This is a genomic window from Vreelandella zhaodongensis (assembly GCF_013415115.1).
GTDB classification, from domain to species: Bacteria; Pseudomonadota; Gammaproteobacteria; order Pseudomonadales; family Halomonadaceae; genus Vreelandella; species Vreelandella zhaodongensis.
This window is the reverse complement of record NZ_JACCDD010000005.1, coordinates 169558-225947: the sequence shown is the minus strand read 5'-3', so window position 1 is coordinate 225947 and position 56390 is coordinate 169558. Positions and strand designations below refer to the sequence as shown.

The following is a 56390-nucleotide window of genomic DNA, read 5'->3' as shown; positions in this document are numbered from 1 at the left end:
GAGATGGCGGGCCGTGGTATTGACGTTTTGATCGTCAGTGATCCTTCCAATATGGCTTGGTTGACCGGCTACGACGGCTGGTCTTTCTATGTGCATCAGTGTGTGCTCGTTGGCCTTGAGGGCGAACCAGTATGGTTTGGCCGTCGTATGGATGCCAACGGCGCGCTGCGTACCTGCTGGATAGACCCTGAAAATATCACGTACTATCCAGATTACTATGTTCAGAACCCAGACATGCACCCCATGGAGTATCTGGCCCAGTCGATCATGCCTGATCGTGGCTGGCATACCGGTGTGGTGGGCATGGAGATGGATAACTACTACTTCTCAGCCAAAGCGTATCAAAGTCTGCTGCGTGAGCTTCCCCATGCGCGCTTTATGGATGCCAACGCTCTGGTGAACTGGTGCCGAGCGATTAAGTCGCCTCAAGAAATAGCTTACATGCGTGTGGCGGCAAAAATCGTTGAGGGCATGCACACGCGTATTTTGGAGGTTATTGAGCCTGGGCTGCCGAAAAGTAAGCTGGTCTCAGAAATTTACCGCGTGGGTATTGAAGGGTTTATTGACGAAAACGGCAAAGTGTTTGGCGGTGATTACCCTGCCATTGTACCTATGCTGCCTACAGGAAAAGACGCTGCGGCACCGCACCTTACCTGGGACGACACGCCATTTCGCAAAGGGGAAGGCACGTTCTTCGAAATTGCCGGTGTGTTTAAGCGCTACCATGCGCCGATGTCGCGCACCGTGTTTCTCGGTACGCCGCCGACAGACTTTATTCGTGCTGAATCTGCCTTGTTGGAAGGTATTGAGAGTGGGCTGGCAGTGGCTAAACCCGGTAATCGTACGGCGGATATTGCCATGGCGCTGGGTGCGGCAATGGATAAGTACGGTTTTGACCGTGGCGGCGCTCGCTGTGGTTATCCCATTGGTATCTCGTACCCGCCAGATTGGGGTGAGCGTACCATGAGCCTACGTCCTTCAGACGAAACGATTCTTGAGCCAGGTATGACGTTCCACTTTATGCCCGGGCTTTGGGTAGATGACTGGGGCCTGGAAATTACCGAAAGCATTCTGATCACAGAAACTGGTTGTGAAACGCTGGCCAACTTTCCGCGCCAGTTATTTGTTAAGTAACTATCTTTAAGTAACTACCTTTAATTAACTGTTTTTTAATTAACTACGCTAAGTAATTATTTTTGGAATATAAGGACAACACAATGACGCTTCAAGCGAACCAACTGCGGCCCAGTCCTATTTCAGCCACCGTTGATTTTGACGCCGATGGCGTACAGCACGGTTTTTTAAAACTACCGATTTCCACCGATGAGTCCGCCTGGGGCGCGGTAATGATTCCGGTGACCGTGGTGAAAAATGGTGAAGGGCCTACCGCGTTGTTAACCGGTGGGAATCATGGCGATGAGTACGAAGGCATCACCTCGTTGCTGAAACTCTCTTCCACGTTGAAGGCGGAAGAGGTGAGTGGGCGCGTGATTATCGTGCCGTGCATGAACACGCCAGCGGTCATGGCGGGTAAACGCACTTCACCCATGGATAAGGGCAACTTGAATCGTAGTTTTCCGGGCGATCCGAACGGCACCGTAACGTCGCAAATCGCTGATTACTTTACCCGCGTACTGGTACCTATTAGCGATGTGGTGCTCGATCTGCACTCTGGTGGACGCACGCTGGACATTCTGCCGTTTGGTGCGTCTCACGTGCTGGATGACAAGCACCAGCAACAGGCCGCTCTGGAAGGTGCCAAAGCGTTCGGTGCTCCCTACGCCATGGTAATGTTCGAGCTGGACGCAGAAAAACTGTTCGACACTGCCTGCGAGCGTCAGGGCAAAGTGTTTGTGGCCACTGAACTTGGCGGCGGTGGTACGTCCACCCCGCAAAGCATTGCGATTGCTGAGCGTGGCGTGCGCAATTTTTTAATCCATTACGGTTTGGTGCAAGGCAAAGTGGAAATGCCTGAGGGTGGGCAGATGTACCTCGATATGCCAGATGCCAGCTGTTATGTGCAAAGCCAGCATTCAGGCGTGCTAGAGCTGTTAGTGGCACTGGGTGACGAAGTGAAAAAAGGCCAAACCATTGCTTATGTCTACGACATGACCCGCAGCGGAACGGCTCCTGTTGCTTACAAAGCGGAGCGCGACGGCATCTTAATGGCTCGCCGTGCGCCATCGTTAATCAATATGGGGGATACCCTGGCGGTGATTGCCGATGTTGTTGAACGCCTGGAGGCGTGACAACCAGCATGATGAAACTGGACCGTTATGATTTAAAAATTCTTGATATTCTCTCTCGGGATGGGCGGATCACTAAGTCGAAGCTGGCCGAAGCCATCAATCTTTCGGTGAGCCCCTGTTGGGAGCGAGTAAAGCGACTGGAAAAGGCTGGGGTTATTGAAGGGTATTCGGCGCGAATTAATGCCGATGTCCTGATGCCACGGAACCCCGTATGGGTGCAGATCGAACTCAAACAGCACAATGCTGAGAGCTTCGCCCGCTTTGAAGCCTTGGTTATGCAAACACCAGATGTTACCGAGTGCGTGGCGGTAGGTGGCGGTGTGGATTACCTGGTGAAGTTTGAGGTGTTTTCCATCGATAATTATCAACGTTTGATCGATAGTTGGCTGGTCTCAGACGTCGGAATAGAGCGTTATTTCACCTATATTGTGACTAAATCGGTCAAGCGAGCTGAGCCGGATATTGGCTCAATCGGTTTTTGTAATGCTTAGGGTTTGTAAGCTGGATTTAACAATTTATCCAGGTGTTTGATCAACGCCATTTCAGCGTTCCGTTGGCTTAACATGAAAATTAAGGCCATTCACCACAAGCTTAGTGAAAGATACCCAAACTAATCCGCTAAGCTAACACAGTCAGATCGCCTGACGCAGAGAGAAGCTAATGTCGTATTTCACCATTGCCGGTGTTCAAATGCATGCCCTGCACCATGGCGACAATACCGAGGCCATGCGCCATCGGATCGATGCGCTGATGAGCCGTTTTCCTCAGGTTCAAATGGTGCTGTTCAGCGAATTAATGCCCATGGGAGCTTCACCGCACCATGCGCAAACGCTGCCCAGTGATACGGAAGCATTCTTTTGCCAGCTAGCCGCGCAGCACCGCATCTGGCTAATTCCTGGCTCAATGTTCGAACAAGTTGGCGAGCATACTTACAATACCTTGGTCGTGATTAACCCGCTGGGGCACGTCGTCACCCGTTACCGCAAAATGTTTCCGTTTCGCCCTTATGAAGCCGGCGTAGAAAGTGGTAGTGAGTTTGTGGTTTTTGATGTACCCACGATAGGCCGCTTTGGCGTTTCTATCTGTTATGACATGTGGTTCCCCGAAACGACTCGTACCCTGGCTTCCATGGGGGCTGAGGTGATTCTTCACCCCACCATGACCGACACCATTGACCGAGATATCGAGTTGTCGATTGCCCGCACCAATGCGGCGATCAACCAGTGCTACTTTTTCGATATCAATGGTGCTGGCGCACTGGGTAATGGTCGCTCCATCGTAGTTGGCCCTTCAGGCGATGTAATTCATCAAGCGGGTATTGGTGAAGAAGTCATACCGATCGAAATTGACCTCAACCGCGTTCGCCGAGAGCGTGAAACTGGGTTGCGCGGTTTGGGGCAGCCGCTGAAAAGTTTCCGTGACCGAGAGGTCGATTTCTCGATATACCGTAGCGAAAATGGGTCCTCGGCTTTCCTTGACACCTTAGGACCACTTGCTAAGCCGGTACGTACTGACCAAGACATTTTTTAGGAGTCTATTTGGCTTGACCAAAAAACAAGAACAGAGAGGGTTTCACGCCAAATTGAAAGATCACTTTAGGCGTCTATCGGGATATGTAGCGAAACTCCTAGGCAGCACTAGTTCCACACAGCCTTCAGTACCTGTCATACAAGGAGCGACAACAATGAATAAAATAACGTCCATTGCAGATGTTCGTAGACATTTCCTAAATAATAAAGAGCCGGTTTACTTTATTTCTGCGACCAACTTCAATCTTCTGGGTATCGGTGATTGGGTGGGGAGCTTCCGCCATATTAATTATATCGACTGCTTTGAAGGTAAGCAGCGTAATGTCTTTGTGCCCAAGCAGAAGTTTCCCCGCGACTTTGAAAGCATTGAAGACATTAATAATTATTTGCTTGAGCACAAAGAAGTGATTGATTTTATTCAATCACGAGCCAATGGCGAAAGTGCTGGGGTGGCATCATTTTTAATGTTCGATGAGCACACCGAAGAAATTTGTGAGCAGTTAGGTCTGCGGGTTGCCTTCCCCCCAGCCGAGCTGCGTAAGCGGATGGATAACAAAATTGAAACGGTGCGCATCGGTAATAAAGCAGGCGTCCCCAGCGTGCCCAACGTGCTTGCCAAGGTAGGCAGTTACCAGGAGCTCATCGAGGTAAGCCAGGAACTCGGTAATGATTTGGTGGTACAGACCGCGTTTGGCGATTCAGGTCACACCACCTTCTTTATTGCCAGTGAAGAGGACTATTACAAGCACGCCGAAGAGATCGAAGCCGAACCCGAGGTCAAGATCATGAAGCGCATCAACTGTCGCGGCTCGGCGATAGAAGCGTGCGCCACGCGTTGCGGTACGGTCGTTGGCCCGTTGATGACAGAGCTTGTAGGTTTCAAAACATTGACTCCTTATAAGGGTGGTTGGTGTGGCAACGAAATGTTCGCTGGCGCCTTTAGTCAGGAAGTGCGTGATTTAGCGCGCGAATACACCTTTAAATTTGGTGAGGCACTGCGCGAAGAAGGCTATCGAGGATATTTTGAACTCGATTTCCTGATCGATATGGACACCAATGAAGTGTATCTAGGTGAGCTTAACCCACGTGTGACTGGGGCAAGCTCCCTGACAAATGTGGCGGCGTTTGCCCACTCCGATATTCCGTTGTTCCTGTTTCACTTGCTCGAGTTTTCAGACGTCGAATTTGACTTGGATATCAATGATATCAATGAGCGCTGGGCGCATCCTGAAAGTGTCGACAGCTGGAGCCAGCTGGTTATCAAACATACCGATGAAAGCGTTGACCTGTTAACGCAAGCACCCACGACAGGAGTCTGGCGCATGAATGATCAGGGCGAGATTGCTTACGATCATTACAGCTACCATCCCCATGCGGCAGAAAATGAGCATGAAGCCTTTTTCCTACGCATTAGTGGCGCTGGAGACTTCCGCTATGAAGGGGCCGATCTTGGCATTTTGATTACCCGAGGCCGGTTAATGGATGATGACTTCCAGTTAAACGCGCGGGCCAAAGCGTGGATAGACGGCATCCGCAATCAGTACACAGGACAGGCGTTGCAAGACCCAGTGGTGGAGGAAGTTGCCGTCAGCCATGCTATCGGCGGTGGCAACTTCAAAATTCTTTAATCATGGACAGCAACTTTGCTGCAGGCCGAGCGCCTGGTGTGGAGCTGGACAAGGCCTTGACGTTTCGCACCGTGCATGAAGAGGTGGCGGGGTCAAAGTGGCAGTCGTTGTTCCATTACCATTGGCCTGCCTATGAGCCCTGGTACCTGGCCGAAGGTGAGCGTGAGCGTCCCTCCTATCTGGAGTGTTATAACGCCTTACGCAAGCACATGCCCGAATTGCTGGATACTTACCGCACGTTGTGCGCAGTAGCCGGTGGTGGTGATCTTTCGTCACGGCTGCTGAGTTTGTACCGTCCGCCGCCGTATATTACCGGTTGCTCACAGGCGGTACTGACAAGGCCAACCTCCACCGTGTTGGCACGCAACTATGATTACCCGCCGGAGTTGTGCGAGGGCACTATTCTTTACACGCGCTGGAACCAGCGTCGTGTCATCGCGATGTCTGACTGCCTATGGGGTGTGCTAGACGGGATGAACGATTCAGGGCTTGCTGTTTCTCTGGCATTTGGTGGGCGCAAGGTAGTGGGAGATGGCTTCGGTGCGCCGATTATTCTTCGCTACATTCTCGAGTTCTGCGATACGGTGCCCGAAGCGGCGAAGGTACTTGAAAGAGTGCCTACCCATATGGCTTACAACATTACCGTCGCGGATGCAGCTGGGCGCTATGTCACGGCGATGATTGCGCCGGATCGTCGTGCCAGTATCCGGCGGGTGGCCGTGGCTACCAATCACCAAAAGAAAATTGAATGGTATGCCCATGCGCTGGCCTCAGAAACTTTGATTCGCGAGCGTCAGCTCTCGATTCTGGTGGACGACGACGCCACGACAGACGAGCGGCTAATTTCGGCATTTTCCGCTCCCCCTCTGTTCCGTCACGACTATCGACGTGGTTTGGGCACAGTGTATACCGCGGTATATCGCACCAAGGAAAGGCTTACCCAATTCCGCTGGCCCGGTAGAGTGCTGGATTTGAACTTTGATGTGTTTCCGGAGGAACAAATTACCGTGCGCTATGGCTCGCGTGGGCTGTACGGCTGATTGAGTGCTGTTGCTGAGGCAAGTGTCTTTCCAGATAAATACCTACAAAGGATGGGTGTCGTCATGCAAGAGAATAATCTAACCGAAACTTCCTACACCGCCCTGGGTTTTTATCACAAAATTTCCCAACTTCGTGCTGATACCTGGAATGAACTGAAGCGTGACTTGGGTATTTTGACGCGTCTTAAAGAAGAGGATCGTGCCAAGAACTTGATCAAAGCTATCGATATCAAGTTGACACGCTTAGAGATCATTGAGGACTACCACGCGTTTCCATCTAAAGAGGATTTTCGCCACCTTTGGACGCTATTTAATCGCGCCGAATATGCGCTGTTGGATAAAGTCGTTAAGCGTTTGGTAAGGGCGTTAATCAGTGAGTCCTACCGTCGGCGACACGTGGATCTTTCTGAGACCGATGCCGGTGCTGAAGACATGGAGGCACTGGACGCTCTTAACCAACTACGTCGTGGGCACCCTGCGTCTAACAGTTCGGCACAGCCCTACTTTGAACTGTTGATCGTGGATAACCTTTCTAACCAGGAAGAAGACGTGGTGCGTGAAGCGTTTCACAATATGCGTCGTCCTGAAGATCGCTTTGTTTACGATGTGGTAACGGTAAAAAGCTTTGAAGATGCGTTGATTGCCATATTGGTAAATCCAAATATACAGGCCTGTCTGATCCGCTACGAGTTTCCGTATAAATCCAAGTATAACCTCAGTGCTTTGCGTAATTATCTGGAGGGGCTCTCAGAAAACGAGCTGGAGCACCATAGCGAAGCCGAACGCAGTATTCTGCTGAGTTCGATGATTCATGAGCTGCGCCCTGAAATTGATCAATTTCTGGTGACTAGCGGAGATGTTGAAGCCACGGCCAGTCGAGATATTAAGCACTTCAACCGCATCTTCTATCGTGAAACGGATTATATTGAGCAGCATCATACGATTCTACGAGCCATTGATAATCGCTATCGCACACCATTTTTTGATGCTCTGCGTGAATACAGTAGAAAGCCCACGGGGGTGTTTCATGCCATGCCCATTTCCAGGGGCAAGTCGGTGACCCGTTCCCATTGGGCAGGGCATATGATCGATTTCTACGGCATTAATATTTTTCTGGCAGAGACATCAGCAACATCAGGAGGACTAGACTCACTGCTGCAACCCTTTGGGCCGATTAAAAAGGCGCAAGAGTACGCCGCCCGAGCGTTCGGCGCCCGCAGTAGCTTCTTTGTTACCAATGGCACCTCCACCGCCAATAAAATTGTCGTTCAGGCGCTAATTAAGCCACGCGATATTGTGTTAATCGACCGTGACTGTCACAAGTCGCATCATTACGGCATGGTGTTAGCTGGTGCCCATGTTAGTTACCTGGACTCCTATCCACTCGACGATTATTCCATGTACGGTGCGGTGCCGCTGCATGAAATCAAGAAAACGCTGCTGTCCTACAAGCGTTCCGGCCAACTGCACAAAGTTAAGATGCTACTGCTGACCAACTGCACTTTCGACGGCATTGTCTATAACGTGCGTCGAGTGATGGAAGAGTGCCTGGCAATCAAGCCGGATCTGGTGTTTCTGTGGGATGAAGCATGGTTCGCCTTCGCGGGTTTTAACCCGACGTATCGGCCACGTACCGCCATGAATGCAGCACGTACGCTGAGAGATCGTTATCGCAGCGAGAGTTACCGAGAAGAGTATGCGGCTTGGAAAGCTGAGTTTGATAAGCTTGATCCAGAAGATGACGCGACCTGGCTTGACCAGCGGCTGATGCCTGACCCGGACGAGGTGCGCATTCGTACCTATGCGACCCACTCGACCCACAAAACGCTTACCTCGTTGCGTCAAGGCTCGATGATTCACGTGTGGGATCAGGATTTTCGCCAGAAAGTGGAGGCTTCTTTCCATGAAGCCTACATGACCCACACCTCTACCTCACCCAATTATCAGATTGTGGCATCACTGGATGTGGGAAGAATGCAGGCGGAAATGGAAGGTTTCGAACTGGTGCATGCCCAGGTAGAAACGGCGCTTTCGCTACGCGAACAGCTCTATACCCACCCATTGCTGCAGAAGTATTTCCGCGTGTTGAAGAATAGCGACATGGTGCCCGAGGCCTACCGCGAGTCGGGTGTAGAGTCATACTTTGACCCAGTGACGGGTTGGAACAAAATGGAGGAGGCCTGGGCGCGTGACGAGTTTGTCGTTGACCCTTCCCGCGTGACCATTGCCATCGGCAATACAGGCGTTGATGGTGATACCTTCAAAAACGAATACCTGATGAATAAGTACGGTATTCAAATTAACAAGACCTCACGCAACACCGTGCTGTTCATGACCAATATTGGCACCACGCGAGGGTCAATTGCCTACTTGCTGGATGTACTAATCAAATTGGCTAAAGAGTTCGAATACCGCTTGGAAGATAGCAGCCGCCCCGAGCGCAAGATCATCGAAAGTCAGGTGCATTCGCTGAATCATGATCTGCCGCCGTTGCCTGACTTCAGTCGCTTTCACGATGCCTTCCGGCCGAATCCCGATACGCCCCAGGGCGATATTCGTTGCGCCTATTTTCTGAGTTACGACGAAGAAAATACCGAGTACCTACGCTTTGATAATGGCAAGTTGCAGGCACAAATGCGTGCTGGACGCGATGTTGTGTCCGCAAGTTTTGTTATTCCCTATCCACCAGGATTTCCGGTGTTAGTGCCAGGGCAAGTCATTAGCGAAGAAATTTTGTCGTTTCTACAGGCGCTAGATGTCACCGAAATTCATGGTTATCGGCCGGAGTTAGGGCTGGTGGTGTTTACTGAGGAGGCCTTAATCAATCCTGCGGCGGGGTAAAAAAACGGCGCTGCCAAAAAAACACACTTTAAAGTAGGCTTTCACAAAAAAAGTGCCGGAATTCTCCGGCGCTTTCAAAAACACTTCGTGCGGCATCTCCCTTACGCTAGACACACTAAAACAGCCCAACGAGACGTTGGGCTGTTTACCTATAGTTTATGCAACATCTTATATGCAACGGTGTGTCGCCCACGATTGGCTTCACCGTAACTGGCTGCAACCTGGGGAGGTGCCCATGACCACACTATCGACCACGCTCACTAAGCGCTTGGAAGATCCGCGTCTGTTTCGGCAGTACGCCTACGTAGACGGTAAATGGACCCACGGTGACGGCGGCCGCGAAGAAGCGGTGTATGACCCCGCGACAAATGAAGCCATTGGCCATATTCCGTTGTTGGAAGCCGAACAAATTACCGCTGCTGTTGATGCTGCTGAAGCAGCCTTTGTTCATTGGCGTGCTTTGCGCGCAGATGAGCGCTGCGAGCGTCTGTTGGCATGGTACGACCTGATTCAAGCCAACCGTGAAGATCTTGCCACCATCATGACGCTAGAACAGGGCAAGCCGATGCCCGATGCTCGCGGTGAAGTAGAGTATGGTGCAAGCTTCGTGCGTTGGTTCGCGGAAGAAGGTAAACGCACCTATGGTGAAACCATTCCTAGCCATATCCCCAATGCATCACTCGGCACCATTAAGGAGCCGGTAGGCATTGCGGCGATGATTACACCGTGGAATTTTCCGTTGGCCATGATTACCCGCAAAGCAGCGGCGGCACTCGCTGCAGGCTGCCCAGTGATCATCAAGCCTGCCAATGAAACGCCGTTCTCTGCGCTGGCGTTGGCGGAGCTTGCCGAGCGGGCTGGGATTCCAGAAGGTATTTTTAACGTCGTGCTGGGCGACCCTGCAGACGTCTCGAAAATTTTGTGCAGCGAGCCGCGTATCCGAGCGCTCTCTTTCACAGGCTCCACTCGCGTCGGCCGTTTGTTGATTGAGCAGAGCGCAAACACAGTCAAGCGGCTATCGCTGGAGCTAGGTGGCAATGCGCCGTTTATCGTTGGGCCGGATATGGATCCCAAAGAGGCAGCTTATGCCGCGGTGTCGGCCAAATTCCAAACGGCGGGGCAAGACTGTCTAGCAGCCAACCGCATTCTGGTTCACGAATCCATCCATGATGAATTTGTTGAGCAGTTTACCGAGCGTATGGCGGCACTTACCGTGGGTAACGGCTTGCATGGGGAGGTTGACCTTGGTCCGCTGATTCATCGTCAGGCTGTCGAAAAAGCAGCATCGATTGTCGATGATGCGATTTCCAAAGGTGCCACGATGGTCGCGGGTGACCAAAGCCAAGCACCCGGCGAAAACTTCTTTATGCCGGTGTTGCTGACCAATGTAACACCACAAATGAAAGTGTGGCGCGAAGAGAACTTTGCACCTGTGGCCGGTATTACCGCTTATAGTACTGATGATGAAGTCATTGAAATGGCCAATGACACTGAATACGGCTTGGCGGCTTATATCTATACCCATGATATTCGCCGCATTTGGAAGCTAATGCGTGCGCTGGAGTACGGCATGGTTAGCGTCAACTCAGTGAAAATGACCGGCCCGCCAGTGCCTTTTGGTGGTGTGAAACAGTCCGGTCTTGGCCGCGAAGGCGGCGCGACAGGTATCGATGAGTATTTAGAAACAAAGTACTACTGCCTGGGAGCCTTGGGCTCAGTGTCTGGTAGTTAACAGCACACCGTTACCCAATCAGTTTCATTAATTTAAAGCATCCTCCCCATGCAATGGGGAGGTTTATTGTATAGAGAGAACGTTATGAGCTTGCATCAGGATCTGATCGAACGCGACCGTAAAGTCACTTTTCACGCCTCTACACACCTTCGTGACTTCGCCCATGGCGATTTGCCTGGCCGTGTTATTACGGGTGGCAACGGCATTAACATCGTCGACAAAGATGGTCGTGAGTTTATCGACGGCTTCGCGGGCCTTTACTGCGTTAACATCGGCTATGGCCGCACCGAGGTCGCTGAAGCGATCTATAAGCAAGCGTTAGAACTTTCTTATTACCACACCTATGTGGGGCACTCGAATGAGCCGCAAATTGAGCTTTCTGAGCGCATTCTGAAAATTGCCGGCATGAACATGTCCAAGGTTTACTACGGCATGTCCGGCTCTGATGCGAACGAAACTCAGCTTAAAATTGTGCGCTACTACAATAACGTACTGGGGCGTCCGCAGAAGAAAAAAGTGATCTCGCGTATGCGTGGCTACCACGGTTCCGGCATCGCCTCTGGGTCGCTGACTGGCCTGAAAGCGTTCCACGACCATTTTGACCTGCCGATTGACACCATTCGCCACACCGAAGCGCCGCACTACTACCTGCGCGCCGCTGAACAGCACGGTATGACAGAGCTTGAGTTTTCTGCTTACTGTGCCGAGAAGCTGGAAGCGATGATTTTGGAAGAAGGTCCGGACACTGTCGCCGCCTTTATTGGTGAGCCGGTATTGGGTACGGGCGGTATCGTACCGCCGCCAGAAGGCTATTGGGATGCTATCCAAGCAGTATTGAAGAAATATGACGTGCTGTTGATTGCTGATGAAGTGGTGTGTGGTTTTGGCCGCACCGGTTCAGACTTCGGTAGCCACCACTACAACATGCAGCCTGATCTGATTACTATTGCAAAAGGTCTCACTAGCGCTTACCAGCCGCTGTCTGGCGTGATTGTTGGTGATAAAGTATGGCAAGTGCTGGAGCAAGGCACCGGCGAGTTTGGCCCCATCGGCCATGGCTGGACCTACTCGGGGCACGCGCTGGGCTGTGCCGCTGGCCTTGCTAACCTGGACATCATCGAACGCGAAAACCTAGTGGGTAACTCTGCTGAAACCGGCGGCTACTTCCAGCAGCAGCTCAAGGCCACCTTTGAAGGTCATCCGCTGCTAGGCGACGTGCGCGGGGTTGGTCTAATGGCCGCCTTAGAGTTCTCGCCAGACGCCAAGCAACGCCTGCACTTCGACCCAGCGTTAAAAGTTGGCCCGCGTGTCGCAGCAGCGGCAATGGAAGAGAATCTGATTGCCCGTGCGATGCCACAAGGCGATATTCTGGGCTTCGCACCACCACTTACCATTAACCGTGGGGAGGTTGACGAGATGATTGGCCGCGCCAAGCGCGCCATCGACCGCGTTACCGATGAGCTGGTGCGTTCCGGTGACCTCAAAACTGGTGAGCAAGAAGCCGCCTTGACGGTTTAATAGCGCTTAATGTTCTTCAAACGCCGCTGCCTATCGCAGCGGCGTTTTTGTTTTTGAAGAGGGCAGCTATGCTAAATGCATGAGATCACCCGTCGTCGATCATTATCCTATCCACCAAGCCAGGAGTTATCATGCAACCGGTACTAGCCTTTGATGTCTACGGCACGCTCATTGATACCCAAGGGGTAACGGTTGAGCTGGAACGCCGCCTTAGTGACGCCACCACTGCAGGGGAGTTTGCTAAGCGCTGGCGGGAAAAACAGCTGGAATACAGCTTTCGCCATGGCTTGATGGGAGCCTATGTGCCGTTTTCGGAGTGCACAAGGGAGGCATTAGTATTTACTGACCGGGCGATGCAAGCGGGTCTTTCTGATAACGACCAAGATCAATTAATGGCGGTTTATGCGCAATTACCCGCCTTCCCCGATGTGCTGCCCGCCCTTGATCAACTACGCGATGCAGGCATTCGCTGCGTGGCATTTTCTAACGGCACCCAAGAGGCGGTCACTCAACTATTGGTTCGTGCAGGCGTGGAAAGCCATGTGGATGCGGTGGTGAGTGTTGATGATGTGAAACGCTTCAAGCCAGACCCTGCGGTATATGCCTACTTACGCACACGTTTAGAAACGCGCCCTGAACACACTTGGCTGATTTCCAGCAATCCTTTTGATGTGATTGGAGCCACGCATGCAGGTTTACACAGTGCCTGGGTGCGTCGTCACCCTGATGCGCCGTTCGACCCTTGGGGTGGTGAACCGGATATGACGGTGTCTGATTTAGAAACGCTGGCGGAGAGGATGAGTCGTTAGGTTGTTAACCTGCATCGACAAGCCGCATAATGATGCACACTTAACCGCTTAGGATGTGACCATGTCGGAAAAAATTTACTGTATCGCCAGCTTCAAGCCCAAAGCCGGAAAAGAAGAGGCGGTATTTAAGGCACTGCAGAGCCTCGAACCCAACACGCATCGTGAAGATGCTTGCATTCACTACACCGTGACTCGGCAGATCGATAATCCGTTTGCCCAAGGTACCAGCTACCCAATCGTGTTTCATGAAATTTGGGCCAGCCGTGAAGAGTTTGAAGCCCACTGCCAGCGCAAAGAGATTCAAGATTTTTTCGCTAAGCACGTCGAGTCACCCGATGGCGATATTGAAGATGCCAACGTGTGTGTTTACACCGACGAGCCCTGGAATTACGACGCTCCCAAGGTATAACAGCGGTAACGGTGTAGAATAAGTAAGCGATATACCAAGATGACGGAGCCAAGATGACTGAAAAGAAAATGAACGTCGAAAGCTTTAACCTGGATCATACCAAGGTAAAAGCCCCTTACGTGCGTTTGGCCGATATTAAAGAAGGCCAAAATGGCGACCGTATCCATAAGTACGATCTGCGTATTTGCCAACCCAACAAAGAGCACATGGAGATGCCTGCGCTGCACTCCCTGGAGCATTTGATGGCTGAGATGTCGCGTAACCACACCGATAAAGTGGTTGATATCAGTCCGATGGGCTGCCAAACCGGCTTCTACATCGCAATGATCAATCACGACGATTATGACGGTGTGCTAAGCATCATCGAGCAAACGCTCAACGATGTGTTGACCGCCACAGAAGTACCTGCCTGTAATGAAATGCAGTGTGGCTGGGCTGCCAGCCACAGCCTGGAAGGTGCCCAAGCGCTAGCCAAAGGGTTGCTGGCTAAGCGCAGTGAGTGGACCGACGTATTTGCTTAAACGGTAAATGAAAGCGCTAACTGTTAATTAAACGCCTCCTTCTTGGGGGCGTTTTAGTGTTAGGCATTTGCTATATGGCTTGACCGCTGCATGGCAGCCAAAAAAACGCTGTTTACGCCTATTGGTTGGGCTTGCCGACTAGCCAGTGGGTAACGCCCAATGCCAGCACAATGGCTGCAATGCCCAGCATCTCCATGGCGGTGATTAGGCTAATATCAAGAATGATGACTTTGCGTGCGATGGCCATTAGTGCGGTGGCCACCACTAGCCGAATGGGCAAGATATTGGTGCCAAGATACAGCCGGATGTTGATAAAGATTTCGACGGCGATCAGTACCACCATAAATGCGCCGAAGATGACAAAGATATCCTGTACTTCAAACAGGAACATGGGCGGCGCGATAAACTTGCTGTACAGCACGTAAATAACGTCAAACACACCCCAGATAATCACCATAACCATCAGTACCGCTAGCACTTTAACCGCGTAGCGAATGATTAGGTGTAAGCGCCGGATCAAAGGGTCTTCATGCTCTGCGGGTAGTTCGTCGTGGAGCAACTGGGGGAGGTTTTGCCCCTCATTGGTGTGTTTGTCCATTCAAGCTTCCTCTTGAACCGGAAAGGGACGCTGGCCGGTGCGGCTTAGCTGAAAGTCAGTGACGTGGCTGATCACCGCTTATCGGTATCACCCATCAGCATTATAGTCATGCTGATGGGTGAGTTAGTTCCCACCATTGGCCATGCTGCGGGCTACTCAGGCGGGGTCTATTGTTAGTAGTAGCCGCTTTTGCCCTTCGGCCAAGGAGGGACTGCGATGTACTAAGCCGTGCTCTTCGCAGCCCACCCAGCCACTGCCTTTAATCAACGCAATGTCACCAGACTGCATGCGCTGAATAGCGGCGGGGTCGTTGATAATATCTGGCCGGTCAGGCGTTGGGGCACCCAGCCCTGCACGGTTGATGGCATGTTCGGGCAACCACTCACTGCCCGGTCCTATATACGTGGTTACCAAACGTACCGGCAAGTTGTCGCAGTGAAATCGTGGGCACATGGCGGCGGTTAATAAGCGCAGTCGAATGCCTACGGTGTCGGTATCGAATAGGTACGCGATGGCGTCTGCTATCGTCGCTACATCGTCAACTAGTGCATCACCCGCTGAAGGCTCCGGAAGCTGACGGCGTAAATCCGCTTTAAAGGCGTCTGAAGGGGGCCCCAGCCATGAGTACTGCCAGGCGCGTGATGTATGGCACTGTGCGTTGGCGCTCATGGCAATCTCCGCGGGCAGCGTACGTTGAAGAATAGCGATATTGATGCATTCTTCAAAAATACGTGGTAATACGCTGATATCGCTGTCACGGGCAGCGTGCTCGGGAAACGTCAGCGTTTTTTTAGGCTGTGATGTGCTAAGAGACATGAGTGGCTCCGGTTATGTTGGGGCTGCAATGTACGTATGCCTGCGTGTGGCTAGGAGCATGAAGAGTAGCAATGGAAGTTAACAGTTAGGTCGCAGGGAGAGTGTTTGTTATGTTATAACGTTTTTATCAAAAGGAGGCTATACATTGCAACCTGATACCACTCGACAAGTTAGCACTACGGAAGCGACAACGAACACATCAGCAGACTCGCAGAAGGCTGAAGAAGCGAAGTTGTTGGCATCGCCGGATGACGAGTACATGAATGCAACGCAACTCGATTTCTTCCGGCAACGGCTTTTAAGTGAGCGCGCTGAGCTAGAAGCACATTTGAAAGAGGTAAAGATGGCGATCGCTTCTCATGAGCGAGACAGCGATGAAGCTGACCAAGCATCGTTTGAAGAAGAACTGCGCCTGGCGCTTCGCCAAGCTGATCGCGAAAGCAGGCTGATGACTAATATTGATTCAGCTCTTAAGCGGATTGAAAGCGGGGAGTATGGTTTCTGCGAAGAGACTGGAGAACCGATTGGTATTCCACGGCTGCTTTTTCGACCAACGGCAAAACTCTGCATAGAAGCAAAAGAGCGTCAGGAGCGTAAGGAACACCATTATCGTAAGGCGCGGGGGGAGTAATGCAATTCACCACGCTAACGCCGGTTAATGTGCTGACGGGTTTTTTGGGGAGTGGCAAGACAACGCTGCTGAATCGTTGGGTACGTCAAGCGTCGATGCGCAACACGCTAGTGGTGATTAACGAGTTTGGTGACATTGGTCTGGATCATCTGCTCATTACCCAAAGTGATGAGCAGACGGTCGTGGAAATGAGCAGTGGGTGTTTATGCTGCACATTGCGGGGAGACCTAAGCCGTACACTGCAGCAGGCTATTGATGCGCTTCTGGCAGAGGGTAAGCCAGCGCCTTCGCGCGTGGTGATTGAAACCACGGGACTTGCCGATCCAGCACCGATTCTGCACTTATTGATGACCGATCATTGGCTTGCCCACCGCTTCCAGCTGGATAGCGTGGTGTGCTGTGTGGACGCTGTAAACGGGGAAGCGACGCTGCAGGCGCATCGCGAATCTCAACGCCAGGTGGCGGTGGCAGATCGGTTACTGATTACCAAAACCGATTTGGCAGATGAAGAGCGTCTGTCGTACCTGGCCAACCAGCTTGCGTCAATCAACCCTGCTGCCGAGCAGTGGCAAGTGCAGAATGGCAATCTTTCCCCCGACTTGTTAGTAGGCGCCGGGCTTTATCGAGGGGCGTCACAAGAGTACCAGGTTGAGGGGTGGTTAAAGTCAGCAAGCTATCAGTTGCATTACGCCATGGGTCATCAGCATGCTACCTCTCAGCAAAGTGCTATCACGCCTACGCCTGTGACGCCTAGCCGCCAGCCAACGCTAACCCGCCATGGGGAGAATATTAGCGCTTTCTGCTTTTGTATTGAGGAGCTCATTACGCCTGAAGCGTTAGAAAATTGGCTGGATCTGTTGATGTCGCTGATGGGTGAAAAAATGCTACGAATTAAAGCAGTAGTGCATCTTACTGACCGTGAAGAGCCATTAGCGCTGCATGGCGTCCAGCACATTTTTCACCCGCCTGCGCCGCTGCCTAACCACAGTGTTAGTGATCGTATTTCGCGATTCGTTTTTATTACTCAGAACGTCGCGCCTAGCACTGTGGCCGAACTTTATCGCTTTTTTACCTCATCTACCTCTCCAGCGATCACACCAACGAACGAGGCAACGTAATGACGGCTTTAACCTTACCTGATGTCGCCCAGCAAACCACACGGTTGTCAGGCACGCTGTCCTGGGTGGGCATGGAGGGCATTGCTTTGCCAGTTCAGCTGGCCGGAAGCCATGTCAATGCGCGTCTTTCGGCGGGAGTAAGCCTAGAGGCCACCGAGGCTCGAGGCATTCATATGTCGCGGTTGTACACGGCACTCGATGCATTAGAGCATCAACCGTTGACCATCACGTCGTTGCAGCGCCTGCTGGCGGTATTTTTGGAGAGCCATCAAGGGCTGTCTGAACATGCTTATCTAGACATCAGCGGCGACGTGCTGCTCAAGCGGGATGCGCTGATTAGCCCCTTGTCGGGATGGAAAGGCTACCCGTTTACGCTGCGTGGCCAGCTCACCCCGTCAGGGTTTCAATTGGAGCTAGAGGTGGCTGTTGGCTACTCCTCAACGTGTCCCTGTTCGGCGGCATTAGCTCGGCAATTAATTCAGCAAGCCTTTACAGAAGATTTTGATGATATACCGCTAACCAAGCAGGCAGTACTTGCGTGGTTGGGAACTGAAGAGGGTATTCTTGCTACGCCCCATAGTCAGCGCAGCGTTGCTCACTGCTCTGTGCGGTTGACAGGGAGCGACGATATCCCGCTTGCTTCACTTGTTGAGCGCATTGAAGAAGCATTGGGCACCGCGTTGCAAACCGCGGTCAAGCGTATTGATGAACAGGCGTTTGCACTCGCTAATGGTCAGAACCTGATGTTTTGCGAAGATGCGGCAAAACGTTTGGATCGAACGCTCAGAAAGATGCCCGATATTTCAGGGTTCAAGCTCAAGGTGGTTCATGCGGAAAGCCTGCATGCCCATGACGCAGTGGCTCGCTGTGAGTGGCAGTGGTAAGAGGGGTTAGTGAGTGATTTAGCCACTAGGCTCGTCGCTGTGGGCCTGCGTAATGTGTCTTGTATTAGCGTAAAACGTTCTATAGTGAAGGCGCCTAAAGTCATATATGGTAACAGGGTGCAATTTACCTACATGAGGAGGAACGATGTCATTACGTATCAATGCAGTAGTGCCTGATTTCGAAGCAGACACTAGCCAAGGTCCGATTCGTTTTCACGACTGGATTGGCGACAGTTGGGCGATCCTTTTTTCTCATCCGAAAGATTTTACGCCAGTCTGCACCACTGAGTTTGGCGCTGTGGCAACGCTGAGCGCGGAGTGGGAAAAGCGCGGCACCAAAGTGATTGGTGTGTCTGTCGATGGTGTCGAAGATCACAAGCGCTGGGCTGACGATATCGAAAAAGTATGTGGCAACTCAGTGGGCTTCCCGATTATTGCCGATGAAGGCCTCACGGTATCTAAGCTGTTCGATATGTTACCGGAAGATGCCTACCTACCTGATGGCCGTACGCCAGCCGATAGTGCCACTGTGCGCTCGGTGTTTATCATTGGGCCGGATAAGCAGCTAAAGCTGTCCATGACCTACCCGATGACGGTGGGCCGTAACTTTGCAGAAATTCTGCGCGCGCTAGATGCCCTACAAGCCACGGCAAAACATGGCGTTGCTACGCCCGCAGATTGGACCGTCGGTCAGGATGTTATTATTCCGCCGAGCATCTCGGATGAAGATGCTAAACAGAAGTTTGGTGAATTCGAAGCGGTGCTTCCATACCTGCGTAAAACGAAATTGCGTTAATTGCCTCTCGTGAGCTAACGCGTTCTGTGAGTTGCTACACCCCGCTGATAATGTGTTAGCGGGGTGTTTGGCTAAAATGATTATAAAGTTTTACAGGGAATTAAGCAGTTACCTGCTCTACCAATGCCTGAGCAAACGTATCTGTGTTACCTGTGCCGCCCATATCGGGAGTGACCATATCACGACGATTTTCTAGCACTGCGCGAATACCGTGACGGATAGCATCGCCTTTTTCTTTCATGCCCAGGTGGTCGAGCATCTGGGCAGCAGCTAGCAGCAACGCACATGGGTTGGCGATTTTTTGGCCAGCAATATCTGGGGCAGAACCATGCACTGCTTCAAAAATAGCCGCTTTTTCGCCGATGTTAGCGCCTGGCGCTAATCCTAATCCGCCTACTAGCCCGGCACACAGATCAGACAGAATATCGCCAAACAGGTTAGTCGTGACAACGACGTCAAACTGATGGGGGTTCATCACCAGCTGCATGCAGGCGTTATCCACGATCATTTCCTGGAACTCGATCTCTGGATACTCTTTGGCGACTTCACGAGCGACATCCAAAAATAACCCTGAGCTGGTTTTAATGATGTTAGCTTTGTGTACCGCCGTGACTTTTTTACGACCGTTCTTTTTTGCCAGCTCAAACGCATAGCGCACGATGCGCTCGGAGCCATCTCGGGTGACTTTGATCACCGAGATCCCTGTGTTGCCGTCGTCAACCATCTCCTGGCCATCGGAGAGGTAGGCACCTTCGGTGTTTTCCCGCACGGTAATCATATCGATATCTTCGTAGCGAGAGCGGGTGCCTGGGAAGCTGATGGCGGGGCGGACGTTAGCGTACAGATCAAAGTGACGGCGTAGCTGTACGTTGATCGAAGAGAAGCCTTTGCCGATGGGGGTGGTCAGAGGGCCTTTCAGTGCGATGCCATATTGCTCAATCGCATCAAGCGACGCTTGAGGAATCAGCGTGCCATGTTTTTCAAGGGCAGCGAGGCCAGCATCAACAAATTCGTAATCCAGGCCGCACTCCAGTGCATCCAGCACGCGTAAGGTGGCATCCATAATTTCGGGGCCGATGCCATCGCCTTTAATCACCGCAATTGACTGGCTCATTAACTACTTCTCCTCTTGGGCAATCTGGGTCGTTCTTGGTGGCGCAATGGTACGCCACAATTAGGTAGAAGGTCACCCTGCCTAAGTCGTGCGCGAAGAAGTAGAGGCCTGCTAGACGTGAGATGCAATGTAGTCGTTATGCTGTTAAGATACGGCGCTTTGTCGCACCTTACGTATCGCAACCGTATAGAATTTACCAATGACTAAGCACACACACGTCTTTTTTGGGCTGATGACTCCACCCTAGGTAATTCCCTCCTTTATATAGTGCCATGACGCCTATCGCGTTATGTCGGCGCTTGTGCATCCTATGGCCGTTCATTGGCTTGATGGTGCCCCCGTATCTTCCATTATTTTGACAATCTATTCGCTTAATTGCGCGTTCTCGCTTCACCTCGGTGTGGCGGTAGTGCGTAGTGTTTCACCTTCAACTATGGACTCCCTGAATGGCACTTTTCAGTAAGCAAGAGTGGTTCTCTAACATCAAAGGCGACACGCTCTCAGGCATCGTTGTCGCTCTAGCGCTAATCCCTGAAGCGATTGCGTTTTCGATTATTGCGGGCGTCGACCCCAAAGTGGGTCTATACGCCTCATTTTGTATCGCGGTAGTGATCGCCTTTACCGGTGGTCGCCCAGGTATGATTTCCGCGGCAACCGGCGCTATGGCGTTGTTGATGGTAACCCTGGTGCGCGACCATGGTCTTGAGTACTTGCTGGCGGCCACGCTGTTAACAGGGGTTTTACAGATTATTGCGGGCTACTTAAAGCTTGCAGAGCTGATGCGCTTTGTATCCCGTTCGGTGGTTACCGGCTTTGTGAACGCGCTGGCAATCTTGATCTTTATGGCGCAATTGCCTGAGTTAACCAACGTGACATGGCACGTTTATGTAATGACGGTGGCAGGCTTAGGCATTATTTATCTCTTCCCATACTTGCCTGTCATTGGTAAATCGATCCCCTCACCCTTAGTGTGCATCGTGGTACTGACCGTGGTGTATATGGTGAGTGGCATGGATATTCGTAGCGTCGGTGATATGGGGGAGTTACCTGACACTCTGCCCGTGTTCCTGTGGCCAAACGTGCCCCTCAATTTAGAAACACTGATGATTATTTTCCCAACCGCGTTGATGCTAACGGTGGTGGGCCTGCTTGAATCAATGATGACTGCGACCATTGTGGACGACTTAACGGATACGCCCAGCGATAAAAACCGTGAGTGTAAAGGTCAAGGTATCGCCAATATTGGTGCTGGTTTAATGGGGGGGATGGCAGGTTGTGCGATGATCGGCCAATCGGTGATCAATATTAAATCGGGTGGTCGTACGCGCCTTTCGGCATTGATTGCCGGTGTTGTACTGCTGATGATGGTGGTGTTTCTTTCTGACTGGGTATCAATGATTCCTATGGCTGCGCTGGTAGCTGTAATGATCATGGTGTCGATTGGTACCTTTAGCTGGGAATCGATCCGCGATCTGAAAAAGCACCCCATGAGCACCAACTTTGTGATGGTCGCCACGGTCATCGTGACAGTAGTGACGCACAACCTTGCGATTGGTGTGTTTGTAGGCGTGCTATTGGCAGCCATGTTCTTTGCTAACAAAGTCGGCAATATCCTGTACATCGGCTCAAAAGAAGTGGATGCCGGTAAAGAGCGTGAGTATCAGGTCGTTGGCCAAGTGTTTTTCGCCTCTTCTGAGCGCTTCATTGCAGCTTTTGATTTCAAAGAGAGTATCGATAAGGTCACCATTAACCTTTCCCGTGCCCACTTTTGGGATATTACCGCCGTTCAGGCGCTTGATCGTGTGGTGATTAAGTTCCGTCGTGAAGGTACTGAGGTAGAGCTGGTAGGGTTGAGCGAAGCCAGTGCGACTGTGGTAGACCGTTATGCGGTTCATAATGACCCAGCTGCGGTAGAAAAACTGATGGGTGGCCACTAATTAAGGCGAGGAGAGCGATATGACGGAACAAGTACTTGCCGCGATTGACGGCTCCCAGTATGCAGAGGGCGTATGCGATTACGCTGCCTGGGCAAGTTTGGCACTTAGCGCGCCATTAAGCTTTGTGCATGTGGTCGATAACCACTCCCAAGTGCCGGAAGAGCGCAATCTCTCGGGGAACCTTAGGTTCGGTGCCCGCGAGCGTTTGATGAAAGAGCTTTCTGAGCTTGATGAAAAGCGTGCCAAGGTGAATCGCGAGCAAGGCAAGTTAATGCTGGAAGCTGCCAAAGCTCGAGCAGTAGAAGATGGGGTGCATGACCCCATCACCCGCCAGCTTAACGGCACGTTGGTTGAAACCCTGGTAGCGCTAGAAAAAGACGTTCGCTTGTTGGTGATAGGGAAGCGTGGTGAAAGCGCGGACCAGGCCAGTGGTCATTTAGGTTCTAACCTTGAGCGCGTGGTGCGTGAAATGCACCGCCCAATTCTCATGGTGCCCAAAATCTTTAAGCGGCCTGAAAAGGTGCTAATTGCGTTTGACGGCAGCAAAACTGCCCGTAAAGGGGTGGAGATGCTGGCGCGCTCGCCGCTATTCGCAGGTACAGAATGCCATGTGCTAATTGTAGGTTCTGATACGGCAGAGCACCGCAGTGAGCTTGAGTGGGCGCTGAGCACGCTGCGCGATGCCAGCCATCAAGCGGAAGGTGCCATTCGCGCGGGCGAAGTAGCCGATACCCTTCAAGCGTATGAGAAGGAGCATGGTATTGACCTTCTTGTGATGGGGGCTTATGGCCACTCGCGCATTCGCCACTTGTTGGTTGGCAGTACTACAACGGCGATGTTGCGCGGTAGCCGGATACCGGTACTGATATTGCGCTAATGAGCTGATAAACGCGCATTAAAATTAGCTCGCATTTGCACATTTTTTCCCGCAGCCGACCCTCACTGTTTGAGTGTGTCGGCTTTTTATTGGCTAATCAGGCAATAACTTACTTGGTACCCAACGCAAATATGCCACCATGCCAAAAAGCTCTACCAGGGATTGAAATACAATCACGACGACGGCGGCCTGCCAGCCATTGGGCAGGGCAAGTGCAATGGGCAGCATGACAAACGAATTGCGGGTGCCAAAGCTAAAGGCAAGCGTCCGAGCACTGGTGGCGGGAAGCTTAAATAGCCTACCCAGCACTTTGCCTAGAACTGCCGCCACGACCAAGTAGCCCGCAAAAATAAAGACGACCTGCACCAGTACGTGGGAAAGCGCTAGCACGCTGTTAACCTGGGTTGCCGCAATGACCAATACCACCAGTGCCAGCAGCGGCACTGGCAAGTATCCAAGCTGCTCAGTGGCACGCTCAATGGCGTGATAGCGTTGTGCGGCAGCCTCTGTTAGGCATGCTAATGCCAAGGGCAGCACGATCAAGCCAGCAAATGCGCTAAGCAGATCCGTAGAAAAGGTAAGCTGAAACCACTCACGGCCTAAAAAAAGCCACAGATATAGCGGTAACGCTATGATCTGCACCAACAGCAGTAGTGGGGTGGCGGCAATAGCGCGGGCGGCATCGCCTTTGCCTAAGTGGGTGAAGGTAATAAACCAATCGGTGCAGGGCACGAGAAGTACCAGCAGCACCCCCGCCATCACGGGAGGGGGAAGTGGTAGCCCCAGTACTGAAAAACCTAGTACTAGCAGCCCTAGTAGTACAGGAATGATAATAAAGTTGCCAATCAGCAGTGCTGCCATAAAGCGGGTGTCGGCTAAGCTCTGCCGGATATGTAACAACGGAATTTGCGTAAAGGTGGCGTACAGCAGTATGCCTAAGAGGGGCCACAGAAATACTTCAAGCGCTGGCGTACGCCCAGGAGCCGCTATTCCCATGACCAGCCCTAGGCAGATACAGCCCAGGTATAGCCAAGATTGCTGACGCTCTAGCTGCTCGCGCATCTCATACCCTTGGTTGGCTAAGCGAATAGTTGGCTGAACTGGCCGTTGGTTGAGCTGCTGAGTTCGGCCTTATTGGGATGGTGGCCGAGACAGCGCTATACGCTCTCCAAGCCAGACTGCCATCAGCCATAGCGGTAGGCTAACCAGCACATACAGCAGTGCGAATGTTGGGTAGCCGTGTTGAATAAGGTGAATGGTTTCCAGGCTAAACAGCGAGAACGTGGTAAAACCGCCACAGAAGCCGGCTATTAACAGAGGTTGCCAGCGGGCGAGTTGAGTGTGGGGAAAGCGGGAGATAGTTGCCGCTAACCAGCCAATTAGCCCTGACCCCAAGACATTAACCAGCAACGTGCCCCAGGGAAAGTAACCGCCAAACGCCGTCATTGTGGCAAGTGATATGGCATAGCGTAGTACGCTACCAGCACCGCTGCCCACACCGACGGCTAGATAGACTTTCCAACTCATTGTGCCCCCGTGCCCAGCAGCCAACCTAGTATGGCCATTGCTAAGCCTAAGACGAGCGTGGCAGCAATGTTAAGGGCAGCCCTTGGCGCTTGGCCGCGCTGCCAAAGCTCAAGGGTTTGTAAGCTAAATGATGAAACAGTGGTGTAGCCGCCCAGCAGCCCCGCGATGGTGAATAGCCACAGTGGCTGTGTGATGAGCATATCGAAGTAACCTAGTAGCCAACCCGCTATCAGAGCCCCACTGGCATTGACGATAAGCGTGCCCCACGGGAAAGCGTTGCCCAGCAAATGGGCCATGATATTGGAAACTGCAAAGCGCCCCATGCCACCCAATGCACCGCCTAGTGCCACAAGTAGTAAGCCTGTGATGCCATGCCCCATACCGATTCCTTTTGCTGGTCACACGTTAAGTTGCAGATTGTATCACCAGTCAGCGTAGCGCTGCGGATGAATGGAACGAACGCATTAAGGTGTCACTGGTCAATAAGTTCGTGTAAAAAAGAATGAGAATAACAAAAGTGTTTACGCACCCGCTCAAGGAGCCACCTTTATGTCTGACCGCGTATTAGCAGCAATTGATGGATCTCAGTATTCAGAAAGCGTATGCGACTACGCAACCTGGGCCGCCAAGGCTCTGGATGCCCCATTAAGCTTTATTCATGTTTTAGATAATCACTCCCAAGTGGCAGAACCAGATCTCACCGGCAATCTAGGACTAGGTACTCGAGAGCATCTACTTGAACAGCTGTCAGATATTGAGGAGCAGCGGGCAAAAGTTGCTCGAGAGCAGGGTAAGTTGATGTTAGCGGCTGCCCAGCACCGGGCTGCTGATCTAGGCGTCACCGATGCCCGAGTCCTTCAGCGCAATGGCACGCTCGTCGAAACGCTGGTGGAAAATGAAACGGATACGCGGTTGTTGGTGTTGGGTAAGCGCGGCGAGTCGGCACATCAAGCTAGTGGTCATCTAGGGTTGAATTTAGAGCGAGTAGTACGCGAGATGCATCGCCCGATTCTAATGGTGCCCAAGCAGTTCACGCAGCCGCAAAATGTGATGATGGCCTTTGATGGGAGCAAAACGGCGCGCAAAGGTGTTGAGATGCTAGCCAAAAGCCCGCTATTTGAAGGGGCAACCTGCCATGTGGTGATTGTGGGGGCTGAAACCGCTGAAAATCGCTCGCAGCTTGAGTGGGCCATTGAAACATTGCAAGCCGCGGGTCATGTGGCTGAAGGGGCGATTCGTGCCGGTGACGTAGAGGAGACCCTACGAGCTTATAAGCAGGAGAACACTATCGATTTGCTTGTGATGGGCGCTTATGGCCATTCGCGTATTCGCCACTTGTTGGTGGGCAGCACTACCACCCAGATGCTGCGCAACGCCCAAATGCCGGTGCTAATTTTGCGCTGAAGCAAATAGGGAAACGCAGATGAACCACCCTGAGGTAGATATCCCCGCGATACGGGAAAAGCTCTTGGCGCTAGAGACTTCTTTGCGAGAAGAGAGCGCTGACAGCGCGTCCTCAAGAGAGACCGTGGTGCTAGACCAAACCTCGGTGGGGCGGCTTTCACGTATGGATGCGCTGCAGAGCCAAGCCATGGTAAAGGCAGAAGAGCAGCGCCGCCAAATGACGCTTAAGCGTATTAGCGGCGCCTTGCAGCGTATTGATCAAAAGAACTTTGGTGAGTGTATTGAGTGTGGCGAATGGATTGGTGCCAAACGCCTCACTTGGGATCCGTTAGTGCTGAAATGTATCGAGTGTGCTGAATAAGCGTTTATGCCTCGATAGCAGCGTCTTCCTGCTGTGGTTGCCTAGTGGCCTGTGCAGCATTAATGCCTGACAGCAGCGCCTTCAGCGATGCACTCACGGTGTCGCTATCTTCAGCCACGGCGCAAAGTCGTTGCCCGTCTATATTGAGCTGAACGAAAGCGATAGCGTTGGCTTCACTGTCGCCGCCAAGGGAGTGTTCGCTATAGTCAACAATCGTCACGTTGCTACCTGAATGTTTCTTCCAGGCATCGGTGAAGGATGACATGGCACCGTTGCCGGTACCTGACAAGCGCAGCGTTTCAGAGCCTTCCCACAGGGTGATTTCAATACCTTCGTACTGACCTTTCGAGAGCCGGTAATCGGCCAGTGAAAGCGGCGCATCCTGAGTGAAATTATCAAACATCACCTGGCGAATTATTTCGCTGGAAAGCTCGCTGTTGCGGCGTTCGCTCTCTTGTTGCACGTAAGGGGCAAGTGCCAGCATCATCCAGCGTGGCAGATTAATGCCGTAGTCTCTCTCCAGCAAAAAGGCCATGCCGCCTTTGCCTGACTGGCTATTAACCCGAATGACGGCTTGATAATCGCGACCAATATCGTGGGGGTCAATAGGCAAGTACGCCACTTGCCACGGCTCATCGGGCTTTTGATGCTTGAGTGATTTACGAATAGCGTCCTGATGGCTACCGGAAAACGCGGTATACACCATCTCGCCTACCCAGGGGTGGCGCGGGTGGATGGTGATGCCGGTGCACTCATGTACCACCTGGACAATCTCATCCGGATTGGAAAGGTCCAGCTCAGGGTCAATGCCCTGGCTATAGAGGTTCATCGCCAGGGTGACGATATCCATATTGCCCGTGCGCTCGCCGTTACCCAGAAGCGTGCCTTCGACACGGTCGGCACCCGCTAACAATGCCAGCTCTGCTGAAGCGACGGCGCCGCCACGGTCGTTGTGGGTATGTACCGAAATAATCACACTGTCACGGCGGCTGATATGCTGGCAAAAGTAGTCAATTTGGTCAGCATGATGGTGCGGCCCTGCGACTTCTACCGTGGTAGGCAAGTTCAGGATGCACTTGTTGTCTGGCGTTGGTTGCCAGACATCCATCACTGCCTCGCAAATAGCTAGTGAGAAATCAATTTCAGTGCTAGAGAAGCTTTCCGGAGAATACTGAAAGCGCCAATCAACGCCTGGGTATTGGGCAGCATAGGTTTTTACCCAGGTAGCGCCCTGAACGGCAATATCGGTAATACCGTCTCGGTCCATCTCGAACACCCGCTCGCGCTGGATGGTGGAGGTGGAGTTATAAAGGTGAATAATGGCGCGTTTGACGCCCACCAGCGAGGCAAAGGTTTTCTCGATTAAGTGTTCGCGGCACTGTACGAGCACCGCAATGGTCACATCGTCTGGAATTTGGTCTTCTTCTATTAGCCAACGTACAAAATCGTAGTCTGGCTGGCTAGCCGAGGGGAAGCCCACCATCACTTCTTTGATGCCCACCTTGATAATCTGGTGCCAAAAACGCTGCTTTTGCTCAACTGTCATCGGCTCTAGCAGCGCCTGGTTGCCATCGCGTAGGTCTTCACTTACCCAAATTGGCGCGTGTGTCAGGTCGCGGTCCGGCCATTGGCGGTTAAACGCGGGAACACGCGGAGCAGGGCGATATTTGCGATGATCAAAAGCAGACATGGTGAGTTTCCTGAAGGCTGTGAATTATTGAGGCGGCCGCTTGTGGCGTAAGCCGCGTTAACGGGTGCCAGGATAAGGCGCCACGTAGGGGCTGCTTGTGACAGTGAGGACAGTTTACTTGATGTAGGGCGAAAGGTTATTGCGAAAATGTGGCTTTATCGCCAATAATTGGCAGTAAATATCGTTGATTTGTTTTTTATTGGTAGAGGCTGCTTGCTATGTCCGTGGTGCCGCTGGAACTCGATCGTTTTGATCGCCATATCCTTAATGTGTTGCAGCAGGAGGGGCGCATTAGTAATCAGGAGTTAGCCGAACGCATCGGGCTTTCCCCTTCGCCCTGTTTGCGCCGGGTGCGGGCACTAGAGGAGCATGGGCTAATTACCCAATATCGCGCCGATGTTGATGCGCGTCAGTTGGGATACCAGCTGATGGTGCTGTTACATATTTCAATGGATCAGCACACCCCCGAACGTTTCGACAACTTTGAGCGACATATCCGGAAAATTCCCAACGTCATTGAGTGCTTAATTATTACCGGCCAAGCAGCGGATTTTCAGCTGAAAATTCTGGTTCGTGATATGGACGACTATCAGCACCTCCTGCTGCACGTTATTAACCGCATTGAAGGCGTGACCGGTGCCCACACCAGTTTTGTGTTGCGGCGAGTCTTCGAACACCGCCCCGTCCCGACAGAGCGCCCTTGATAACGAAGTCGTAGGCAATAAGGTAATAGCGGTTTACACTGCATTTTTCGATTAGCTAAGGAGATTAACCCATGACAATTCAGCGCCATGATACAAAAGCCCGTATGAGCCGTGCCGTTATTCACCAGGGGGTGGCTTATTTGTGTGGCCAGGTAACCGGCCCCGAAGCGCGCCACGAAGGGATTAAAGAGCAAACCGAAAGCATGTTGGCGCGGGTTGATGCGTTGCTAAAAGAGATTGGCTCTAGCCGTGAGCAGCTATTGAGCGCGACAATCTATCTCAAAGACGGTAGTGATTTTGCCGCTATGAACGAAGTGTGGGATGCGTGGGTACCTGAGGGCTATGCACCGGCACGCACCTGTGTATGCGCGCCACTGCCTGCTGATGAACTCAAAGTAGAAATTACGGTTACCACTGCCGTTAGCAGTTAAGTTATTTAATTGATGGCTTTCTGATTACTTACCCGCCTTCTCTACGGGAAAACGGGTCTCACGCAGGCTATCTTTGATTTTCTTTAGGTGCGGCAAGAAGTCTTCGCCGCGCCTTAGGGTAACCCCAGTGGCTAGGGCATCAATCAGCGTTAATTGAATCATCCGCGAGGTCATGGGCATATAGTGGTCGGTGTCCTCGGGGGTGGCTACCTCAAGGGTTGCGGTACACTCTAACGAAAGCGGGGAGTGGGGGGCAGTGATGCCGAGCACTACCGCGCCTGCTTCGCGAGCAACCCGAGCGATATCGACCAGTTCCCTGGTGCGCCCTGTGTAAGAAATAATCACGACGACGTCACCCGTATGGCAGGCAGCAGCCACCATGCGCTGCATCAGTACATCCACGTAGGCGACGACGGGCAGGTTGAAGCGGAAGAATTTGTGCTGAGCATCCTGGGCAACGGCACCAGATGCGCCTAAACCAAAGAAATGGATCTGTTTCGCCTGGGTGAGGTAGTCGACCATGCGTTCTACGGCGGTCATATCAACCTCCCGCTGAGCTTCATCCAAAGCAGCAATGGTGGCGCCAAAAATTTTCTGGGTGTACTGCGAAGCGCTATCGCCCGGCTCGACAGCCCGCGTGACATAGGGCGTGCCGCCCGCCAAGCTTTGAGCAAGTTTGATTTTAAAGTCTGGGTAGCCCTTGGCACCAAAGTTGCGGCAGAACCGATTGACCGTAGGCTCACTGACGCTGGCTGCTTGGGCAAGGCTTGCGATGCTCAGACTGGTAGCCACTGCAGGGTCTTCCAGGATGACATTGGCAACTTTGCGTTCTGAGCGGTTTAGTTCTTCTAAGCGTTCGCGTAAGCGGTCAAGCAGGTCGTGCGCCATCAACAAGCTCCCTGGCAATAGTTTTTTGAGCGTTGGGTGCCCATTCGTTGCACCACGTAAAAAAAGCGTCGGCGGTTAGCGGACGGGCATAGTAATACCCTTGCGCCGCTTCACAGCCAATAGAACGTAAGTAGTCTGCCTGTGCAGGTGTTTCAATGCCTTCTGCCACTACGTCGCATCCAACCGCATGAGCAAGCTGGGTAATCGTAAGGGCTAAATGCCGATCTACCGCGTCGTACTCTAAATCCATGACAAAGGCACGATCTATTTTCAGAGTGGAGAAGGGTAGCGTTTTAACATAGGCAAGCGAAGAGTGCCCAGTGCCAAAGTCGTCAATCGCAACAGCAATGCTCATCTCGGCAAGTTGAGCTAGCTGCGTGCGTGCATTGTGCATATCACTTAATAAGCCTGATTCGGTGACTTCTAATGCGAAAAAACGTGCAGGAATGTCGTATTCAGCCAGCTTGGCAAGCAACGTTTGGGCAAAGTCTTTGCGTGCCAATTGGCGCGCTGCCACATTCACTGCAATATGGAAGTGATCGTCTAGCAAACCTTTTGCACGCCACTCCAAGATGTACTGCATTGTTTTCTCAAGCACCCACTCACCAATAGACAGAATATCACCACTTGCTTCCGCTAGGGGAATAAAGTCCGCTGGTGAAATATTGCCTAGCTCAGGGTGGTGCCAGCGTAGGAGTGCTTCAGCACCGATGACGCGCTGGGTTACCAGCGAAACCTTAGGCTGGAATGCTATCGACATCTCGCCACGATCGGTAGCGTTTCGAATCGCTTGTTGGAGGTTTAAACGGTGGCGTTGCCGTGCTTCTAGCGTTTCGTTATAGCATTGAACGCGCAACGTGCCGCTCTGCGGTAGCGCCAGGGCAGCCATATGGACAAGGCGTTCGATGTCGAAATAGGCATCCGCCCAGCTAATACCAATGCGGGCATTGAGGGGCAATAGTAAGTCTCCCAGCGCTTGGTCGTCCTCGAAGCAGCTCAACAACTGCGCAGCAGAGTGCCTTAACGCCTCGAGATCAGCGTGGTCTGTAATGACTAATATCTCGCTGCCCCCCCACAAGCCTATTTGGCATGACTTGCTGAGCTTGGCTGAAAGCTTACGGCTGATATGAACCATCAATCTATCAGCGACGCCGTAGCCATGCAGCTTAATGACGTCGTCTAGGTGGTCTAGGGCAATGAAGAGTAAGCCTGTCCCCGTGCCGCGCATTGCCGCTTCACGAAGCATTTGTGTGAGTGCGCGGCGATTAGCCAGCTGGGTAATTGGATCGGTACGAGACTGGCGGTCTAGCTCTTTAGTGCGCTTTGCCACCATGCGCTCAAGTGTGTCTGCCTGCTGATTGCGGACTTGATAACGGTGCTCAACGTTTAGCGTATTGCGGATGCGCTGTAACACTTCGTCATGTTTGAACGGTTTAGTGACGAAGTCGCGAACGCCCATATCAAGCGATCGATGACGTGTTTTATCATCAATTTGAGCAGTGAGCACGATGATTGGCGGTATGCGGTGGGCAAATTGTTCCTGCAACTGGGCGATGACAGCGTATCCGTCCATATAGGGCATACGAATATCAAGGAGTATCAGATCCGGTAGCGTTTGCTTACAATGCGCGAGTACTTTACGAGGGTCGCTTAAGCCGAGGACATTTTCAAAACCATGATCATCCAGCAGGTCAAGCAATAGGTCTACATTAGTGCGGTTGTCATCCACTACAAGGAGGTGTTTATGGGTAAGACTCATGGCGCCGTCCTTGGTGCAGTGGTAATAAAGCGCTTAAGTAATGCGGTCAATTTATCAATATCGATAGGTTTAGTGAGATAGTCCGCAAACCCTGCCGCCAACCCATGATGTAAATCACGCTCCATCGCATTGGCAGATAAGGCAATCACGTCGATATCTTTTAGTATTGAGTCGTTGTGCATAATATCGAGCGCCTGGAAACCATTTATGCCAGGTAAATGGATATCCATTAAAACAAGATCAGGCGGTGAGTGCCGCATGATCTCCAAGCCGAGCTCGGCGCTCGCCACAACCCGCAACTGTACGGAAGGAAAGTCATCGATAATATCTTCCATAAGCCGCTGGTTAGCTGGGTTATCTTCAACATAAAGAAGGTTAAATGCGCGCTGAGAATCCCCTGTGGCGCCCATGGCGCTGCGGTGAGATGGTGGCTCGTGTTCACCGAGGTGTTCGGTAATAGGGAGCGTAAACCAAAAGGTAGAGCCTTTACTCGGTTGACTATCAACACCGAGCTGCCCCTTCATCCTCTCTACCAGCTCACGAGTGATGGCCAAGCCAATGCCAGTGCCTTCGATCGGCCCGTGTTCTGCATCCAAACGGTTAAACGGTTCAAAAAGCTCGTGCTGGCGCTCTGGCGCAATGCCATGACCTGAATCGATGACGCTAACCTTTAGCTCGTTACCGGTCGGCTCAATATTGACGTGGATGGTGCCGTTTTCTCTATTGTATTTAATCGCGTTGGAAAGCAAGTTGAGCAGTACTTGTTTTACCCGGGTGTAATCTGCCATCACCATGCAGGGTGGCGACAATGAGTCACGCGTCAGCGTAATATTGGCTGCGCCAATGTTGGCTTCTAGCGTTGTGCAGGCATCATCTAATACGTTTTCAATTAGCATAGGTTCTAGCGAAAGCGTCATGTGACCCGCTTCGATCTTCGCTAAGTCCAGCACCTCATTGATCAGGCTTAACAGGTGTTGACCACTTTTCTCGATTTGCCCCACTTGACGCTGCTGCTTTTCACTCAGTGGGTCGCGTCGGCCTTTTGCAAGTAGCTGAGCAAAGCCGATAATCGCATTAAGCGGTGTGCGCAACTCGTGGCTCATCGAAGAGAGAAACTCGCTTTTTGCTTTGTTGGCTTGCTCTGCCTGGTCCCGGGCGGTTGCCAAATCGTAAGTGACTTGCTCACGCTCGGCCATCTGGCGGTAGAGATTAATGAGCAGTGCACAGGTGTCAGTAAAAGGTTGAAGCCAGTCTAAAAGGGCCTGGTTTAAGGGCTGTTTACTGTTCGCAATAGCAAACATGCCGATAAGGCCGTCACCGCTGAAAATAGGAACGCCCAAGTAATTGTCTAAACGTGGATGTCCCGGAGGGAAACCGCCGCGCTTGGTATGGCGATAAACGTCGTTAGTCATAATGACATCGCCATGGGCAAAGACGCGCCCTAAAAGTGAGTTGGGGTTGGTAAGCGTCATATCGCCGCTGCGTAAACGCTCCATCAGATGCCTGGACTCATCGCTCCATGAAAGGTCAGTGATAGCGTGTATTTTGAGTGCATTGGTGGTGTCGGTTGGCAGCACTTCCCCAATAATAGCGTAATCACTGTCGGTGAGCTCTCGCAGCGCTTCCATTAAAAACGTCCATAGCTGCTCAACCGACATTAGTGCTTGGTAGTCTGTAATGCCCTGATGAAGCACTTTAAGCAGGCTTTGTTCTTTATGAATTTGCTGGGTGGCATTATAAACCTCGGTTAAGTTGGTCAAAATGCCCAAAAACTCAGCAACATCTCCCTGCTCATTATGAATGGCGTTGACGGCAAGATGGACGGGGATTAAATGGCCGTCTTTGTGTAGCGCCTCTACCTCTCGGCCTCGACCAATCACCTTGGGTTCGCTGCCCGCCAAAAAGTTAGCAAGAAAGCTGTCATGGTGAGCACTTATCGTGTTGGGCGTAAACATGGCCACATTGTTACCGACCACTTCCTGCTGCTGGTACCCCAGCATTGTTAGTGCAAAAGGGTTGATGCTCAGCACGCTACCTGAGCGGTCAATACGTACGATGCCGGTGGCGCTTTCGTTAAACAGCGCCTCGTAGCGACGCGTAGTTTGCGCTAAGGCTCTACGCATTTGATGCTGGCGAAGTAACTCTTCTACTTGCCTCGCTAAGCTTTTTAAGATGGCTCGGTCACGCTGACTAAATAAGCGCGGTTTACGATCAATTAAACACAGCGTACCGACTGGCAAACCTTCAGCCAGCTGTAGTGGCTGCCCAGCATAAAAGCGAATGCGCGGTGGTCCTGTGACGAGCGGGCTGTCTGTAAAGCGCAAGTCGTTAAGCGTTTCTTCGACAACTAGCATGTCGTTAATTGCCACTGCATGGGCACAGAACGAGAGCTCTCGGCAGGTTTCGCTAGCTGTCAGCCCTTGATGGGATTTAAACCACTGCCGTTCTGCATCGACTAAGGAAACTAACGCAATAGGCAGGTCAAAAAGGTCGCAAGCAAGCTGAGTGATACGGTCAAACGCTTCGTCAGCGGGAGTATCAAGTACCTGGAGAGCGTGCAATGCCGCCAAGCGCTGGTGTTCATTCTCAGGAAAGTCTGCGGCTTGCATTGTGCGTCCCAAAAAATAATTCGTTCAAAAGTACGCTCAACTAGGTAATTAATTGGCGAATAGTAATAATTATCGGGTATTTATGAATAAGCTTTAGCCAAGCCTTAGTAATTTTAATAACCAGCGTTTGTAAGGCGGCCTTATCAGCGAGCTAGAGGATTGTTTTGACTGGTAGAAAATGCCCCGCAAATGGCTGAAACGCTCGAAGCCGTGGCGGCCGTGATAAGCGCCTGTCCCACTTTCGCCAACACCGCCAAAAGGCAGTGAGGGAACGGCGTGATGCAGCAGTGTTTCGTTAAATACCAGCGCGCCCGAACGCGTGGTGTGGCGAAAAGTCTTCTGAAGCAATTTATCGTCGGTGAAGGCATAGAGCGCCAGAGGGTGTGGCCGGGCGTTAACGAAGGCGATAGCGTCGTCGATATGTTTAACGCTGATAAGCGGTAGTGCACGGCCAAAAATTTCCTCACGCATCACTTCAAGGTCTTGGGTTGGGTCAATGACCAGCGCAGGTGCGTGATGACCGGCATCAATGACACGACAGCCATGATCTCTTGCTTGCGCTAATAATCGCTCGCTTCGTTGCTGGTGCTGGGGGCTGACGAAGCCAGTGACCTCTTTGTCGCTGGGTCGCTGTTGTTCAATGGCTCGGCTGAGCGCCTGGATAAGCGCTTCCAGAAGGCGGCTTTCCACGAGCACATAATCGGGTGCAATACAGGTCTGTCCAGCGTTCATTCCCTTGCCGAAAATAATAGAGGCGGCCGCGCGATCCAGGTCGGCATCTCCGGCCACAATGGCTGGGGATTTACCACCCAGCTCAAGTGTCACCGGCGTTAGTTGTTCGGCAGCGGCAAGTGCTACTTGACGCCCCACTTGAGTTGAGCCGGTGAACACTAAATGATCAAAGGGCAGTGCGCTGAATGCTTTTGCTACCTCTGGGCCGCCTTCAACAACACACAGCTCTTCATCGGTGAAATACTGTGGCACCAGTTTGGCCAGGAGGGCGCTGGTATTAGGGGCGTACTCACTCGGCTTGATCATGACGCTATTGCCCGCTGCGAAAGCATCGATAGCAGGCATCAGCGCTAGGCTCCACGGGTAGTTCCAGGGCGACATAACGCCGACTACGCCAAGTGGCTGAGGGGCAATGCGCGCGCGGGCGGGCCATAAGCGCCACGGCATAGCGGCGCGGCGTGGTCGCATCCAGTGCCAAAGATGCCAACGTGCGTAACGAGCGGCCTGTAATACGGCGCTGATTTCCGCTAGACGTATTTCTGTTTCGCTACGTTTACCAAAGTCGGCTTGAATAGCGCGTACGATGGCTTTCTGATGCTGCTTGGTCATTCGCGCAAGACGTGTCAGGCGCTCTCGACGGGTGCCAAGCGTGGGGAACGGTGCCTGGCTAGCTGCGTGACGCTGGGTGTGAAATAGGCGCGTTAAATCGCGTTTCATAGCGGCTCCTTTGGTCAGTTCGTTAGGACAATGGGATCACGATATCATCGCTTGAATACCGCACTCTGAACAGAAATGACAGTGTATACAGAGCGCTAGTGGCCACCGTTAGTGGTAAGGTCGTTCACTGATTTCTTGCTGATCTGCCCAGGGAGGCATCATGCTTTCACGCTCGCTGTCATGCGTTATGCTACCCGCTATCGATGCGGTGGCTGCTAACCAATGGGACGCCTTGGTCAGCAATGATCAGCCGTTTTTACGCCATGCATTTTTATTGGCGTTAGAGAGCAGCGGCTCTGTCAGCAGTGCCACAGGATGGGAGCCTTGTCATCTCAGTGTATGGCAAGATGACTGCTTAGTGGGCGCGTTGCCCATGTATCGAAAGCATCATTCCTACGGCGAGTACGTGTTTGATTGGGGGTGGGCTGATGCATTGGAGCGCGCAGGCGGTCACTATTACCCAAAAGCACTAAGTGCCATTCCGTTCACGCCTGTTCCTGGCACACGCACCTTGATCGCTGAGAGTGCCGATGCAGACGATGTGCGCGGTGTGCTAGCCGCTGCCTGGCAAGCTCACTGTGAAGAGCACAGGCTTTCAAGCTGGCATCTACTGTTTGCGCAAGATGGCGAAGTGGATGCCTGGCAGCGTCAGTTTCCAGAGTTAATTGCTCGAGAAGGTGTTCAATTTCAGTGGCGGGACCGCGCATTTGGTAATTTTGATGGTTTTTTGGCGAGCCTTACGTCGAAACGCCGCAAGATGATCAAGCGTGAGCGTCGTTTGGTCGCCGAGCAGGGCTTTACCCTGAGCTGCTTAGAGGGAGATATGATCACCCAGGAAGCAATGGCACACTTCTACCGCTGCTACACGATCACCTACCATGAGCGGGGACGACCACCGTACCTAAATAGTGCTTTTTTTGAGCACTTGCGCCATACCATGCGCGATGCGCTTGTTTTAGTTCAGGCGCTATTGCATGGTCAGCCGGTTGCAGCGGCGCTGTATTTTCGAGGTGAAAACACGCTTTATGGGCGTTATTGGGGGAGTGAGGTCGTCGCTGACTGCCTTCATTTCGAAGCATGTTATTACCAGGGAATTGAATACTGCTTAGAAAATAAGCTTTGTCTGTTTGATCCTGGTACCCAAGGTGAGCACAAGCTGGTGCGAGGGTTCGCTCCACAGCGGGTACGCTCGCTGCATTACCTTGAGCATCCTGGTTTAGCTGCAGGCGTTGCTCAATTCTGTCAGGAGGAAGGCCTGCATATTAGGGCGTACCGTGAGGCGGCGAACGAGGCACTACCGTTTAAATAATGCACTATTTATGCATAAGGTGTGGTTCGCTGGACATGGCCCTTAGTGGCATAATACGTACCGTTCAGCGCTAAAAAGGAGTGCGGTGATGCACAAATTGCTGATGGCTGCACTGCTTGCCGTCTTGGGGGTTCTCAATTATCAGCTTTGGTTCGGCAATGGTGGCTGGCAAGACTTGCAGCTGGTAGAGGAACGCGTTGCCGTTCAAGAGGCTGCCAATGTGCCTATGCGCGAGCGTAATGCTCGACTAGCCGCAGAAGTCACTGACTTAAAAACGGGCTTGGATGCCATCGAAGAACGCGCGCGTAGTGATATGGGCATGGTGCGCAGTGATGAACAGTTTTTCTGGGTGCCGGGCGTGGCGATTGAAACCGAGTTGCTGGGCATTAATGCCGGATTAGTGACCCAACCAGGGTTGCCGAGCAAGGGCAGTAATGAATGAGTAACACGTTATGGCTTATCGTTCCCGCTGCTGGGCAGGGTAAGCGCATGGGAGCCACTAAGCCTAAGCAGTACTTGGCGTTGGGAGAGCAGCCCATTTTGGCCCATACCCTTAGCCGGCTTTACGCTGCCTTCCCCACGGCACACCTTGTATTGTGTTTAGATAATGATGACTGCTGGTTCAGTTCAGCATGGGTGCCTTTTGCGAATTGGCAACGTGTCTCTGGTGGTGCTGAGCGGATGGACAGCGTTTTAAACGCGCTTAAGTCGATAACAGCCCAACAAGATGATGTAGTGATCGTGCATGATGTTGCGCGGCCTTGCGTCACATCGGCTGACTTATTAGCACTTCTCCATGCGGCTAATGAGCACCCAAGTGGTGCGCTCTTAGCCATGCCAGTGGCTGATACCATGAAGCGCGCTAATGCTGAACAGTTGAGTACTGCAACAGAGTCACGAGACGGTTTATGGCATGCGTTAACGCCACAAGGCTTTCGCTATGCCTTGTTGCGCCAGGCGCTTGAGCATGCAGTCGATCATCAGCGCGTTGTGACGGATGAAGCGTCAGCAGTTGAAGCGCTGGGTGAAGCGCCAAGATTAGTTAGCGGACGGCGTGATAATCTCAAGATAACCCACCCCGATGACCTTGCCCTTGCTGCCGCAATCATGGCTTCACAAGCGGCCCAAGGCTCTGGCACAAGTCTCTGAAAGGAGTTGTTAATGCGAATTGGCCACGGATTTGACGTGCACCGGTTTGGCACTGGTGATCATTTGATGATTGGTGGCGTTAAGTTGCCGTTTGAGCACGGCTTTATTGCCCACTCGGATGGCGATGTATTACTACATGCTGTCAGTGACGCACTGCTGGGTGCCTGTGCGCTTGGCGATATCGGGCGGCATTTCCCCGATACCGACCCTGAATGGGCTGGGGCGGATAGTCGTGCTCTTCTGCGCCATGTGGTTCAGCTGGTTCGTGCAGAAGGGTTTTGCGTCATTAACCTGGATGCCACGTTAATGGCACAAGCCCCTAAAATGGCCCCGCACATAGAAGCCATGCGCAAGGTGATTTCAGAAGATTTAGGTATTAGTCTCGGTCAGGTGAATGTTAAAGCGACCACGACCGAGCGGCTTGGGTTTACCGGGCGAGGCGAAGGGATTGCAGCTGAAGCTGTGGTACTGATTGAGCAGCACGAGGCGTTGCATGCCTAATTTACCCGCTTGGCGGCGCTTCTTGGACGCTGAGTTTGGTACGCCTAAGCCGGGTTGTTACCGAGCCCGTCCAGAGGATTTTATTGTCGATGAGCAGCTGGATTTTATGCCTGAAGATCACGGTGAACATCTGTGGTTGCGGCTTGAAAAACGCCATCAAACCACACTGGATGTGGTCAAGAGCGTTAGCCGACTGTGTGGTGTAACGCCGCGGGATATCGGCTATTCCGGCATGAAAGATCGCGTAGCAGTGACGCGGCAGTGGTTGAGTGTTCATTTACCCGGTCGTGAGGCGCCAAGCGATTTGGGCGCATCATTAGCGGCATTGGGTGTTACGGTGTTAGAGCAGGCGAGGCACCCCCGAAAGCTAAAGCGCGGTGTTCATCGTACGAACCACTTCACGTTACGGGTTAGTGGAGAAGCGCTTCAGGGGGGGCGTTTTGTTGATCGTTGGGAAGCGCTTTGTCGCCAAGGTATTCCCAATTATTTTGGTCCCCAGCGCTTTGGACGTGAGGGGCGCAATTTACAGCGTGCACAAGTGCTATTAGCCAAAGGCTGGCGCAAGCGCGATGATCGCCAAGGGATGCTGCTTTCCACCGCCCGCAGCTTTTTGTTTAATGAGTTATTAAGTGAGCGCTTGGGTGATGGTACGTGGCGTCAGCCCGTTGCGGGCGATACGGTAATGCTAGAGGGCACTCAAAGCGTTTTTACGGTTGATACGGTAGATGAGCGCCTATTAGAGCGAGCGGTGGAGCTTGATATCCACCCAACGGGGGTGCTTTGGGGAGTAGGTGAGCATGCTGCTTTGCAGGTAGCTCCTTATGAAATGCAACTGATGGAGCGCCATCCCACGCTGTGCAAAGGGTTAGTCGATAGTGGCGTGAAAAGGGCGCACCGAGCGTTGCGTGCTCGACTAATTTCGCCGCAGCTGACCTGGGAGCCAGAAGCCGTGCTACTCTCGTTTGGCTTGCCGCGAGGAAGCTTTGCAACGGCCGTTATCAGTGAGCTAATTCACCACCCTGATTTTGATTAAGGAGACGCTGATGCGGCGACTACTGCTTTCCAATGACGATGGTGTTCATGCCCCAGGGCTGCGGGCGCTGCATGACGCATTAATGGCTCATGCAAATTTGCGTGTGGTAGCACCTGACCGCGATCGCAGTGGTGCCAGCAATTCGCTCACGCTCTCGCGTCCGCTTTCGTTAACCGCCCTTGATAGCGGTTTTTATAGTGTCGACGGCACGCCAGCGGATTGCGTCTATTTAGGTGTCAACGGGATTTGGGATGAGCGGCCTGACTTAGTTATTTCAGGTATTAATCATGGTAGTAATCTTGGCGATGACGTTCTTTATTCAGGAACGGTCGCTGCTGCGATGGAAGGCCGTAACTTAGGTATGACCGCCATTGCCATGTCACTTTGCGGTAATCGGTATTTCAGCACGGCTGGAAAAGTAGCTGCCAGCTTAATTGGTGCTGCTGACCAGCTATCGCTACCGCCTCGCACGTTGCTAAATGTCAACGTGCCGGACGTGCCTTGGGAAGAGATTAAAGGTGTTAAGGTGACCCGCCTGGGGTATCGGGGCCCAGCGGAGAAGCCTGTTCCCGTGCAAGATCCGCGTGGGCGTACTCGCTACTGGATTGCGCCGGTAGCGGCCAATGCAGATGATGGCGAGGATACCGACTTCGCTGCTATCGAGGCAGGTTATGTGTCGATTACACCCCTTCAAACCGATTTGACGCGCCACCCCGCGCGCAATGATGTGCAGGACTGGTTGGATGCTTTTGCCTGAACTGTCACCTAGAGAGCTGCGTGGCAGAGGAATGACCTCTCAGCGCACTCGAGACCGAATGGTAGAGCGGCTTGCGCAGCAAGGAATTCAAGAGGCTCGGGTGCTCGATGTTATGGCCAGTGAGCCACGGCATTTGTTTGTGGATGAAGCGCTGGCTCACCGCGCCTACGAAGATACTGCACTGCCGATTGGGTTTGGTCAGACCCTATCGCAACCTCTGACAGTTGCGCGAATGACAGAGCTTGTTTTGCGGGCTGACCCAAAACGTGTGCTGGAAGTAGGCACTGGCTCAGGCTATCAAACACTGATCCTGTCCAGACTGGTGCCAACGCTATATTCAGTTGAGCGCATTCATGCGTTACATCAGCGCGCTGCAGAGCGACTTTGGCGGCTTGATGCGCCCGCTACCCTGGCGGTGGCCGATGGTGGAGAAGGTTGGCCAGCAGCAGCGCCCTTTGACGTGATTTTGTTAACGGCTTGCGCTCAAACATTACCTGAAGCACTGCTGGAGCAATTGAGTCATGATGGCGTGCTGATTGCGCCTCTGGAAGAGCCCGATGGTGGTCAGTGGCTTACCCAAATAAAGCGCATGGGCAGTGCTTTTGAGAAGCGACGGCTTGAACCCGTGCGTTTTGTACCCCTTTTGCAAGGAGTGGTGGATTGAAGCGTCGATTTGTAGGATTGTTTTTAAAAGGCGCAGGTATGGGAGCTGCGGATGCGGTGCCCGGGGTTTCAGGTGGCACTATAGCCTTCATTACGGGTATTTATGAAGAGCTAATCAATACCATAAAGCAGTTCGGCCCCACTGCTGTCACGGCATGGCGGCGTGGTGGTTGGTCGGCATTAGCCCAACATTTGAACATCGCTTTTTTATTACCTTTATTGTTAGGAGTGGGCGTTAGCCTATTCAGCGTTGCCCATTTAGCACTCTGGTTGATGGAGGCTCACCCGCTGCTTATTGAAGGCTTCTTCTTTGGATTGGTGGCGGCGTCAGCATTTGTTGTAGGGAGGGCTGGGCGAGGCTGGAAAATTTGGTACTTGTTGCCGCTGGTGATGGGGTTGCTGTTGGCAAAAGCGCTGCCGGGTATGATGCCGTTGGTGTTGCTGATCGGTAATGAGGCATTGGTTGTCATGGTGGCAGGCTGTATTGCTATCAGTGCTATGCTGCTTCCTGGCGTCTCAGGCAGCTTTTTGCTGCTCACAATGGGGCTCTATGGCACCATTATGGGTGCTATCCGCAGTTTCGATATCGGTATTATCATGCTGTTCGGTATGGGGTGTATTATAGGTTTGGCACTGTTCTCACGGCTGCTGTCGTGGTTACTGCACCGTTACCATGATTCCACATTGCAGCTTTTGCTTGGATTTATTGTTGGCTCGTTACCGGTGTTATGGCCTTGGAAAGAGTTGTTGCGTTATCAGCTTGGTCCTGAGGGGCAAATGATCCCGTTGGCTCACCGTTATCTGTTACCTAGTGACTATGCGGTATTGTCCGGCGCATCGGCTCAGACAATAGGCGTTATTACATTAATGGCAGCAGGCGCACTATTGGTAGTGTTATTAAACCGTCGTGCAGTGCACTATGCCGAGCATAGATCAACAGGAAACGCACGCGGCGTTGAAAAGGAGTAGGGTTTTAATGCGTAAGGTTTTCATGATGTCGGTACTAGCGCTGGCGGTTAGTGGTTGTGCTAGTCAGCAGCACAACACTCCTCAGGTGCGCGACTTAAGCGAGGCACGCCGCGCGGTTGAAAGCTCGCCGCAGTATACCGTTAAGCCTGGTGACACCTTGTACGGTATCGCGTGGCAGCATAATCTTGATTATCGCCAGCTGGCCAAAATCAATAATATTGAGGCACCCTTTCAAATTCATCCAGGCCAGACGATTGCCCTGCGAGAAGGTGCTGCTGAGGTTAGTCGTCAGTCAGCCGAGCCATCCGAGCAAGCGCCTAGTCGTCCATCATCAGGGGTTGTTGCAACAGGGCTGGATCAGCAAGCCACGGCAGTGGCCAGCAATGATCAGCAGCTAGACTGGCTGCTTCCTGATGAGAGCGCGATTGAACGTAATCAGCGTTTAACGGCTGAGCGGGCCGAGAGGGCTGAACGAGCTGAACAGGCATCTGTAGCGGCAGCTCAGCAAGTCGCAGATAGTACTAGCAGTACGGCATCGTCAACGCAGCCTGAGCCAGAACCTGAGCCAACACCAGAGCCGACACCTGAACCAGAGCCGACCCCTGAACCAGAGCCGACCCCTGAACCAGAGCCGACCCCTGAACCAGAGCCGACCCCTGAACCAGAGCCGACGCCCGCGGTGGAAACACAGCCTACTGAGACGGCTCAGTCCAGCCAAACCGCCAGCGTTGACCGCTCCTCACGTACCTTCACGCCAGTCGATAATGTTAACTGGCAGTGGCCGACGTCTGGTCAAGTGACAGGCGAGTTCGGGCAGGGTGGTTCAATAACGGCTGGGATTGATATCGCAGGCCGAAAGGGGCAACCTGTTAAAGCGGCTGGCCCTGGTATTGTGGTCTATGCAGGTAGTGGTGTGCGTGGATACGGTAACCTAATACTACTTAAACACAACGATCAGTATCTGAGTGCTTATGCGCATAATGATAGCTTAAGTGTTAAAGAGAATGACGTTGTTGAAGCGGGAGAAGTTATCGCCACTATGGGGGATAGCGATGCAGACAGTGTCAAACTGCACTTTGAGGTGCGTCGAGATGGTCAACCTCAAAACCCGATGGACTATCTGCCATCTCGCTAATGATTCAGCAAGCATAGCGAGGTTTATTTGAAACCCGGATAGCTGAAGTAGGGCGTCATATAACAATAATGGTGCATGTGCACAGGGAGTGCGGCCACCTTTACATTTTCTAAATGGCGGTTAGGCGAATTAACGGGGGTAATATCATGAGTATGCTGGAGAAGGATCTACAGGAAGTTGACCTTGAGGCTGTTGAAGAAGCCATAGGTGACGCCGATGCTGACGTCGCGGCGGAAGAAGAGGCCTTCGAAAAAGCGCTGGGCCGTGATGAGCGTCAATCGACTCAAAGCTTGGATGCAACCCAGATTTACCTCAATGAAATCGGTTTTTCGCCGTTATTGACGCCGGAAGAAGAAGTGTATTACGGCCGTTTAGCGCGAAAGGGTGACCCGCTTGGGCGCTCGCGGATGATTGAGTCAAACTTGCGTCTGGTTGTGAAAATAGCCAGACGTTACCTTAATCGTGGGCTAACGCTTCTCGATTTGATAGAGGAGGGTAATCTGGGGCTTATTCGAGCCGTAGAGAAGTTTGATCCAGAGCGTGGTTTCCGCTTCTCTACTTACGCCACTTGGTGGATTCGTCAAACGATAGAGCGTGCGCTGATGAATCAAACGCGCACCATTCGGCTACCAATACATGTAGTGAAAGAGCTGAATATTTACCTTCGAGCGGCTCGTGAGCTTACCCAAAAACTCGACCACGAAGCAACGGCTGAAGAGATTGCCGATCATCTCGACAAGCCAGTGGAAACGGTTAAAAAAATGCTTGGGCTAAACGAGCGTGTTTCCTCCGTGGATTACCCCATGGGAGGAGAGAGTGATAAGCCGCTTATCGACACGCTAGCCGATGATGAGGTGCTTGGGCCCGAGGCGTGCTTGGTAGATGGCGATGTACGTGAGCACGTTGACCACTGGCTGGACGAGTTAAGTGAGAAACAGCGCGAGGTGGTTGTGCGCCGTTTTGGTCTGCGCGGCCATGAAGCCGCTACGTTAGAAGAGGTTGGGGCAGAAATTGGGCTGACCCGAGAGCGAGTGCGCCAAATTCAGGTTGAAGCGTTAAAGAAGCTACGCCGCTCATTGGAAAAGCAAGGCCTGTCTCTCAATGCAATCTTCGAGAGCTAAATGCAGTAAGATACGCAGCAATCAACATATGACGCACCGAGTTAATCGCTCGGTGCGTTGTTTTTAGGGTTGAGTTGTTTAGGACAGACCGTCTTTTGGTTGTTCAGCCGTTAACTATTTATTGTGTAAGCGAGAAATGTGATGCGCCCACTCGTGGCTCATATTGATTTAGACGCCTTGCGTCATAACTATCAGTTGGCGTGCCGCTGCGCGCCTCAAAGTCGCTCGGTAGCGGTCATTAAGGCAGATGCTTATGGGCATGGTGCGCTTGAGTGCGCACGCGCCTTGGAAGCCGATGTTCCTGCATTTGCAGTCGCCTCTATAGAAGAGGCGATTAGCCTGCGTGAAGGCGGTATTAAAGTACCCATTGTGCTACTTGAGGGCATTTTTACTGCCGATGAATTGGCGCTGGTCGACCAATACGGTTTTTGGATCAGTGTCCACAGTGAATGGCAGGTGACTGCTCTACTAGACTTCTCTCCTCGCCAGCCAATCCCAGTGTGGTTAAAGGTGGATTCAGGTATGCACCGCCTAGGGTTCTCCCCAGAGGAAGCGCCTGGTGTTTGGCAGCGCTTAGTGAACGCACCCCAGGTCACGGCACTGCATTTAATGAGCCACTTTGCCACGGCAGATGCTCGTGAGGGGAGCTACTTTAATCAGCAGATGGCAGCCTTAACGACCTTGGCAGAAAAGCTTGGTGCCCCCCTGTGCTTAGCAAACTCGCCTGCAACCCTGGCATGGCCCGTCGCTCACGGCGATTGGAATCGTCCAGGCGTTATGCTGTACGGCAGCGACCCGCTGGAAGAAGCCAATGAAATTACTCGGCAACTGCGTCCGGTGATGAGCTTGCGTTCAGAGATTATTGCCCTGCGCGAGCTTGATGAAGGCGAACCTGTCGGGTATGGCGGTCGTTGGCAGGCCCCGCGGCGTTCTAAAATTGCTGTGGTAGCGGCGGGTTATGGCGATGGGTATGACCGCCACGCGGTAGATGGCACCCCAGTGTTGGTAAACGGCCAACGCTGTGCCATTGCGGGTAAGGTCTCTATGGATATGCTGACAGTGGATGTTACCGATGTGCCAGAGGTTGCCATTGGTAGTGAGGTAGTGCTGTGGGGTTCCGCCAGCAATGGGGCTGTGTTGTCGATTGATGAAGTCGCCCGTTACTGCGATACCATCAGCTACACCCTGTTGACCGGCGTGCTGCCCAGAGTTCCGCGGCACTATAACGAGGCTCATGTTTAAACGGTTATCTTATGTCCAAAACGTCGTCTCCACGTGCTTTCATACATCCTCGTTACTGGCCAACTTGGCTCGCTATTGGCTCAATGGTGGTGGCCGCCTGGCTGCCGTGGCGTTTTAAGCTATGGGTTGGGAAAATTATTGGCCTGTTGGCGTGGCGTCTCGCGAAGCGTCGTCGACATATCACTGCGACCAATATTGCACGGTGCTTTCCTGAGAAAAGCGCTGATCAGCAGCGTCAACTAGTAAAAGAAACCTTTATCGCCAATGGGATAGGGCTGGTGGAGACGGCTACCGGCTGGTGTCGCGATGCGGAAGGGTTGCGCCATCGCGTGGCCTATCATGGCCAAGAGCATCTCGCCCGAGCCAAAGCACAGGGAAAAGGCGTGTTGGTAGTAGGGATACATTTCTCAACGCTGGATTTAGGTGGGGCATTACACTCACTGTTTTTCCCAGCGGACGTAGTGTATCGCCCACACAACAACCCGCTTTTTGAGCGCTTCATGACCCGTGCCCGTTCGCGTATTTTTGGTCAGGCGATCGATCGTCATGACTTGCGTGGTGTTGTGCGCAGGATTAAAGCTGGCCACATCGTGTGGTATTCACCGGATCAGGATTTTGGTCGCGATGTTAGCGTGTTTGCGCCACTGTTCGGTCAGCAAGCAGCCACGATTAGGCTGACCGCAAAAATTGCCCGAATGACGGGCGCGCCCGTGGTGCCGCTTATGTTTCATCGTAATCCAGACGATCGCACCTACACCATTGAGTGCTTGCCTGCGTTTGAGAATTTCCCCAGTGGGGATGAAGTAGCCGACGCTACCCGTGTGAATGAGTTTATCGAGCGGGCAATTCGTAAGCATCCTGAACAATACTTGTGGCTTCATCGGCGGTTTAAAACGCGTCCGGAAGGCGAGCCAGGCTTCTATTAGCGATTGTCAGAATACCACGAAATGATCAAAAAAAGCCGCCCTACGAGTGTCGTAGGGCGGCTTTTCGATAGCGCCTTTTGGTCGCTTAGTGCATGCGTTAGTCGAGATTGCGTGAATAGAAAATTTCTAGCATCTCTTTGCGTAGCCGGCTTTCAATATCTCGCGCTTCTTCAAACGTAATGTCGCGGCGGGAAGTGCCGAACAGATAGTTATCCAGCTCGAAATCTTTCAGCAACATTTTGGTGTGGAACATGTTTTCTTGATACACATTCACATCGATCATTTGGTAGGCGTGCTTAGTGTCGTCTGCCAAATAGTCCTGGATCGAGGTGATGTCGTGATCAATAAATAGTTTCTTGCCGTCAACGTCGCGGGTAAAACCACGAACTCGGTAGTCCATCGTGACGATGTCAGAGTCGAAGCTGTGAATCAGGTAGTTCAGCGCTTTTAACGGACTGATGTGGCCGCAGGTAGATACGTCAATATCCAGACGAAACGTGCTGATGCCATTGTCAGGGTGAGACTCGGGATAGCTATGTACTGTCACATGGCTTTTATCAAGGTGTGCCACCACCGTTTCAGGCAGCGGCCCCGGGCCAGGTTCTGTGTGCTCTGGATTAGCTTCATCCAGCTCGTGTTCAGCGATCAGAATGGTGACGCTGGCGCCGTGAGGTTCATAGTCTTGGCGAGCAATATTAAGTACATGAGCGCCGATAATATTGGTCACATCTTTCAAAATCTGCGTCAAACGTTCGGCGTTGTAAAGCTCATCGATATAATCGATATAAGCCTCACGCTGCTCTTCGGTCTTGGCGTAACAGATGTCGTAAATGTTAAAGCTCAACGAGCTGGTCAGGTTATTGAACCCGTGGAGTCGGAGATTATCTGACACGTCCGAACCTCCCTATGGCAGATGAAGACACCCCGACGAGCCAGCGCCGGAACCGATAAAAACTTGTCACCGTGATGCTGGGATTGCTTTCTTCAAAGCACCCGTTTGCTACGCAGTAGGGGTATAAACAAGCGGGCGTATTATGCCCGCCTGGGGCACGGTATGCATCCGGTCGCGCCATTTTTTTTAATACTGCCATTAAGACTGTCGTTGAGACGGTTTTACATACCGTTTTAAATGCCGCGGGAAGGTGTCGCCCTGAATTGATCAAGCGTCGACAATCTCAAAGGAGTGAGTTATCTCAACGCCGCCTTGTACCAGCATGATAGAGGCGCTGCAGTATTTCTCTGCGGAGAGCTCGACTGCTCGCTGTACTTGCTTCTCTTTTAAGTTGCGACCAGTCACCACAAAGTGCACGTGGATGTTGGTAAACACGGAGGGCACTTCATCGGCACGCTCGGCGTCCAGTTCCGCGACACAGTCGGTGACATCAGCACGGGCTTTATCGAGAATATTCAAGATATCAAACGCAGTGCAGCTGCCCATGCCCATTAGCAGCATTTCCATGGGGCGAGGGCCCGTATTACGGCCGCCATGGTCAGGCGGTCCGTCGATGACAACGCTATGTCCGCTACCCGATTCCGCAACGAATTGGCGGCCGTCTGTCCATTTTACCCTTGCTTTCACGTTGCTCTCCTCATCTAGGCGACGAAAGGTAAGTCGCGCAGCATAACATTTCTATTGATAAGCGCACTGCTTCATCGCTGGCTTTCCTGCGCTGATGCTAAAAGAAAGTGCTCAAGCTCATTCAGCCTTTCGGGGGTGCCTACATCGACCCAGTGGCCTGAAAAGTGTTCGCCGCTGACGTGGTGATTGGCTATGGCTTGTTTTAGCAGCGGCGCCAGGGCAAACGTGCCCATCGGCTCGCGGGCGACAAGCTCAGGCCGCAGTATACTAATGCCTGCAAAGGTCATGCGCGAGCTGCCTTCCAAGCCAACGCGGCCATGCGTAAGGGTAAAATCACCAACGAGATGGTGAGGTGGGTTATCAACCAACACCAGATGAGCCAAGTCATCATGCTGTAAACGGGTCTCTGAGGGGATATGGTCACACCACACGTCCCCGTTAACCAACAGAAACGGCGCATCGCCCAATAATGGTAATGCCTTCTGTATGCCTCCACCTGTCTCTAAGGGGGTCGTTTCTTGACTCCAGTGAATACGTAGCTGGAAGCGACTTCCGTCGCCCAGTGCTGCCATTATCTGCTCTGCGCGATAGCTAACATTAATCACGACCTCGTTAATGCCTGCGAGCTTTAGCTTTTCAAGGTGATGCACGATCAGTGGCTTTCCAGCCACTGGAAGCAGCGGTTTTGGACAATGGTCGGTCAATGGGCGCATGCGCTTGCCAAGCCCTGCGGCTAAGATCATCGCTTTCATAAGTTGCTTTCCGCCAGCTGTTGAAGAATAGCGGGGCGAAGCGTGCTACCCACCCACTCAGTAAACTCGCTGTGATCAGGTAGCGCGACTAGGCTATCTTCTAAGTGCGATAAAAAGTGCGGCAACCGTGCTAAGTACCCCTGCTTGGCATCGCGTAGGGTAAGCCTGCAAAAAATTCCCAGTACCTTAAGTGAGCGTTGGGCGGCCATGGCTTGGCATTGGCTAATAAAGTCTGCTTCGCTGATATGGCTGGGCAGTCGTCCGTCCTGGCGTGCTTGGTGGTAAAACGCAGTGACGAAATAAGCAAATTGTTCCTGGGAGAAACGGCAGTAACGCCCCCTCAGTAGGGAAATAACATCGTAGCTGAGTGGGCCGGCCACCGCATCTTGGAAGTCAATCATATATAGTGTTTGCTCGTGCCGCATGAGGTTCATCGCATCAAAGTCACGATGCACGCTGACAACGGGCTGCCCAAGCGCCTGCTCAATAAGGTAGTCGCGCATTACGGTCCAACTGCTTGGCGCGGGTAGCGACAACCAACGCTCTAAACACCATTCTGGGAAGAGATCCAACTCTCGGGCAAGTAGCGCTGCGTCATAGGGGGGTAGCAGCTCTGGGTTAGCACGGTTTTGTAACTTAGCAACCAGCGTCAGTGCATCAAGATGTTGCTGCTGGATGCGCTCCTTATTAGTGAATAATGTCTGAAGCGGGGTGTCACCTAAGTCGTCCAGTAATAAAAAACCGGCGTCTAGGTCAGCGGCATGCACCTGGGGAACAGGTAATCCTGCTGCGTGCCAGCGTTTGCCAATGGTGACAAAGGGCGTGGAGTCCTCTTGGTTTGGGGGGGCATCCATGAGCATTTGGGTGCTGCCATTGGGCAGCGTTAAGCGAAAATAGCGCCGGAAACTGGCATCACCACCCGCAGGGGAAAGCTGAATGGCGGCGCTATCAAGGCCATGTTGTTGTGCCGCCCACAGGGTGAGGGCGTTAATCCTAGATGAGGACATGCAAGCTCCTTGCTGGTCGGGCATCATGCAGGCTGTATAATACCGATTCTGGATGCCAAGGATAACGAACATGGGCAAGCGAATCTCGCGCACCTCACCGGTTGCGCAAACGTTGCTGGGCAGTTTGCTCGCCGGCGCTTCGTTTTCAGCGGTAGCACAAGTACAGCCCCTTCCTGCTGAAGCGTTGGATTGGCAGCCCTGGGGCCAGGACGACGCGTCGCTACAGCTATGCAGGGGGCGGTATGTGATGCCCGAATACCGCTTGCCAGCGGAAGATAACCCCGAAACGTTGTCGGTGGAAACCTGGGAAGTGGATTACGCCGCAGATGGTGAGGCGCTGCTGCGTGGCGATGTAGTGCTAAGGCGTGGCAATACTGAGCTTCAGGCAGATCAAGTATTTATCCCAGCAGGCCGTCAGCAGGTTGATGCAGAGGGTGATTTGGCGCTGCGTGATGGCCAGGCACTGGTGCGGGGCGACAGCGCTACGTTAATGCTCAATGAAGATCGTGCCTCGCTGCGCAATAGCCATTATGTGCTCTACGAGCAGCATCTGCGTGGACAGGCCAGCCAGCTGGAGCAAACTGGTGAGGCACAGTATCGCCTTCGAAACGCAACATTTACTACTTGTGATCCGGGGGTGAATAGTTGGCAACTGGTTGGCAGTGACATCAAACTGGATCAGGCTGAGGGGTTTGGCACTGCACGCCACGCTCGCTTAGAAGTGAAAGATGTCCCTATTTTTTATTGGCCTTGGCTTCGTTTCCCTATTGATGACCGCCGCCATACTGGCCTGCTGTCTCCATCGATTAGCTTTTCAACCGATGGGTTTGATTACGCTCAGCCATTCTACTGGAATATTGCACCTAACCATGATGCCACGATTACGCCACGTTGGATGTCGGATCGCGGGCTGCTGCTCAATGGCGAGTACCGTTATTTGTTGGAAGAGAGCCAAGGCACTATTGAAGGGGCCTACCTTGATCATGACAGTGGCAGCAATAGCGGGGACAACCGGTTTGAAGGCGAAGAGCGTTGGTATATTGATGCCCAGCATGAGGGGTCGATAACCCCACGGAGTGACTACCAGCTGCGCTACGGTGCTGCCAGTGATGGCCGCTATTTTGACGATTTTGGTGGCGAGTTTGGTAATAATGAGCGCGTTAGTATGGAGCGTCTTGCCCAGGTGGGCTATCGCGGCGAACGCTGGCAGTTAGATGCTCGAGCGCAGGGGTTTCAAAGGCTAGAGGATCCGTTGAGCGATTCCGATAAGCCGTTTTATCGATTGCCTAGCCTGACCGCCAATTCCGACTGGCAGCTCGCTAATGGTCTTTATACACAGTGGCGCTCTAACGCGACCTATTTTTGGCGTGATGTCGATGAGCGCCGAGTGCCGGAGCGTGACGCTGCCACGGGCTCGCGTTTGCACCTCACGCCGGCGGTAGGCTGGCGTTATGAGCAGCCCTGGGGCTTCATAGAGCCGCGCACTGAACTGTGGCATACCGCTTATGAACTTGATTACGGTGACCGTGTCACTGATCGCCGCACGTCACCCAGCCGTAGTGCTGCCATCACGTCGATTGATAGTGGACTGGTCTTTGAGCGCGAGCTCGATTTACGTGGACGAGACTACCGGCAAACGTTAGAGCCGCGGCTAAACTACGCCTATGTACCGCGTACCAATCAGACCCAATTGCCTGACTTTGACAGCCGTGAACGCGCGTTTTCCTGGGATCAACTATGGTCGCCTTATCGCTTTTCGGGTGCCGATCGCCTAGGCGACCTCAATCGCGTATCGTTGGGTCTTCAGTCGCGCTTGATTGAAGATGCCGCTGGGCAAGATCGGCTGACAGTTGGTATCGGGCAAAGCGTTTATTTCTCGGAGCGGCGCATTGATAGTGACGGTGATCCAGATACGTTGCCTGCCTATTCGGAAGATGACCCAAATGTTAATCCGTTAAGCCGCTATCAAGCGACGCGTGACCGTTCACCACTGGTCTCACGCGTTGACTGGAAAATTAATGATCGATGGAGTGCCAGCTATGAATGGCTCTATGACGATCAGCGCGAACAGACGGAACGATCCAGCGTAGATGCACGTTATCGCCATCCTAAAGGTCATGTAGTGAACCTTGGCTACCGTTGGGAGATCGAAGGTTTCGATCCTGGCGTGGTGCCGGGGGATGATGGGTATCGTAACTACAGTCGCGAAGAGTGGGATCTCTCATTTGCCTGGAAAGCCAGCACGAGGATTGATTTGATTGGCCGCTATCTGCACGATCAAACCAACGATCGCGCACTTGAACAGCTAGCGGGCGTACAGTGGAATGATTGCTGCTATGGCGTTCAGCTGGTATGGCGTGAATGGGTAGATGATAACGATACTGCCCGCGTAGAGGATGACTTCAACGACCGAGGGTTGTTTCTACGCTTTGTGTTCCGTGGCCTGGGTGGCGTTGGTCAGCAGGCTGACAATTACTTTGAACAAGCCATTCCTGGCTATCGCCCTACGCCCCTGTAGCAATTTTGTTAAATGGCGACTGACTGAAAGAGACTTTTATATGACGACCAGAAAGACCCTGCTAACTCGTGCCTTAAAAACGCGGGCAAAACTGCTTTCTGCAGGTGGCATGTTGGCAATCTGCCTTGGGACTGGTGCTGCACTGGTACCGCTAGCGGTTCATGCTCAGAACTTTGAGTCCACTCAGCGCCAGATGTTGGATCGCGTTGTTGCCGTGGTCAACGACGGTGTCATTATGCAGAGCGAGCTAAGTGACCGTCTTGCCCATGTGGAACAGCAGGCCCAGGCGCAAGGTGGAAACCTGCCGCCACGTGACCAGTTAATCCAGCAGGTGCTGGAGCGTATGGTGGTGGACGAAATTCAATTGCAGATGGCTCGCCAAGCCAATCTCAGTGTCGATGATACTGAGCTGAATCGACAGCTGCGTACCATTGCTGAGTCTAATGGTATGACGTTAGATGAATTTGCTGACGTCGTAGAAGCCGACGGCATGACGCTGGCTAGCGTGCGTGAAGAAGTGCGCCGTGAAATGCTCATGCGCCAAGTGCAGCAACGCCAAATTAGCCAGCGTGTGTCGGTAAACGAGCGCGATGTTGAGAGGTTCCTCAGCCAACAACCCTCCCAACAAGGGCAAGCCTTCTCAGAAGAGACGCGTGCGCGTCATGTGTTGGTAGAACTTACTCCCAATCGCGATGAAAATCAGGCACGCACCCGTGCTGAACAGGCGCGTCAGCGACTACAGCAGGGCGAAGATTTTGCCTCAGTAGCTCGTGAATTCAGCGATGATCGTGGCAGCGCAATGAACGGTGGTGAACTAGGCTGGGTTCGCCCAGGGCAAACGGTGCCTGCTTTTGAAGAGGCTATGAGTTCTCTCAGTACGGGTCAGCTCTCGGAGCCCGTTCGCTCTCAGTTCGGCTACCACGTGATTGAGGTGCTTGAACGTCGCCGTCAAGATGTTACCGAAGAGAGCCAGCGCGAACAGGTGCGTCAAGCGATCTTCCAGCGCCGTGCTGACGAAGAACTGCAGGTCTGGCAGCGTGAAATTCGCGAGCAAGCCTTTGTGGATATTCGGCTTTAATGAGCATGAGTCATCGCGCGCCGCTCTTAATCACTACCGGTGAGCCTGCAGGTATCGGGCCAGAGCTAACGCTGATGCTGGCCGCGAAGGGACTGCTGGGCAACGTAGTGGCGGTTGGCGACCCAGATATGCTTCGTGAGCGGGCGGAGCTACTTGGCCTGGCGGTAGAGGTGGTTAATGCTGTGCCGGGGAGTAGAGAGGTCTGTGCGCCAGGGCGATTGGTCGTCTGGCCTGCCGCGCTGCGCGAGCCAGCGCTGCCCGGCGTTCTCAACCCGGTAAATGCAGGTTATGTGTTAGAGACGCTGCAAATCGCTGTGGATGCCTGCCAGCAAGGACACGCCGCCGCGATGGTAACCGCCCCGCTGCATAAAGGGGTGATTATTCAAGGTGGCTACCCTGACTTTACCGGTCATACTGAGTGGCTGCGTGACGCCTGTGGGGTCGATGAGGTCGTCATGTTGTTAGCCACTGACAATGCGCTTCACACCCAGTCCAGTCGCTGGGAGGGCAGTGGTGATCTGCGGGTCGCACTGGTTACTACCCACCTGCCGCTGCGTGACGTAGCTGATGCGATTACCTACGATAGAGTCGTACAGGTTGGCCGCCTTCTTGCGGCAGACCTGCAGCACCAGTTTGGCCTTGCTGCCCCACGCATTGCGGTGTGTGGCTTAAACCCCCATGCCGGGGAGGATGGCCACCTTGGGCGTGAGGAGCTGGATATTATTATTCCCGCGCTCAATGCGCTGCGCGCAGAAGGTTTTGATATTCAAGGCCCGCTTCCCGCTGATACGCTTTTCACGCCGCGCCACTTGGTGGACGTTGATGCGGTGTTGGCGATGTATCATGACCAAGGGCTGGCAGTGCTAAAATATGCTGGCTTTGGTCAGGCGGCGAATATTACGCTTGGCCTGCCACTGGTACGTACCTCGGTCGATCATGGCACCGCGCTCAGTTTAGCTGGTCGCGGTATTGCCGACCCCAATAGCCTAGGCGTTGCCTTAGCGCTAGCAAAGCGACTTGCAGCGCAGCGTAGCAATGCCATGTCGGCTTCATGAATTAACCCTCCAAGGAACACTGTTAGATGTCTCAAGTGCCTCAGCAGCACCGCGCTCGTAAACGCTTCGGTCAAAACTTTCTGCGTGACCTTGGCATTATCTCGCGCATTGTTCGTGCCATTGGGCCCCGTGAAGGTGACCGGCTTGTCGAAATTGGCCCAGGTCAAGGCGCGCTGACTGCTCCGCTGTTAGAGGCGACAGGAAAGCTTGAAGTCATTGAGTTAGACCGTGACCTGATCCCTGGTTTGAGGGTGCAGTTTTTTAACTACCCCGACTTTATTATCCATGAAGGCGACGCGCTGAAGTTTGACTTCGCCGCGCTGAAGGGTGACGGCCCGGCGCTGCGGGTAGTCGGTAATCTGCCTTACAACATCTCAACGCCGCTGATTGTGCATCTGTTGACTATGGGCAATGCGATTGCCGATATGCATTTCATGCTGCAAAAAGAAGTTGTCGAACGCTTGGCTGCCGAGCCTGGTGGCACCGACTGGGGGCGCCTTTCAGTCATGGCTCAATATTACTGTCATGTTGATCAGTTGTTTATCGTGCCGCCGGAAGCCTTTGTGCCTCGGCCGAAAGTCGACTCCGCCATTGTCAGGCTGACGCCCCACGCAAGCTTGCCCCACACGGCAGATGATCCCGTGCTACTGTTTGAACTGGTCAAGCTGGCGTTTGGGCAACGGCGTAAAACACTGCGTAATAACCTAAAAGGCAGGGTGAACGCAGAAACGCTAGAAGCGCTGGGAATTGACCCTGCACGGCGCCCTCAAACGCTCACCGTCGCCGAGTATGTTGCCATTGCTAACCAGGTGGCCGCTGATGAATCGCTCAGTGGTAAGGGGAGCGATCAGACGTGAGTGGCTTACCCATAAGCATTAGCGTTACGCCCGACTACCACGCTGGGGAGTCTAGCGATAGCGAAGGGCGCTACGTCTTTAGCTACACCGTGACAGTGCACAACCAAAGCCCTCACAGTGTTCAATTAATGGCGCGCTACTGGAAAATCACCCAGGGAAACGGCGACAGCCAAGAGGTGCGTGGTAAAGGGGTCGTCGGCCAGCAGCCGTTGATTGGTCCAGGCCAGCGTTTTCGCTACACCAGTCGGGCTATTCTGCAAACGCCGGTGGGTGTGATGGAAGGCGCTTATACGCTACTGGATACATGTACCCAGCGTGCCTTTGATGTACCCATTGCTCCCTTTCGTTTGGCAGTGCCACGTCAGCTTCATTGACCATTCTCATACAAGGTGTAGCCCATGAGCACCTATGTCATTGGTGACCTGCACGGCTGTCATGCCGAGTTTGTCAGCTTACTGGAACAGCTTAGCTTTAACCCTGTTAGCGATACGCTCTGGTTGGTCGGCGACTTAATTAATCGTGGCCCAGGGTCGCTTGCCTGTTTGCAGGAAGTCCAGGCGTTGGGCAGCGCTGTGAGATGTGTGCTGGGTAACCATGATTTTCATCTGCTTGTGGTGGCCCGCGGTGGCGGTAAGTTGAAAAGGCACGACACGCTTGACGATATTCTTAGCGCACCGAGGCGTGAGGAGTTATTGGATTGGCTACAAAGCCAACCCCTGGCGGTCAAGCAAGGCAACACATTGATGACTCACGCTGGGGTATTGCCCTCCTGGAGCGCTGATCAGGCGGTGTCATTTAGCCAAGAAGTACAGGCGGCTCTGTTGAGTGAGCGCGCGGGTGATTTTTTAACGCAGCTGTTTGGCAACCAGC

Annotated in this window: 55 protein-coding genes (2 of these 55 only partly in view); 40 read left to right on the top strand and 15 right to left on the bottom strand. The window is 52.8% G+C overall.

Annotation, left to right across the window (positions count from 1 at the left end):
• The 12 genes from doeA to HZS79_RS10725 form a co-directional block, all read left to right on the top strand.
• Positions 1 to 1134, top strand: partial view of an ectoine hydrolase DoeA gene (doeA, locus tag HZS79_RS10780; RefSeq protein ID WP_162217741.1) — the 3' portion only. It extends 84 nt beyond the left edge of the window; 1134 of the gene's 1218 nt are visible here — the last part of the coding sequence; the start codon falls outside the window, past its left edge; its stop codon occupies positions 1132 to 1134.
• Between the two features lie 83 nt (positions 1135 to 1217).
• Positions 1218 to 2249: a N(2)-acetyl-L-2,4-diaminobutanoate deacetylase DoeB gene (gene doeB, locus HZS79_RS10775; protein WP_162217742.1), complete on the top strand. Its 1032-nt coding sequence runs from the start codon at positions 1218 to 1220 to the stop codon at positions 2247 to 2249.
• A gap of 8 nt (positions 2250 to 2257) precedes the next feature.
• Positions 2258 to 2740: an Lrp/AsnC family transcriptional regulator gene (locus HZS79_RS10770; RefSeq protein ID WP_162217743.1), complete on the top strand. Its 483-nt coding sequence runs from the start codon at positions 2258 to 2260 to the stop codon at positions 2738 to 2740.
• A gap of 169 nt (positions 2741 to 2909) precedes the next feature.
• Entirely contained in the window at positions 2910 to 3779 is an 870-nt protein-coding gene (locus HZS79_RS10765) for a carbon-nitrogen hydrolase family protein (RefSeq protein WP_162217744.1), read from the top strand.
• A 154-nt stretch (positions 3780 to 3933) separates the two neighbouring features.
• Positions 3934 to 5406: a biotin carboxylase gene (locus HZS79_RS10760; protein WP_162217745.1), complete on the top strand. Its 1473-nt coding sequence runs from the start codon at positions 3934 to 3936 to the stop codon at positions 5404 to 5406.
• A gap of 56 nt (positions 5407 to 5462) precedes the next feature.
• Entirely contained in the window at positions 5463 to 6446 is a 984-nt protein-coding gene (locus HZS79_RS10755; protein WP_246311452.1) for a C45 family autoproteolytic acyltransferase/hydrolase, read from the top strand.
• Between the two features lie 63 nt (positions 6447 to 6509).
• Positions 6510 to 9287, top strand: coding sequence for an aminotransferase class I/II-fold pyridoxal phosphate-dependent enzyme (locus tag HZS79_RS10750; protein ID WP_162217747.1), 2778 nt, complete (start codon positions 6510 to 6512; stop codon positions 9285 to 9287).
• Between the two features lie 235 nt (positions 9288 to 9522).
• Positions 9523 to 11019, top strand: coding sequence for an NAD-dependent succinate-semialdehyde dehydrogenase (locus HZS79_RS10745; RefSeq protein ID WP_162217748.1), 1497 nt, complete (start codon positions 9523 to 9525; stop codon positions 11017 to 11019).
• An 84-nt stretch (positions 11020 to 11103) separates the two neighbouring features.
• Positions 11104 to 12537 (top strand): aspartate aminotransferase family protein, encoded by a 1434-nt coding sequence (locus tag HZS79_RS10740; RefSeq protein ID WP_162217749.1) that lies wholly within the window; start codon positions 11104 to 11106, stop codon positions 12535 to 12537.
• A gap of 131 nt (positions 12538 to 12668) precedes the next feature.
• Entirely contained in the window at positions 12669 to 13346 is a 678-nt protein-coding gene (locus HZS79_RS10735) for a haloacid dehalogenase type II (RefSeq protein WP_162217750.1), read from the top strand.
• A 61-nt stretch (positions 13347 to 13407) separates the two neighbouring features.
• On the top strand, positions 13408 to 13755 hold the full coding sequence (locus HZS79_RS10730; RefSeq protein WP_172421693.1) for a putative quinol monooxygenase: 348 nt from the start codon (positions 13408 to 13410) through the stop codon (positions 13753 to 13755).
• A 53-nt stretch (positions 13756 to 13808) separates the two neighbouring features.
• Positions 13809 to 14276: an S-ribosylhomocysteine lyase gene (locus HZS79_RS10725; RefSeq protein WP_089039658.1), complete on the top strand. Its 468-nt coding sequence runs from the start codon at positions 13809 to 13811 to the stop codon at positions 14274 to 14276.
• A gap of 118 nt (positions 14277 to 14394) precedes the next feature.
• Here the strand turns inward: HZS79_RS10725 and HZS79_RS10720 are convergent, their stop codons facing one another.
• Both HZS79_RS10720 and HZS79_RS10715 read right to left on the bottom strand, forming a co-directional pair.
• Positions 14395 to 14874 (bottom strand): phosphate-starvation-inducible PsiE family protein, encoded by a 480-nt coding sequence (locus HZS79_RS10720; RefSeq protein WP_179927856.1) that lies wholly within the window; start codon positions 14872 to 14874, stop codon positions 14395 to 14397.
• Positions 14875 to 15030: 156 nt separating this feature from the next.
• Positions 15031 to 15690, bottom strand: coding sequence for a DUF1826 domain-containing protein (locus tag HZS79_RS10715; protein ID WP_179927855.1), 660 nt, complete (start codon positions 15688 to 15690; stop codon positions 15031 to 15033).
• A 259-nt stretch (positions 15691 to 15949) separates the two neighbouring features.
• On the opposite strand from HZS79_RS10715, the gene dksA reads away from it, so the two are divergent.
• The 4 genes from dksA to HZS79_RS10695 all read left to right on the top strand — a co-directional run bounded on the left by dksA (position 15950) and on the right by HZS79_RS10695 (position 19119).
• Positions 15950 to 16321, top strand: a complete 372-nt coding sequence (gene dksA, locus HZS79_RS10710) for an RNA polymerase-binding protein DksA (RefSeq protein WP_179927897.1) — start codon at positions 15950 to 15952, stop codon at positions 16319 to 16321.
• A complete protein-coding gene (locus HZS79_RS10705) occupies positions 16321 to 17439 on the top strand; it encodes a CobW family GTP-binding protein (RefSeq protein WP_179927854.1) in 1119 nt (372 codons plus the stop codon). The genes dksA and HZS79_RS10705 overlap by 1 nt, the downstream gene beginning before the upstream one ends.
• Positions 17439 to 18323, top strand: a complete 885-nt coding sequence (gene folE2 / locus HZS79_RS10700) for a GTP cyclohydrolase FolE2 (protein ID WP_179927853.1) — start codon at positions 17439 to 17441, stop codon at positions 18321 to 18323. Before HZS79_RS10705 ends, folE2 begins: the two co-directional genes overlap by 1 nt.
• Before the next feature lie 145 nt (positions 18324 to 18468).
• Complete coding sequence (locus HZS79_RS10695) at positions 18469 to 19119, top strand: peroxiredoxin (protein ID WP_179927852.1); 651 nt, start codon at positions 18469 to 18471, stop codon at positions 19117 to 19119.
• 100 nt (positions 19120 to 19219) lie between these two features.
• Here the strand turns inward: HZS79_RS10695 and HZS79_RS10690 are convergent, their stop codons facing one another.
• Positions 19220 to 20233 carry an isocitrate dehydrogenase gene (locus HZS79_RS10690; RefSeq protein WP_179927851.1) on the bottom strand — a complete coding sequence of 338 codons (1014 nt, stop codon included), beginning with the start codon at positions 20231 to 20233 and terminating at the stop codon, positions 19220 to 19222.
• A gap of 446 nt (positions 20234 to 20679) precedes the next feature.
• Between HZS79_RS10690 and HZS79_RS10685 the strand changes: the two genes are divergently transcribed.
• Both HZS79_RS10685 and HZS79_RS10680 read left to right on the top strand, forming a co-directional pair.
• On the top strand, positions 20680 to 22170 hold the full coding sequence (locus tag HZS79_RS10685; protein WP_162217757.1) for a SulP family inorganic anion transporter: 1491 nt from the start codon (positions 20680 to 20682) through the stop codon (positions 22168 to 22170).
• 19 nt (positions 22171 to 22189) lie between these two features.
• The gene (locus HZS79_RS10680; RefSeq protein ID WP_179927850.1) at positions 22190 to 23047 is read left to right on the top strand and encodes a universal stress protein; all 858 of its coding nucleotides are present in this window, start codon (positions 22190 to 22192) and stop codon (positions 23045 to 23047) included.
• Positions 23048 to 23140: 93 nt separating this feature from the next.
• On the opposite strand, the gene HZS79_RS10675 is transcribed toward HZS79_RS10680, so the two are convergent.
• The 3 genes from HZS79_RS10675 to crcB (HZS79_RS10665) all read right to left on the bottom strand — a co-directional run bounded on the left by HZS79_RS10675 (position 23141) and on the right by crcB (HZS79_RS10665) (position 24954).
• Positions 23141 to 24109, bottom strand: coding sequence for an arsenic resistance protein (locus HZS79_RS10675; RefSeq protein ID WP_179927849.1), 969 nt, complete (start codon positions 24107 to 24109; stop codon positions 23141 to 23143).
• Positions 24110 to 24178: 69 nt separating this feature from the next.
• The gene (crcB, locus tag HZS79_RS10670; protein WP_162217760.1) at positions 24179 to 24574 is read right to left on the bottom strand and encodes a fluoride efflux transporter CrcB; all 396 of its coding nucleotides are present in this window, start codon (positions 24572 to 24574) and stop codon (positions 24179 to 24181) included.
• Positions 24571 to 24954: a fluoride efflux transporter CrcB gene (gene crcB, locus HZS79_RS10665; protein ID WP_162217761.1), complete on the bottom strand. Its 384-nt coding sequence runs from the start codon at positions 24952 to 24954 to the stop codon at positions 24571 to 24573. The genes crcB (HZS79_RS10670) and crcB (HZS79_RS10665) overlap by 4 nt, the downstream gene beginning before the upstream one ends.
• 169 nt (positions 24955 to 25123) lie before the next feature.
• Between crcB (HZS79_RS10665) and HZS79_RS10660 the strand changes: the two genes are divergently transcribed.
• Both HZS79_RS10660 and HZS79_RS10655 read left to right on the top strand, forming a co-directional pair.
• The gene (locus HZS79_RS10660; protein ID WP_162217762.1) at positions 25124 to 25978 is read left to right on the top strand and encodes a universal stress protein; all 855 of its coding nucleotides are present in this window, start codon (positions 25124 to 25126) and stop codon (positions 25976 to 25978) included.
• 19 nt (positions 25979 to 25997) lie between these two features.
• The gene (locus HZS79_RS10655) at positions 25998 to 26339 is read left to right on the top strand and encodes a TraR/DksA family transcriptional regulator (protein WP_179927848.1); all 342 of its coding nucleotides are present in this window, start codon (positions 25998 to 26000) and stop codon (positions 26337 to 26339) included.
• A gap of 4 nt (positions 26340 to 26343) precedes the next feature.
• Here HZS79_RS10655 and HZS79_RS10650 read toward each other — a convergent pair whose 3' ends face one another.
• Positions 26344 to 28029: a 2-isopropylmalate synthase gene (locus HZS79_RS10650; protein ID WP_162217764.1), complete on the bottom strand. Its 1686-nt coding sequence runs from the start codon at positions 28027 to 28029 to the stop codon at positions 26344 to 26346.
• Positions 28030 to 28247: 218 nt separating this feature from the next.
• Here HZS79_RS10650 and HZS79_RS10645 point away from each other — a divergent pair, with 218 nt between their 5' ends.
• Complete coding sequence (locus HZS79_RS10645; RefSeq protein WP_162217765.1) at positions 28248 to 28733, top strand: Lrp/AsnC family transcriptional regulator; 486 nt, start codon at positions 28248 to 28250, stop codon at positions 28731 to 28733.
• 71 nt (positions 28734 to 28804) lie between these two features.
• On the top strand, positions 28805 to 29164 hold the full coding sequence (locus HZS79_RS10640) for a RidA family protein (RefSeq protein ID WP_162217766.1): 360 nt from the start codon (positions 28805 to 28807) through the stop codon (positions 29162 to 29164).
• Positions 29165 to 29188: 24 nt separating this feature from the next.
• On the opposite strand, the gene HZS79_RS10635 is transcribed toward HZS79_RS10640, so the two are convergent.
• The 4 genes from HZS79_RS10635 to HZS79_RS10620 form a co-directional block, all read right to left on the bottom strand.
• Positions 29189 to 30052: a MurR/RpiR family transcriptional regulator gene (locus tag HZS79_RS10635; RefSeq protein WP_162217767.1), complete on the bottom strand. Its 864-nt coding sequence runs from the start codon at positions 30050 to 30052 to the stop codon at positions 29189 to 29191.
• Positions 30033 to 31811 carry a GGDEF/EAL domain-containing response regulator gene (locus HZS79_RS10630; RefSeq protein WP_179927847.1) on the bottom strand — a complete coding sequence of 593 codons (1779 nt, stop codon included), beginning with the start codon at positions 31809 to 31811 and terminating at the stop codon, positions 30033 to 30035. Before HZS79_RS10630 ends, HZS79_RS10635 begins: the two co-directional genes overlap by 20 nt.
• A complete protein-coding gene (locus HZS79_RS10625) occupies positions 31808 to 34420 on the bottom strand; it encodes an ATP-binding protein (RefSeq protein ID WP_179927846.1) in 2613 nt (870 codons plus the stop codon). The genes HZS79_RS10630 and HZS79_RS10625 overlap by 4 nt, the downstream gene beginning before the upstream one ends.
• A 93-nt stretch (positions 34421 to 34513) precedes the next feature.
• A complete protein-coding gene (locus HZS79_RS10620; protein WP_179927845.1) occupies positions 34514 to 35869 on the bottom strand; it encodes an aldehyde dehydrogenase family protein in 1356 nt (451 codons plus the stop codon).
• Between the two features lie 160 nt (positions 35870 to 36029).
• On the opposite strand from HZS79_RS10620, the gene HZS79_RS10615 reads away from it, so the two are divergent.
• From HZS79_RS10615 to lpxL, 12 genes are all read left to right on the top strand, one after another.
• The gene (locus HZS79_RS10615) at positions 36030 to 37178 is read left to right on the top strand and encodes a GNAT family N-acetyltransferase (RefSeq protein WP_179927844.1); all 1149 of its coding nucleotides are present in this window, start codon (positions 36030 to 36032) and stop codon (positions 37176 to 37178) included.
• Positions 37179 to 37266: 88 nt separating this feature from the next.
• The gene (gene ftsB / locus HZS79_RS10610; protein WP_162217772.1) at positions 37267 to 37620 is read left to right on the top strand and encodes a cell division protein FtsB; all 354 of its coding nucleotides are present in this window, start codon (positions 37267 to 37269) and stop codon (positions 37618 to 37620) included.
• A complete protein-coding gene (ispD, locus tag HZS79_RS10605) occupies positions 37617 to 38327 on the top strand; it encodes a 2-C-methyl-D-erythritol 4-phosphate cytidylyltransferase (protein WP_162217773.1) in 711 nt (236 codons plus the stop codon). Before ftsB ends, ispD begins: the two co-directional genes overlap by 4 nt.
• A gap of 12 nt (positions 38328 to 38339) precedes the next feature.
• Positions 38340 to 38828, top strand: a complete 489-nt coding sequence (gene ispF, locus HZS79_RS10600) for a 2-C-methyl-D-erythritol 2,4-cyclodiphosphate synthase (protein WP_162217774.1) — start codon at positions 38340 to 38342, stop codon at positions 38826 to 38828.
• Positions 38821 to 39861 (top strand): tRNA pseudouridine(13) synthase TruD, encoded by a 1041-nt coding sequence (truD, locus tag HZS79_RS10595; protein ID WP_179927843.1) that lies wholly within the window; start codon positions 38821 to 38823, stop codon positions 39859 to 39861. Before ispF ends, truD begins: the two co-directional genes overlap by 8 nt.
• 10 nt (positions 39862 to 39871) lie before the next feature.
• Entirely contained in the window at positions 39872 to 40618 is a 747-nt protein-coding gene (gene surE / locus HZS79_RS10590) for a 5'/3'-nucleotidase SurE (protein ID WP_162217776.1), read from the top strand.
• A complete protein-coding gene (locus tag HZS79_RS10585; RefSeq protein ID WP_162217777.1) occupies positions 40605 to 41282 on the top strand; it encodes a protein-L-isoaspartate(D-aspartate) O-methyltransferase in 678 nt (225 codons plus the stop codon). Before surE ends, HZS79_RS10585 begins: the two co-directional genes overlap by 14 nt.
• Positions 41279 to 42250 (top strand): DUF368 domain-containing protein, encoded by a 972-nt coding sequence (locus HZS79_RS10580; RefSeq protein WP_162217778.1) that lies wholly within the window; start codon positions 41279 to 41281, stop codon positions 42248 to 42250. The genes HZS79_RS10585 and HZS79_RS10580 overlap by 4 nt, the downstream gene beginning before the upstream one ends.
• Before the next feature lie 7 nt (positions 42251 to 42257).
• Positions 42258 to 43385: a peptidoglycan DD-metalloendopeptidase family protein gene (locus HZS79_RS10575; RefSeq protein WP_179927842.1), complete on the top strand. Its 1128-nt coding sequence runs from the start codon at positions 42258 to 42260 to the stop codon at positions 43383 to 43385.
• Between the two features lie 146 nt (positions 43386 to 43531).
• On the top strand, positions 43532 to 44506 hold the full coding sequence (rpoS, locus tag HZS79_RS10570; protein ID WP_162217780.1) for an RNA polymerase sigma factor RpoS: 975 nt from the start codon (positions 43532 to 43534) through the stop codon (positions 44504 to 44506).
• A gap of 141 nt (positions 44507 to 44647) precedes the next feature.
• Positions 44648 to 45748 (top strand): alanine racemase, encoded by a 1101-nt coding sequence (gene alr / locus HZS79_RS10565; RefSeq protein ID WP_162217781.1) that lies wholly within the window; start codon positions 44648 to 44650, stop codon positions 45746 to 45748.
• Positions 45749 to 45759: 11 nt separating this feature from the next.
• On the top strand, positions 45760 to 46674 hold the full coding sequence (gene lpxL / locus HZS79_RS10560) for an LpxL/LpxP family Kdo(2)-lipid IV(A) lauroyl/palmitoleoyl acyltransferase (protein ID WP_162217782.1): 915 nt from the start codon (positions 45760 to 45762) through the stop codon (positions 46672 to 46674).
• Between the two features lie 97 nt (positions 46675 to 46771).
• Here the strand turns inward: lpxL and speD are convergent, their stop codons facing one another.
• The 4 genes from speD to HZS79_RS10540 form a co-directional block, all read right to left on the bottom strand.
• On the bottom strand, positions 46772 to 47566 hold the full coding sequence (speD, locus tag HZS79_RS10555; RefSeq protein WP_162217783.1) for an adenosylmethionine decarboxylase: 795 nt from the start codon (positions 47564 to 47566) through the stop codon (positions 46772 to 46774).
• 267 nt (positions 47567 to 47833) lie between these two features.
• Complete coding sequence (locus tag HZS79_RS10550; protein ID WP_162217784.1) at positions 47834 to 48253, bottom strand: OsmC family protein; 420 nt, start codon at positions 48251 to 48253, stop codon at positions 47834 to 47836.
• 71 nt (positions 48254 to 48324) lie between these two features.
• Complete coding sequence (gene murU, locus HZS79_RS10545; protein ID WP_179927841.1) at positions 48325 to 49005, bottom strand: N-acetylmuramate alpha-1-phosphate uridylyltransferase MurU; 681 nt, start codon at positions 49003 to 49005, stop codon at positions 48325 to 48327.
• Positions 49002 to 50012, bottom strand: coding sequence for an aminoglycoside phosphotransferase family protein (locus HZS79_RS10540; protein WP_179927840.1), 1011 nt, complete (start codon positions 50010 to 50012; stop codon positions 49002 to 49004). The genes murU and HZS79_RS10540 overlap by 4 nt, the downstream gene beginning before the upstream one ends.
• 70 nt (positions 50013 to 50082) lie before the next feature.
• Here HZS79_RS10540 and HZS79_RS10535 point away from each other — a divergent pair, with 70 nt between their 5' ends.
• The 6 genes in view from HZS79_RS10535 to HZS79_RS10510 are tightly spaced (at most 40 nt apart) and all read left to right on the top strand, a layout consistent with a single transcriptional unit that may run on beyond the window.
• Positions 50083 to 52530 carry an LPS-assembly protein LptD gene (locus tag HZS79_RS10535; RefSeq protein ID WP_179927839.1) on the top strand — a complete coding sequence of 816 codons (2448 nt, stop codon included), beginning with the start codon at positions 50083 to 50085 and terminating at the stop codon, positions 52528 to 52530.
• 40 nt (positions 52531 to 52570) lie between these two features.
• On the top strand, positions 52571 to 53608 hold the full coding sequence (locus HZS79_RS10530) for a peptidylprolyl isomerase (protein WP_179927838.1): 1038 nt from the start codon (positions 52571 to 52573) through the stop codon (positions 53606 to 53608).
• Between the two features lie 5 nt (positions 53609 to 53613).
• A complete protein-coding gene (gene pdxA, locus HZS79_RS10525) occupies positions 53614 to 54663 on the top strand; it encodes a 4-hydroxythreonine-4-phosphate dehydrogenase PdxA (RefSeq protein ID WP_179927837.1) in 1050 nt (349 codons plus the stop codon).
• A gap of 26 nt (positions 54664 to 54689) precedes the next feature.
• On the top strand, positions 54690 to 55520 hold the full coding sequence (gene rsmA / locus HZS79_RS10520) for a 16S rRNA (adenine(1518)-N(6)/adenine(1519)-N(6))-dimethyltransferase RsmA (protein ID WP_162217790.1): 831 nt from the start codon (positions 54690 to 54692) through the stop codon (positions 55518 to 55520).
• Positions 55517 to 55894 carry a Co2+/Mg2+ efflux facilitator ApaG/CorD gene (gene apaG / locus HZS79_RS10515; protein WP_162217791.1) on the top strand — a complete coding sequence of 126 codons (378 nt, stop codon included), beginning with the start codon at positions 55517 to 55519 and terminating at the stop codon, positions 55892 to 55894. The genes rsmA and apaG overlap by 4 nt, the downstream gene beginning before the upstream one ends.
• Before the next feature lie 24 nt (positions 55895 to 55918).
• Positions 55919 to 56390 carry the 5' portion of a symmetrical bis(5'-nucleosyl)-tetraphosphatase gene (locus HZS79_RS10510; RefSeq protein WP_179927836.1) on the top strand. 344 nt of this gene lie beyond the right edge of the window, so only the first 472 of its 816 coding nucleotides appear in the window; it begins with the start codon at positions 55919 to 55921; its stop codon lies off the right edge, out of view.

What these genes read in the sequence shown, in the direction of transcription:
- HZS79_RS10745 (WP_162217748.1), top strand. Translation starts at nt 9,523, where the DNA reads ATGACCACACTATCGACCACGCTCACTAAGCGCTTGGAAGATCCGCGT.
- HZS79_RS10645 (WP_162217765.1), top strand. Translation starts at nt 28,248, where the DNA reads ATGTCCGTGGTGCCGCTGGAACTCGATCGTTTTGATCGCCATATCCTT.
- HZS79_RS10720 (WP_179927856.1), bottom strand. Translation starts at nt 14,874, where the DNA reads ATGGACAAACACACCAATGAGGGGCAAAACCTCCCCCAGTTGCTCCAC.
- HZS79_RS10530 (WP_179927838.1), top strand. Translation starts at nt 52,571, where the DNA reads ATGACGACCAGAAAGACCCTGCTAACTCGTGCCTTAAAAACGCGGGCA.
- HZS79_RS10655 (WP_179927848.1), top strand. Translation starts at nt 25,998, where the DNA reads ATGAACCACCCTGAGGTAGATATCCCCGCGATACGGGAAAAGCTCTTG.
- HZS79_RS10735 (WP_162217750.1), top strand. Translation starts at nt 12,669, where the DNA reads ATGCAACCGGTACTAGCCTTTGATGTCTACGGCACGCTCATTGATACC.
- HZS79_RS10615 (WP_179927844.1), top strand. Translation starts at nt 36,030, where the DNA reads ATGCTTTCACGCTCGCTGTCATGCGTTATGCTACCCGCTATCGATGCG.
- HZS79_RS10760 (WP_162217745.1), top strand. Translation starts at nt 3,934, where the DNA reads ATGAATAAAATAACGTCCATTGCAGATGTTCGTAGACATTTCCTAAAT.
- HZS79_RS10715 (WP_179927855.1), bottom strand. Translation starts at nt 15,690, where the DNA reads ATGTCTCTTAGCACATCACAGCCTAAAAAAACGCTGACGTTTCCCGAG.
- HZS79_RS10540 (WP_179927840.1), bottom strand. Translation starts at nt 50,012, where the DNA reads ATGTCCTCATCTAGGATTAACGCCCTCACCCTGTGGGCGGCACAACAA.
- HZS79_RS10675 (WP_179927849.1), bottom strand. Translation starts at nt 24,109, where the DNA reads ATGCGCGAGCAGCTAGAGCGTCAGCAATCTTGGCTATACCTGGGCTGT.
- HZS79_RS10740 (WP_162217749.1), top strand. Translation starts at nt 11,104, where the DNA reads ATGAGCTTGCATCAGGATCTGATCGAACGCGACCGTAAAGTCACTTTT.
- ispD (WP_162217773.1), top strand. Translation starts at nt 37,617, where the DNA reads ATGAGTAACACGTTATGGCTTATCGTTCCCGCTGCTGGGCAGGGTAAG.
- crcB (WP_162217760.1), bottom strand. Translation starts at nt 24,574, where the DNA reads ATGAGTTGGAAAGTCTATCTAGCCGTCGGTGTGGGCAGCGGTGCTGGT.
- HZS79_RS10535 (WP_179927839.1), top strand. Translation starts at nt 50,083, where the DNA reads ATGGGCAAGCGAATCTCGCGCACCTCACCGGTTGCGCAAACGTTGCTG.
- HZS79_RS10730 (WP_172421693.1), top strand. Translation starts at nt 13,408, where the DNA reads ATGTCGGAAAAAATTTACTGTATCGCCAGCTTCAAGCCCAAAGCCGGA.
- HZS79_RS10635 (WP_162217767.1), bottom strand. Translation starts at nt 30,052, where the DNA reads ATGGCGCACGACCTGCTTGACCGCTTACGCGAACGCTTAGAAGAACTA.
- crcB (WP_162217761.1), bottom strand. Translation starts at nt 24,954, where the DNA reads ATGGGGCATGGCATCACAGGCTTACTACTTGTGGCACTAGGCGGTGCA.
- surE (WP_162217776.1), top strand. Translation starts at nt 39,872, where the DNA reads ATGCGGCGACTACTGCTTTCCAATGACGATGGTGTTCATGCCCCAGGG.
- doeB (WP_162217742.1), top strand. Translation starts at nt 1,218, where the DNA reads ATGACGCTTCAAGCGAACCAACTGCGGCCCAGTCCTATTTCAGCCACC.
- HZS79_RS10685 (WP_162217757.1), top strand. Translation starts at nt 20,680, where the DNA reads ATGGCACTTTTCAGTAAGCAAGAGTGGTTCTCTAACATCAAAGGCGAC.
- rpoS (WP_162217780.1), top strand. Translation starts at nt 43,532, where the DNA reads ATGAGTATGCTGGAGAAGGATCTACAGGAAGTTGACCTTGAGGCTGTT.
- truD (WP_179927843.1), top strand. Translation starts at nt 38,821, where the DNA reads ATGCCTAATTTACCCGCTTGGCGGCGCTTCTTGGACGCTGAGTTTGGT.
- HZS79_RS10770 (WP_162217743.1), top strand. Translation starts at nt 2,258, where the DNA reads ATGATGAAACTGGACCGTTATGATTTAAAAATTCTTGATATTCTCTCT.
- HZS79_RS10630 (WP_179927847.1), bottom strand. Translation starts at nt 31,811, where the DNA reads ATGAGTCTTACCCATAAACACCTCCTTGTAGTGGATGACAACCGCACT.
- dksA (WP_179927897.1), top strand. Translation starts at nt 15,950, where the DNA reads ATGAATGCAACGCAACTCGATTTCTTCCGGCAACGGCTTTTAAGTGAG.
- HZS79_RS10660 (WP_162217762.1), top strand. Translation starts at nt 25,124, where the DNA reads ATGTCTGACCGCGTATTAGCAGCAATTGATGGATCTCAGTATTCAGAA.
- HZS79_RS10585 (WP_162217777.1), top strand. Translation starts at nt 40,605, where the DNA reads ATGCTTTTGCCTGAACTGTCACCTAGAGAGCTGCGTGGCAGAGGAATG.
- HZS79_RS10750 (WP_162217747.1), top strand. Translation starts at nt 6,510, where the DNA reads ATGCAAGAGAATAATCTAACCGAAACTTCCTACACCGCCCTGGGTTTT.
- HZS79_RS10695 (WP_179927852.1), top strand. Translation starts at nt 18,469, where the DNA reads ATGTCATTACGTATCAATGCAGTAGTGCCTGATTTCGAAGCAGACACT.
- ispF (WP_162217774.1), top strand. Translation starts at nt 38,340, where the DNA reads ATGCGAATTGGCCACGGATTTGACGTGCACCGGTTTGGCACTGGTGAT.
- HZS79_RS10575 (WP_179927842.1), top strand. Translation starts at nt 42,258, where the DNA reads ATGCGTAAGGTTTTCATGATGTCGGTACTAGCGCTGGCGGTTAGTGGT.
- lpxL (WP_162217782.1), top strand. Translation starts at nt 45,760, where the DNA reads ATGTCCAAAACGTCGTCTCCACGTGCTTTCATACATCCTCGTTACTGG.
- HZS79_RS10680 (WP_179927850.1), top strand. Translation starts at nt 22,190, where the DNA reads ATGACGGAACAAGTACTTGCCGCGATTGACGGCTCCCAGTATGCAGAG.
- HZS79_RS10705 (WP_179927854.1), top strand. Translation starts at nt 16,321, where the DNA reads ATGCAATTCACCACGCTAACGCCGGTTAATGTGCTGACGGGTTTTTTG.
- murU (WP_179927841.1), bottom strand. Translation starts at nt 49,005, where the DNA reads ATGAAAGCGATGATCTTAGCCGCAGGGCTTGGCAAGCGCATGCGCCCA.
- HZS79_RS10640 (WP_162217766.1), top strand. Translation starts at nt 28,805, where the DNA reads ATGACAATTCAGCGCCATGATACAAAAGCCCGTATGAGCCGTGCCGTT.
- HZS79_RS10625 (WP_179927846.1), bottom strand. Translation starts at nt 34,420, where the DNA reads ATGCAAGCCGCAGACTTTCCTGAGAATGAACACCAGCGCTTGGCGGCA.
- HZS79_RS10620 (WP_179927845.1), bottom strand. Translation starts at nt 35,869, where the DNA reads ATGAAACGCGATTTAACGCGCCTATTTCACACCCAGCGTCACGCAGCT.
- folE2 (WP_179927853.1), top strand. Translation starts at nt 17,439, where the DNA reads ATGACGGCTTTAACCTTACCTGATGTCGCCCAGCAAACCACACGGTTG.
- HZS79_RS10690 (WP_179927851.1), bottom strand. Translation starts at nt 20,233, where the DNA reads ATGAGCCAGTCAATTGCGGTGATTAAAGGCGATGGCATCGGCCCCGAA.
- HZS79_RS10650 (WP_162217764.1), bottom strand. Translation starts at nt 28,029, where the DNA reads ATGTCTGCTTTTGATCATCGCAAATATCGCCCTGCTCCGCGTGTTCCC.
- pdxA (WP_179927837.1), top strand. Translation starts at nt 53,614, where the DNA reads ATGAGTCATCGCGCGCCGCTCTTAATCACTACCGGTGAGCCTGCAGGT.
- alr (WP_162217781.1), top strand. Translation starts at nt 44,648, where the DNA reads ATGCGCCCACTCGTGGCTCATATTGATTTAGACGCCTTGCGTCATAAC.
- rsmA (WP_162217790.1), top strand. Translation starts at nt 54,690, where the DNA reads ATGTCTCAAGTGCCTCAGCAGCACCGCGCTCGTAAACGCTTCGGTCAA.
- ftsB (WP_162217772.1), top strand. Translation starts at nt 37,267, where the DNA reads ATGCACAAATTGCTGATGGCTGCACTGCTTGCCGTCTTGGGGGTTCTC.
- HZS79_RS10725 (WP_089039658.1), top strand. Translation starts at nt 13,809, where the DNA reads ATGACTGAAAAGAAAATGAACGTCGAAAGCTTTAACCTGGATCATACC.
- HZS79_RS10765 (WP_162217744.1), top strand. Translation starts at nt 2,910, where the DNA reads ATGTCGTATTTCACCATTGCCGGTGTTCAAATGCATGCCCTGCACCAT.